The sequence below is a fragment of the Bradyrhizobium manausense genome, assembly GCF_001440035.1.
GTDB classification, from domain to species: domain Bacteria; phylum Pseudomonadota; class Alphaproteobacteria; order Rhizobiales; family Xanthobacteraceae; genus Bradyrhizobium; species Bradyrhizobium manausense.
On sequence record NZ_LJYG01000049.1, the window covers coordinates 1 to 56,779 of the forward strand.

Consider the following 56,779-nt stretch of genomic DNA (forward strand, 5'->3'; position numbering starts at 1 on the left):
TTCGATATTAAAGAGTGGGTAGCGCCCGCGCTGATGTCGGGGGCCGTCGATGTCGAACCGCCGGGGGATGGCTGTGCTGTCTATGCTTTTGCCAGTTGGTGTCCTTGCAGGATGTTGTTGGTGAGGGCGTACCAGAGCACGACGGCACGGACCTTCTCGATGCCGCGCACGGTCAATTGCCTGAGGTCCCAGTTCCGCCACCGGGCATGGATGCATTCGCAGATCGTGCGGGCTTTGTACTGTGCCTTGCCGGCTTCGCTGGCCATGCGGGCCCGCCAGGCCGCGACGCCAGGACCGTCGCTGCTCCGAGGTAAAAAGGGATCGACACCGCTCCTGGAGTTGGGCGGAGGACAGTAGACCTCGACGCCTTCACCGTGCGCCCATTCGATGTCCTCGCCGCTGCAGAACCCGCCATCGGCGAGGTAGCGACGCGGCAAGCGCTTCAGCCGAGTGCGCGTTCGCTCCAGCATCGGCCGCATCAAGCCGCGATCTGATCCGTTGTTGTCGATGTCGACCGTGACCACGATCAGTTCGCCGGCCGCGCTGGCCACCTGCACATTGTAGGCGGGGCGGAAGCCGGCATCTGCCATCTTCATCACCCTTGCCTGCGGGTCGGTGGTGGAGGCCCGGGGCTCCTTCGGCTTTTTGCCATTGCCGCCTTTTTCGTCGAGTTGCTTGCGCTTCCGCTTGATCTCGTCCAAAGCCCTCTGCGCAGCCTGCACCCGCTCACTGCGTTCGCGTGCCGCGCGCTCTCTGGCCGCCCTGATACGCCGGCTGCTGGCTTCCGGATCCGCATCGACCTCGCGCTTGAGCTCTTCCACCACAGCCTTCGCTTGGGCCATCTGCCGGCCGAGCGTTGCCTCCCGCCGGAACGAGCCGGCCCCCGCATTCGCCCGTATCCGCACCCCGTCCTGGGTCAGCTTCTCCAGATCAATCAGCCCTGCCTCATTCAGAGCCACCAGATGTTCGACCAGCAAACGGTCCAGCAGGTCCGCGCAGCCGACCCGGAAATCCGACAGTGTGTGATAGTTCAAAGACACGCCGCCGCAGAGCCAGCGGTAGACGTCGTGACTGTCGCAGAGCCGATCCAACGCCCGCGCGCTGCCAACGCCATCGCTCGTGGCGTACAGCCAAAGCGCCAGCAGCAGCCGGGGTGATGGCGCCGGATGGCCCGGCCTGTTTTCCCGTGCCTTAACCCGATCTTCCAGCTCGCTCAGGTCGAGCCCCTCGACATAAGCCCAGATCACCCGGGCCAGATGATCCTGCCCGATCAGGCTGTCGATATCGACCGCCCGCAATTCGACCTGATTGCGCACGGGCTCGCGCAGCCGAGGTGCACCCCGCGGCACCGCTTCGGTTCGTGGCGCCGACTGATCCGGCAATTCGCCAAAAAGTCCCTCGTCAGCCATCATCCTCTCCAGCAGATCAGTCTGCCTAGAGAATCACATTCGCCCGACACGCGGTACAAAAGATTCACAGTCTCGTAGGGTGGGCAAAGCGCAAGCGTGCCCACGTGCTGCAACATTCGCGAGAGATGATGGGCACGGCGCAAGTGCGCCTTTGCCCACCCTACGATTCCTGCATACGTGGGCACGCTTCGCTTTGCCCACCCTACGATTCCGAGCCAGCGGAGAGATATCCCTCACTCGTCTCGCTGCATGCGGTTGGACGCTAGCGCGCGGTCTCGATCTTCAGCTGCTTGATCTTGCGATACAGTGTTGCGCGGCTGAGCTTCAGCGAGCGGGCGGCTTCGGTGACGCGGCCGCTGTGCTTGCGGAGCGCCTCGATGATCGTGGCGCGCTCGGCCGTTGCGAGATCGGTCTCCACAGTTCTCCCGCCGAAAGGCGGCAGGTCGAGATCGGCATCGGTGATGACGCCGTCCTCGGCCGTGCAGCCGGCGAGGCGCAGCACGTGGCGGAGCTGGCGCATGTTGCCGGGGTAGGGATAGGCCGAGAGCCGCGCCCAAGCCTCAGGCGAGAGGCGGCAGTTCGGCGCCTCCTCGCGCGCGATCTTGCTGATGATGTCGTCGCGGTCGGCGCGGTCGCGCAAGGCGGGCAGGTGCACCTCCATGCCGCGCAGGCGGAAATAGAGGTCGGCACGGAAAGCCCCCTCCTCCGCCATGCGGCCGAGATCGCGATGGGTGGCGCTGATCAGGCGGATATCGACGGCGACAGGCTTGAGCGCGCCGAGCGGCCAGACCTCACGGTTCTCCAGCACGCGCAAGAGCCGTGTCTGCAACGCGATCGGCATGTCGCCGATCTCGTCCAGGAACAGCGTGCCGCCATCGGCCTGCACGATCAGGCCCTTCGAGCCGTCGCGCCGCGCGCCGGTGAAGGCGCCGGCCTCGTAGCCGAACAGCTCGGCGTCGATCAGGCTCTCCGGCATCGCCGAGCAGTTCAGCGCGACGTAATTGTTGCGCGCACGGTTGCTGGCGGCGTGAACGGCGCGCGCGAACACATCCTTGCCGACGCCGGTCTCACCATGCAGCAGCACCGGCAGATTATGATCGCCGATGCTCTTCAGGCGCTTCACGCTCTTGACCATCCCGGGATCCCGCCCGGCCAGCCGATGCAGCGCGTCGAAGCGATCGACGGGTGCATCGTGACGCAGCGGGGCAGATCTTGCGCGCAGCGGCGGGGAGACATGGCTCTGGCCCAGCGGCCGGCCATCAGCGCGGCGCAGCTCGACGATCTCGTCCGCGTTGCGCGTATGATCGTGCTTGATGTAGCGCGCCAGATCGATGCCTGAGGCAATCAGGCCGTCGGTGAGACCCAGCAAGGCGCGCGCGGAGCGGCAGGCGCCGACGATGCGGCGGTCATCGTCATAGGCGAGCAGGCCGCTGCCGCCGTCGCCAGGCACGGTCGCGATCCAGGCATTGCGGAAGTGTTCGCGGAAGATCGCGCCTTCCATCCGCCGGGTCGCTTCCATGGTCACCGCGAGCGCGAGCTGATGCGCGGCGCGCTCGAGATCCTCGCGGCAGGAGGTGATGTTGACCGCGCCGGCGAGGTGCCCGGCCTGGTCGAACAGCGGTGCAACGGCGCAGGAGAACATGTGCCACTGCGCGCGAAAATGCTCGTCGCGATGCACCAGGATCGGCTTCTGCTCGGCGAGGCAGGTGCCGAGGCCATTGGTGCCCTCGAAGGTCTCGGCAAAGTTCGAGCCGGTATAGATCTTCCAGTCCATGAACATCCGCGCGTCGGCCTCTCCAGGCAGGCGGCTGAACAGCATGGTCGCGTTGGCGTCGGCGAGATTGACGCAATAGCCCGCGTCGCGCAGCACGCGGGCGAGATCGTCGAGCTCCGGCGTCAGCAGCCGGATGGTCTCTTCCATGGGCTCGGCGACGTGACGGATCTCGGCTTCGGTGAGCGTCTGCGGCGGGCCCAGACGGGCGGGGTCCAGCTTGTGATTGATCAGGCAGCGCCGCCAGGAATTTTCGATGCGCGAGGAGGCGTCGACCTCGGCCAATTGATTGGCCACGGACAAGACACGGGCGACATGGTTCGAGGCCGAAAGGCTGGCCATCGCGGCGTCTCCACCCTGTATTATTGTGCAAAGTCTGGCACCACAGGCGGGGATGTCAATCGAGAACCGGATCCGCTGTCATCCCGGGGCGGCTCGAAGAGCCGAACCCGGGATCTCGAGATCCCGGGTTCGATGCTTCGCATCGCCCCGGAATGACGGAATGTGGGCTATTGCTGCACCGCCCTCACCACGTGTCGATGCACGGCCGCTTCTTCTCCGTCCGCGCCGGCGGCTTCGGCACGGACCGCAGCCCCGCCATGATCCAGCGCCGCGTTTCGGCGGGATCGATAACGTTGTCGATCTCGAACACCGAGGCGATCGAGACCGCCTTGCCGTTGGCATAGAGCTCGGCGACCTTGTTGCGGTAGTAAGTCTCGCGCTCCCCCGGATCGGCGATCGCCTCCATCTCCTTGCGGAAGCCGAGGCGGACATAGCCCTCCAGGCCCATGCCGCCGAACTCGCCGGTCGGCCAGGCCGCGGTGAAGAAGGAGGCGTGGAAGCCGCCGCCGATCATCGACTGCGCCCCGAGACCATAGCCCTTGCGCAGCACGATGCCGAACAGCGGCACCGTGAGGCTCGCGCCCGTGACGAACATGCGCGAGACGTGGCGGACGATCGCGGTCTTCTCGGCTTCCGGGCCAACCATGAAGCCGGGCGTGTCGCAGAGCGAGACGACAGGCAGATCGAAGGCATCGCAGAGCTGGAGAAAGCGCGCCGCCTTGTCGCCGGCATCGGCATCGATGGCGCCGCCGAGATGGCGCGGATTGTTGGCGATCAGGCCGAACGGTTTTCCTTCGATGCGGATCAGAGCCGTGATCATGCCGACGCCGTAGTCGCGCCGCAGCTCCAGCACGCTGTCCTTGTCGGCGACGAGATCGATCACGCTGCGGATGTCGTAGACGCGCAGACGGTTCTCGGGGATGGCGCGGCGGAGCAGGCGCTGGTCGGCCGCTTCCCAATCCTTCACTGCGCCCTGAAAGTAGGACAGGTATTTTTGCGCGACCGAGGTCGCCTGCTCCTCGTCTTCGACGAGGATGTCGATGACGCCGTTCGGGGACTGGAACGAGACGGGGCCGACCTCGGCCGGGTGATAGACGCCGAGCCCGCCGCCCTCGATCATCGCAGGGCCGCCCATGCCGATCGAGGCGTTCCTGGTGGCGATGATGACGTCGCAGCAGCCGAGCATCGCGGCATTGCCGGCGAAGCAATAGCCGGAGACGATTCCGATGACGGGCACGAGGCCGGACAGCCTTGCGAACTGCACGAAGGACGGACCATCTAGGCCGGTCATGCCGAGCCGGTCGGTGTCGCCGGGCCGGCCGCCGCCGCCTTCGGCGTAAAACACCAGCGGCACGCGCCAGTCTTCCGCAAGCGTCAGCATGCGGTCGATCTTCTTGTGGTTCATGTGGCCCTGCGTGCCCGCGAGTACGGTGTAGTCATAGGCCAGGACGATGCAGCGCGCCCCCTCGGGTCCGAACTTCTCGGCGTTGACGGTGGCGAGGCCCATGATGAGGCCATCGGCCGGCGTGTTCTTGATGAGATCGTCGAGCTTGCGCCGGCGCCGCTGCGCCGCGATGGCGAGGCTGCCATACTCCATGAACGAGCCGTCATCGACCAGCTGCGCAACGTTCTCGCGCGCGGTGCGCTGGTTGGTGTTGCGGCGGCGCTCGACCGCGGCCGGGCGGTTTTCATCGAGCGTGTTGGCCTGGCGCGCAATCAGCTCGGCGAGATCAGGGCGGATGTGGTCGAGATCGATGTCGGCCTCGACATCAGCGCTATCGGCCGCCACGTCGAGCGGCTCCAGATAAAGGATCGGCTCGCCATGCAGCAGCGTGACGCCGTCGCCGGCCGCGACCTTCGTGACGCGGCCACCCTGCTCGGCCATGACGAGATGCTCCATCTTCATGGATTCGATCACGGCGAGCTGCTGGCCGGGGCGCACGATCTCGCCCTCCTTGACCTGAATGGTGACGATGGTGCCCTGCAGCGGTGCGGCCACCATGACCACGCCCTCGGGCACCACTTGCGCCACATGCGCCTCGGCGGCGTATGCACCGCCGTGCTCGGTTGCGGCAAAATAGAGCGGCTTCGCCGCACCGTCGGCCGCCTCGACCAGCTTGGCAATGTTGCGATCGATGAAATCGGTCGCGATGCGGTTGGTCCGGAAATCGGGATGCGCCAGCACAGCCTGGAGAAAGGCGATGTTGGTGACGACGCCGTCGATCCGGAACTCGCGCAGCGCGCGCGAGGCCTTTGCGACCACGTCGTGCCAGGACTCGCCCGGCGTATGCACGATGACTTTTGCAAGCAGCGAATCGAAGGCCGCGCTGGTCTTGTAGCCGGCATAGCCAAAACTATCGACGCGGACGCCGGGGCCTGACGGCGGTTCGAACACCGCGAGCACGCCGCCGGTCGGATGCGTCGCCCCCGTCTCGTCGAGCGTCTCCATGTTGACGCGCAGCTGCATCGCATAGCCGCGCGGCTTCGGGATCGATGCTTGCGCAAGGCCGAGCGTTGCCAGCGCCGAGCCCGCCGCAATCGCGAGCTGGGCGCGGACCAGATCGAGGCCGAGCACCTCTTCCGTCACGGTGTGCTCGACCTGGAGCCGCGGATTGGCCTCGATGAAGGCGAAACTGTCCTCGGCGGTGCCGTCGATGAGGAATTCGAAGGTGCCGAGATTGTCATACGATGCCGCAGCCGCAAGCTGCTTCGCGGCCTCGATGATACGGCCGCGCAAGCTGTCACTCAGTGACGGGCTCGGCGCCACCTCGATCAGCTTCTGGTGCCGGCGCTGGATGGTGCATTCACGCTCCCAGAGATGCGAGATCGCACCGTGACGGTCGCCGATGATCTGCACCTCGATGTGGCGTGCCTGCCGGATCAACCTCTCGGCATAGACGCCGTCGAAGCCGAACGCCGCCTTGGCCTCGGACTGGCAGCGCGCATAAGCCTCGGCGAGATCGGCGGCGTTCTCGACGACGCGCATGCCGCGGCCACCGCCGCCCGCCATCGCCTTGATCACAATCGCCGCATTGCTTCCGATCGAGGTGAAGAACGCCGAAATCTCCTCCAGGCTCGAGGGACCGCTGGTGCCGGCGATGACGGGCACGCCGCAGCGCTTTGCCAATTGTCGCGCCGCGACCTTGTCGCCGAACAGCTCCAGCGCGGCCGGTTTTGGTCCAACGAAGGCGATACCGGCGTCAGTGCAGGCTTTTGCGAATGCCGCGTTCTCGCTGAGAAAGCCATAGCCGGGATGCACGGCATCGCAGCCCGTGCTCTTTGCCGCCTTCACCACCGCCTCGATGTCGAGATAGGCCCTTGCGCCGCGGCCGGGGATTTCGACCGCCTCGTCCGCGACGCGCACGTGCAGCGACAGCGAATCGTCAGCGGGATGGATCGCGACCGTGGCGATCCCGGCATCAGCCGCGGCGCGCGCGACGCGGATGGCGATCTCGCCGCGATTGGCGATGAGAAGTCTTCTGAACGACATCGTCTCTCTCGCTCAGACTGCGGCAGGCTGGTTCGGGTTGAGATCCTGCTTCTTCACCTTGCCCGTCGCCGTCAATGGCAATGCCTCGATGATGCGTATCTCCGGCACCTTGTAGACGGCCATGCGCTCGGCGCACCAGGCGCGAATGTCCTCGGCGGAGATAGTGCCTGATGCCTCCGGCTTGAGCTGGATATAGGCCACCGGCACTTGCCCCTTGTCAGGATCGTCGCGGCCGACCACGCCCGAGCCCAGCACCTTCGGGTGCTGGCCGAGCAGCGCCTCGATCTCCGGCGGAAACACGCTCATGCCCTTGACCTTCAGCATCTCCTTGCGGCGGCCGAGGAAGTGCAGAAAACCGTCCTTGTCGATCACGCCGATGTCGCCGGTGCGGAGCCAGCCATCGATCAGCGACTCCGCGGTGGCCTCCGGCTTATTCCAGTAGCTCTTGAGCAGTGACGGCGTCCGCACCCGGATCTCGCCTTCGGCGCCGAGCGGCAGCAATGCGCCAGTCTCGAAATCGGTGATCTTGAACTCGGCGCCGGGGACCGGCAGGCCGACGAAGATCGGCTGATTGTTGAGGTCGAAATCGTCGTCCTGGAAGCCCGCGGTGAAGGTGTTGGAGGTGTGGGTCTCGGTCATGCCCCAGGCCGCCTCCATCAGGATGGTGCCGGTGAGGTCCTTCCAGCGCTTGCGATAGCTGGCATTGAGCTTCTTGACGAAGGAGACCACGCGAACCTGCTGCAGCGATGACAGATCGAACTCGCTCCAGCGCGGATGGTCCATCAGCTCGACCGCGCCATCGACCGGCATCGCCGTGATCGTGACCTTGTACTTGTCGATCGCGGCCATCGCGCCGACGGCGTCCCAGCGGGCCAGCAACACCAGCGTCGCGCCTGAAAACAGCGGGAAGATCAGGCCAAGGTTCTCGCCGGCGATCCAGAACTCCGGAAAGAACGACAGGAACACGCTGCTCTCATCCGACTGCATCGAGACGCCGTAATTGGCAGCGGCCGTGTAGACCATGTCGCGGTGGGTATGAACGCAGCCCTTGGGCATGCCGGTGGTGCCGCCGGTATAGTTGAGCGCCGCGACCTCATCGAGGCCGGGCGGCGGCAGCGGCGCCGGTGCGGGCAGCGCGGCAAGCGCCGGCAGCAGGTCGGTCGCGCCTGCGACCACGATGCGCGGCGTGCGGATCGACTCCGGCGTCGGAAAGGCCGGCGTTGCCGGCACGACATCGGCAAAGCTGGTGACGATGATCTCGCGCAGCTTCACCTCGCCCCTCACCTGCTCGACGACGGGCATCAGCTGATCCAGCGCCACAATCACTTCCGCCTGGGTGTCGTTGAGCTCGTAGGACAGCTCGAACGCACGGGACAGCGGGCTCACGGGAACGTGGACCGCGCCGAGCTTCAAAATGCCGAAGAACACGATGTGGAATTGCGGGCAGTTCGGCAGGAACACCGCGACGCGGTCGCCCTTGCGCACACCCTTGGCCTGCAGCAGCGCCGCAAAGCGCTCGCTCTGCTGGTCGAGATCGGCATAGGTCGTGACGTGACCGTAGAAGATCACCGCCGGGCGCGTCGGGCTCTGCTTCGCCCAGGCGCGCAGATATTCCGTCAGGGGAACTTCGCCATGCAGATAGTTCGGCGAGCGCGGCAGGCCCTTGGGCCAGGCCTTCTCCCACAGCCCGTGCAAGGTGGCGAGGTAGTCCTTTTCGTTGAGGCCTGCACTCATGACGTCTTTCCCGATGCTTTTTCTTTTCTGGCACAGATGTGCCTTCGATCGACGTGATTACACGTCGAGCACGGCGAACGTCATGTCAAGACAAACAGTTCATCCGCATCACGGGCGATGCCGTGACGCGGAAAAACGCCGAGCAGATGCGCGCGTCAGGCCGCCCGCACGCCGGAAACGAAGGCGCTGACCTCGTTCTCCAGCGATTGCAGTTTCTCGGCGAGCCGTCCGCTCGATTGCAGCACGCGTCCTGCGGCCTGACCGGTCTCGGCCGTCGCATCGGTGACGCGGGAGATGTTCTGCGAGACCTGGTCGGTGCCGGACGCTGCCTCCTGCACGCTGTGGGCAATGGCCTGCGTCGCCGCGCCCTGCTCCTCGACCGCGGCCGCGATCGACGAGGAGATCTCGTTGACCTCCATGATGGTGGCGCGGATGCTCTCGATGTTGCCGACGACCTGGTTGGTCTCGGCCTGGATCGCGGTGATCTGCGCGCCGATCTCGTCGGTGGCTTTCGCGGTCTGGCTCGCCAGCGACTTCACTTCGCTCGCGACCACTGCAAAGCCCCTGCCGGCCTCGCCGGCGCGCGCGGCTTCGATCGTCGCATTGAGCGCGAGCAGATTGGTCTGCGAGGCGATCTGGTTGATGAGATCGATGACCTCACCGATCTTGTGGGCGGCCTGCGCGAGCCCCTGCACGGTGTCGTTGGTGCGCTGGCCGTCGGCGGCCGCCTTGTCGGCGACGGTCGCCGCCTGCGCGACGCGCTGGCTGATCTCGGTGATCGAGGCCGACAGCTGCCCGGCGGCGGACGCCACGGTCTGAACATTGTTCGAGGCCTGCTGGCAGGCGGTGGCGACGAAGCTGGCGCGCTCGGTCGCCTTGTCGGCGGTCTCCGACATGCCTTGCGCGGCCTGCTGCATCGCGCGCGCCTCGTTGAAGACGTCGCGGACCACGGCGTGGACGCTAGCCTCGAACTTGCCGGCGAGATCGGCCATGGTCTTGCGCTTCTCGTCGTCGGCCTTCTGCTTGGCTTCCTGCTGTTCGGCATGCATCCGGCCCACGGCCGCTGCATTGTCCTTGAACACGGCCAGCGCCTTGGCGAGCCCGCCGACCTCGTCGGCGCGGTCGGTGTAGGGCACCTCGAACGCGCTGTCGCCGGCTGCGAGGCGTTCGGTGAGGTCAGTGATTTTCGCCAGCGGCCGGGTCACGCTGCGGCCGATCACGAAGGAAGCGCCGAGCACGAGCACGAACACCGCGAGGCACACCAGGCCAAACGTCGTCGCATCCTGGCGGAAGACGGCGTCGACGTCGTCGAGATAGATGCCGGTGCCGATGATCCAGCCCCAGGGCGTAAAGCCCTTCACATAGGAGATCTTCGCGACCGGCTGCTCGAAGCCGGGCTTCGGCCAAAGATAGCTGTAGAAGCCCGCGCCCTGTTTCTTGACGACGTCAACGAAGCCGACGAACAGCGCGTTGCCGGACGGATCCTTCATTCCGGCGAGATCCTTGCCGTCAAGCTCGGGCTTGATCGGATGCATGATCATCTTCGGGGCCATGTCGTTGATCCAGAAATACTCGACCTTGTCGTAGCGAAGGCTCTTGATCTCCGCCATGGCGCCGGCCTGCGCCTGCTCGCGCGTGAGCTTTCCGTCGCTCTCGAGCTTCTGGTAATGCGCGAGGATGCCGTAGCCGACATCGACCATGTGCTGGGTCTTGGCCTGGCGGTCGGCAATCATCTGGCTGCGCAGGGTCGAAAGCGCGATCGGCGCCAGCGCGATCATGCCGACGAGGCTGATGCCGACAATGAGGACCAGCTTGAAACTGATGCGTGAGAAAATCATCGGTGCTCGCAAGATTTGGCGGGGAGATATGCCAGATTATCCCGCTCCCCCTTAGCAAAGCTTTAAGCATTCGGGTTCCCGAGGCGGATCTTCTGCGAATCGCTGGCACCGAAACCAGATCAATGCTGTTGGTTACGCCTAGCGGCCGCCCTTGCCGAGCACGAGGTCGATGGTGTGGGCGGCGATCTTGCGCAACTGGGGCTCCTCATCGAAGGCGCGTTCGAGCACGGCGAGGCCGCGCGTCACCGTGATGATGTGCAGCGCAGCGGCGGCCGGGTCGCCGCTGAACTCGCCGCGCGCGGCGCCTGCTTCCAATGCGTCCTGAACCAGCGCGGCGATGCGCGATATCAGGTTCGCAAAGGCCTCCCGCGCGTCCTCGTCAAGACCTTCACCTTCGACCGCGCCAAGCTCCATCAGCCCGCGCGTGGTCGGACAGCCGCGCGGCGGCGAGCCGGAGCGGAAATTGGTGATGGTGAGATCGAAAAACGACGTCAGTCGTTTGCGCAATGAGCCGGTGGCAAGCGTCTTTTGCAGGGCGAGCAGGTAGTCGCCGGCGTAACGCTCATAGGCCTGGAGGAACAGCGCCTCCTTGCTGCCGAAGGCGTTGTAGAGGCTGCCGCGCTGAACGCCTGAAGCGCGCGCGATGTCCGACAGTGAGGCGCCACGCACGCCCTTGCGCCAGAACTGATCGAACGCGATGCGCAGGACCTCGTCATGATCGAATTCGCGCGGCCTCAATGGACACTCCGGGTATTTGACACAGCGTCAAGAATGTGTTTTCTAGACATCGTGTCAAAAACCAGGCGGGATTGATAGCCCGTTTCGCCAAGGGGCCGAACGACCGGTGCGTGCATACACCGGGCCGGTCGGGGTCGCACGTAAAGGGACCAGCCGATGCCTCTGCTTCACATCTCGATGCGGGCCGGAAAGCCCGACGCCTATCGACAAGCAATCCTCGACGGTCTCTATCGCGCCATGCGGGAGGCGCTGAACGTGCCTGAGGGCGACGAGTTCATGACCATCAACGAGCTATCACCGGCAAACTTCCGCTGCGGCAACGCCTATGGCGTCGCACGCAGCGACGATGCCGTGCTGATTCAGATCACCGTATTCGCCTCGCGCACTCCTCAGCAGAAGAAGGCGCTGTACCGCCGGATTGCCGAGCTGCTCGGCGACAATCCCGGCATCCGCCCCGAGGATGTCTTCGTCAACGTGCTCGACGCGCCCGCGGAAAACTGGTCGGTCGGACACGGCGTTGCCCAGTTTGCTTGAACGCTGAGGACCTGGCACCTTCTTGAGACTTGCGAAGGAGGAGTGACATGACGACGTTTGGGGGAAGCTGTCTGTGCGGCGAAGTCGCCTTCGAGGTCGAGGGTCCGCTCGATCGCTTCCTCAACTGCCATTGCTCGCGCTGCCGCAAGGCAACCGGCACCGCGCATTCGTGCGAGGTGATCGTCAAGGCGAGCGCGCTACGCTGGCTGCGCGGCGAAGCCGCCGTCGCGCGGTTCGATCTGCCGGGCGCGCGCAGTTTTGCCACCGCGTTCTGCAAGCGCTGCGGCAGCCCGATGCCGCATCTGACGCGCAGCGGGCGCGAGGCGATCATTCATGCCGGAGCGTTCGACCAGCCGCTGGGCGTGTCACCCGACCGGCATGTGCACTGGGCCTCCCGTGCGCAATGGTATGTGCACGGGGATGAATTGCCGGTCGAGGAGTAGGACTTAGCTTGCAGCGGGCGCGCCGTGATGGCGGTGATAGGCGCTCGGCGCCGGCCAGGACCAGTCTTTTAGTCGCGCCCGGTCCGGCTCGAAGATCTCGATCTTGAGCGGGTGGCAGGCCGCGGCATCGCTGGAATGGGTTGCGCTGCAGTCCCCGCCGGGACAGGCCGACAGCGCGCCGAGCAGGTCGATCTCTGCAAACAACTCGATGAAGTCGCCGGGCCGGACCGGACTCGCCTTCATGAAATACTGATGCGTGTCCTTCGTGAAGCCGGTGCACATGAAGACGTTGAGCACATCGTGGACGTGATGCTCCACCGTGGCGGGATCGAGCTTCAATTCGGCGGCGAGCGCGCGCGCCAGGTTGGAGTGGCAGCAGAAATCGTAACTCGTGCCGTTCAGCAGGAGATTGGTGTAGGGATCGCAGCGCGTGCCGATCACATCATGGATGCCGGCGCCGTCGGCGTCGAACCCGTACCAGCCCAGCGTATCGTGGCTGATGGTCGCCATCGGCCGCAGATAAGGCATCGTGCTCCAGACCCTGTCACCGAGGCCGACATGCGTGCCGTGGAGCGCCCGCGTCTTGCCGCTGAAGAAGCGCTCGGAGAGATCGTTCGCGTTCCAGAGATTGAGATCGCCGACCTGCGGGCCTTCGATGCTGACGATGCGGAAGAATTGCCCGCGCGCCACGCGAAAGGCGCGCGCATCGCGCGGCGGCACGATGAGCTCGTGTGTCTTGACCATCGTCTGCCGCGCCGATTCGAGCGTGGTCACGTCGGGCCCGGGCATCGAGCCGGCCGGATAGACGATGACCGGCTTGGCGGCACGGCGTGAGGCCGCATCAGTGGGGGCGGATAAGTTCTTCAGGGACATGATGACCTCAATCGCACGGCAAGACAGGCGGCGGCTGATACTGGAGAAGTGATTTTATCGCCTCACGTCAAGGCGAGGCAATGCACCCATCCATCAGCGCGTCGAGCTCGGCCTTGGCGAGCACGCCGAGCTCGGCGATGAAGACGATGCGCGCGCGGGGCATGCCTGGTGCGGGCGCGTCACCCGGCGCGAGCGTTGCGCGGCCGCCGGCGAACTGGAACACCATCTGGCGGCCGGGCTGCTCGACGGTTTCGAACAGGCCTTTGGCGCGCGCCAGTTTCGGTGCCAGCTTGCCGATTACCTGCTGCAGGCGCGGCAGCGAGAGCTGATGGTCAGAGGTCCAGCTCAGCGTCTCGAAGCGTTCTTCGGCCGGACGCTTCGGCCCCGGCTCGCGCGGCGCGGGCGCGCGATCGCTGGCGGGAAACAGCAAGGCGGATGGAATCTCGCCGTGCCTGGCATCGACCACGACGGCGAGCACGCGCTGGGCGCGGATCGCCTCGCGCATCCGCGCGCCTGCGCCTTCGCCGGCCAGATCCAGCTTGCTCAACGCCACGATATCGGCGACGCGCAGCTGCGAGCGCTGCAGCGCATCGTCCAGCGCCGCCGCCGGCGTTGCCGCGTCGATCACACACAGCACGGTTTCCAGCGGCGCCTCGCGCAGGATCACCGGATCCATCAGATTGCGCACGATGTCGGCGGGATCGGCGACGCCGCTGGTTTCGATGACGATGTATTCCGGCCTGGGATCACGCCGCAGCAAGGTGGAGAGCGTGCGGAGCAGATCGCCTTCGAGCGAGCAGCAGATGCAGCCATTGGCGAGACTGACGACGCCATCGCTTGCGTCTGCGATCAACTCCGCATCGATGTTAATCGCGCCGAAATCGTTGACGACGGCGGCGATGCGCCGTCCCTCCGCGTGAGCCAGCAGATGATTGACGACCGTGGTCTTGCCCGCCCCCAGAAAGCCCGTCACCAGCAGAATGGGGACCGGCATGGATCAGCTCGCAATGACGGGACGGCGGACGGCCTTTCCGGGCCGCGCCGCCACATCCAGCACCCCGTCAGTGATCAACGGCTGACCGCTGACGACGAGATGCCGCACGCCTTCCGCCGGACGATTCATCGCGGTGAAAGTCGCACGGTCCGACAGCTTCTCGTAGTCGAACACGACGATGTCGGCGTCGGCGTCCCTGGCGAGCCGGCCCTTGGCGCGCATCGCGGGCGTGCTCTGCGACAGGATCTCGGCGGGGATCAGCGCGCATTTGCGCACGCCTTCGAGCAGCGACACGGTCTTGCGCTCGCGCACCCATTCGCGGATGAATTTCGTGAAGCAGCCGGCCGAGCGCGGATGCGAGGTGGCATCGTCGGGCAGCGGCCAGGCATCGCCGGTGTAGGTCTTGCCGTCCGACGTCGTCCACGGCATCGCGTCGGAGGCGATCGCGCCGCCGGGATAGAGCACCGACATGTCGAGCAGATCGCGATGATGCGCATTGTGCTCGGTGTCGAGGATGTGCCAGAGCACCAGCGAGGACGGCTCCTCCGCCTGCGCCTTCAAGAGCTCCTCGCGGTCGTGGAAGCGGTAGCCGTCGGTCACGCGCTGCACGGAATCATAGCCGGTGCCGTTGCGCTCGACGAACTCGGGATCGCTGAAGAAGGCCGCCGCCAGCACCGTCGAGCCGGTGCCGTAAGGATAGGCCTCGACCGTGATGGGCAGGCCTTGCGCCTGCGCCTTCTCGATCAGCACGCGGCAGCGTTCGACGTCGGTCTTGCTCGACGAATTGAAATGGCAGATGTGCATATGCGCGCCGGTGGCGCCGGCATAGCCGATCAGGCGGATATAGGCTTCCGCCGCACTTTCAGGGTCGATGCGCGACATGTAGGCGACATGGGTGAAGGTCGGCACGTTCTGCTTGGCGGCGAGCTGGCAAACCGCGGTCAGCTCCTGCACGCCGGCGCCCGGGGCGTAGGCGTTCAGGATGCCGATGCCGATGCCGCCTTCGTTGAGGCCGCGCGCAAGCCGATCGAGGATACCCGTCACCTCGGCATCGCTCGCGACGTTATCCATCCAGCGTCGGTCGCGCATGGCATTGCCGAACGCCTCCAGCGAGCTCTCCGCATTGGAGCCGGTCATCGCGCCGATGCGCGCAAAGGCCCAATTGGTGGCCGCGCCGTAGTTCAGCACGCGGCCCTTCCGCGCCTGACGCTCGTACCAGGAGCCGACCGGCAGCACGCCGGCCTCGAGATCCAGCGTCGTCGTGACGCCGTCGAACGCCTGCATGCGGTCGGCGGGAATCGACTGGCCATGGGCGTGCAGATCGATGAAGCCGGGCGCGACCACGAGGCCGGTTGCATCGATCACCCGCTCGGCGCCGCCGAGCGAGGCGCCGACCGCGGCGATCTTGCCGTCGACCACGGCCACGTCGCCGATGGCATCCATTCCGCTCGCAGGATCCACCACCCGGCCGCCCGAGATCACCAAACCGCTCATATCGCCACTCCGCCAAGCCATTTCCAAAGCCCCCAAAGGCCCGGCAGCAGCTTCGGAGGCGAGATCATCTCTATAGAGACAGATTTCCAAGCCAACGACCACCTCCACGGAAGCCGATGCATCATGCCCGGACCGGAGGTCCGGCCGCCGCCGCCAAGGATGTCAGGCCGCTACTCTCTTGGGCGCAAATGACACCACGATCACTTCTCGCGCACGTCCTGCCTGTATCGTTCCAGCAGGCCCTCCGCCTTCAGAGCAGAACCGAACTCGTATGTTGTTGAAATGAATCCAATCATCTTTATGAACACCGACCAATAACTAGGTCGAACAGGCCGAGTGCGCTGCCAGCGCTGCCGCTCCCACGATTAGGTGCCCCTCGACCTTGCGAGATGATTTTCCGTTCGCCGCTCTCGCCGGCTCCATGGCGCTTGCGGGTCGTGCTGTATGTATCCTGTGTTGTCAGTTGAAGCGGGAGGATTGGAGAAATGCGGCAAGGCGCTCGGTCTTCGGGGCGGCGAACATCTCGCGCGGGTTCCCCTCCTCGCCGATGCGTCCGCCGTTCATGAAGATGACGCGGCTCGATACCTCGTAGGCGAAACGCATCTCGTGGGTGACCAGAAGCATGGTCATGCCATCGTCGGCGAGCGAGCGCACCACCTGCAGGACCTCCGCCACGAGTTCGGGGTCGAGCGCCGAGGTCACCTCATCGAACAGCATCAGGCGCGGGCTCATGGCTATGGCGCGCGCGATGGCCACCCGCTGCTGCTGGCCGCCGGAGAGCTTGGCGGGGTAGTAGTCCTTGCGCTGGAGCAGACCGACGCGGTCGAGCCAAGTTTCGCCGAGGGCGCGCGCCTCCTCGCGGCCCATCCTGCGCACGAGTGTCAGGCCGAGCGTGACGTTCTCCAGCGCCGTCATGTGCGGGAACAGGTTGAACTGCTGGAAGGCCATGCCGGTGAGCGCGCGCTGGCGGGCAATCTCCTTCTCGGCCTTGCGCTTGCGCTGGCCGCCGGCGGTGGAATAGCCGATCTCCTCGCCGTCAATGCGGATCGTGCCGCCCTCGAACTCCTCCAGCATGTTGACACAGCGCAGAATCGTGGTCTTGCCGGAGCCCGACGAGCCGATGATCGAGATCACCTCGCCGGCCCGCACGTCGCAGTCGACGCCCTTGAGCACCTCGACCGGACCGTAGCTTTTTCGTAGGTCCCGGATTTCCAGAAGGTTCGCGGTCATTAAAGCGCCTTTCACGCGAGGCTCACGCGGCGCTCGACGTACCGGCCGAGGCGCTCGATGGCGAAGTTGACGAGGAAGTATAGGAGGCCGGCGAGGAGATAAAATTCGAGGCTGTGGAAGGCGCGGCTGATGACCTCCTGCGTGCGCAGGAGAAGCTCGGCAACACCGATGACCGAGAGAAGCGTCGAGGCCTTCACCATCTCAGCCGCGGTGTTGATGAGCGGCGGGAGAGCCAGACGCAGCGCTTGGGGACCGAGTACGTAGCGAAAGGTTTGCCCGAACGTCAGGCCGATCGCCTTGGCGGCCTCCGTTTGTCCTTTGTGCAGGGTTTGCAGCGCCCCGCGTGTGATCTCGCCGACATGCGAAGCGCAAAACAGGGTGAGCGCAAGGACGCCAGCTTGGAAGGCGGACAGATCGAGGCCGACAGTGCCGAGAATGTAGAAGCTCGCCAGCACCAGGACGAGGACCGGCGTGCCGCGGATCACGTCGGTGTAGACGCGGGCGATTCCCCGCATGGCGCGGTTGCCGTAGGTTAGAGCGAGGCCGAGGCCGGTGCCGAGCACCGTGCCGCCCAGAATGGCGAGGGCGGAGATCGCGACCGTGGTGCCGAGGCCGTAGAGCAACGGCCAGCGCGCGAGCCAGACGATCTCGAAGAAAGAGAGAGGTGGGGTCACGGGGCCTTACCTCGAAACGGCGAGTCGCGCTTCGAGGCGGCGCAGAAGGGCGGCAAGGATCGCGCAGGTCGCGATGTAGAGCCCGCTCGCCACGATCCACGTCTCAATCACGCGGAAGGTCTCGACGTTGATCTTGCGCGCCTCGAAGGTCAGCTCGGGCACCGCGATCGCGGCGGCGAGCGAAGTGTCCTTGAACAGGCCGATGAAGGTGCTCCCCAGCGCCGGCAGGACGGCTCGGAGCATCACGGGCAGGACGAGCCGACGGCGGATCTGCCCTTCCGTCAGGCCGATGGCGAGGCCCGCCTCGCGCAGGCCTTTGGGCAGGCCCAGAAGGCCGCCGCGGAACACCTCGGCCAGATAGGCCGCCGAATACAGGGCCAGCGCCAGCACGAACGAGTTCGCCTTCGACAGACGCAGCCCAAGCTGCGGCAACGCGAAGAAGGAGAACAGGACGATAACGAGAAGGGGCAGGTTGCGGAACAGTGTGACGTAGGCACCCGAGGGCACCGACAGGAGCCGGGATCGGCTGATCCGCCCGAAGGCGAGAATCAGGCCGAGGGCGCAGCCGATCCCGATCGCCACAACGGCCAGGGTGAGGCTGAGGCCCAGACCCCAGAGGAGGTTGTCGAAGTTGCGCCAGACGGCGTCGAAGTTCAGGGTGTATCCCATCGGGATCACTCGCTTGGGCGTGGGGCGGTGCGGGCGCGGAGCCTGGACGGCCGGCTCAGCCGGTTACTTGAACTCGACCGGGAAGCCGATCGCCGGGGGCGGCAGATCCTTGCCGAACCACTTCTTGAAGGAGGCGGCGTAGGTGTCGAACTCGACGCCCGTCATCGCTTCGTGCAGGGCAGTGTTGACGAAGTTCAGCCAGTCCTGATCGCCTTTGGCAACGGCGCAGGCATAGGTCTGCGGGCTCCAACCGTAACCGGCGTCCTTGTACTGGCCGGGGTTCTGTGTGACGTACCAGGCGATGGACGACTGGTCGGTGGCGGCGGCATCCGCGCGGCCCGACTGAAGCGCCTGGTAGAGCAGGTCCTGCGACTCGTATTGGTCGACGCTCGCCTTGGGAAGCGCCTTGTGGACGAGTTCCTTGGCATAGACGTTCTGGAGAACGGCGATGGTCGCGGACGAGCCGGCCGCCTTCAGTGCGGCGTAGTCGGCGTACTGGCCGCCTTCCTTCAGCATCAGGCCAACGCCCTCACGGTAATACGGGATCGTGAAGTTGACCTGCTGGGCGCGCTCGCCGGTCACGGTCATGAATTGGCAGGTTATATCGACCTTGCCGGTGGTGATGTTGGGGATGCGCGCGTCAGACGACTGGTTGACGAACTCGACCTTCTTCGCGTCGCCGAACAGTGCCTTGGCGATGATCTTGGCCATGTCGACATCGAAGCCCTGAAGCGTGTCGGACGCGTCCTTGAAGTGCCAAGGCGGGTTGGTCGAGCCGGTGCCCACCACGAGCTTGCCGCGTGCCAGCACGTCGTCGAGCTTGGCCGCCATCGCGCCGTTCGGAAGAAGGCCGACAGACGCGGTCGCCATGAGCCCCAGCACCATTGCCTTCGGAATCATTGCCATGCTCTACCCCTTTTGTCCATTATAGTAGACATAAAAACGCTACAGCGGATAACCTTGGACATGCCCTGATCTTTGTCAACTGCTTTGGAGCACACGTGGAAGCTGGATCTCGGCGGTAGGTGATCGATTTCGCGTCGTGCTGCAGAACATCGCACGCGCACAAGGTCATTCGACCGGGCAGGTCTGGCCGTTCGCCCCCACATCAAGACCCATAAGCTGGCCAATCTCGCCGGTTGCGGCGGCGGGACCCGAACGAAGACTTCGGCTGTCGCGGAATGCGCGATCCAATCGGGAATTCGTCGTTAGACAGCTCACGGCTTTCACAGCCTGTCTCGCCATAGTGCATCATGTTAATCTCTGGTTGATGATGCAGGCCATCGCATAATCGTTGTGACGACGATCTACCAATGCGCTGCTTTGCATTGCGGAGACTTTTGACCGGCGACGTCAGAGATATGCACTGGCAACGCGCACTTGCTGGCGCGCTCTTTCAAGTTGCTTCGCAGTTCAACCTGTTGGAAATGGAACTCCGGAAGACGGCGTGACCATCTATCAGAGCGATTCAACGCAGGGCCCAGCCTGCGCGATCGCCGCCGGCGCGGCTACAATCTATCGAAATTACTTCGCGAAGGTCGCCGGTCGGTTGGGCCAAACGAAAGATCGCCAGATCGACGCCTTGGCTGATCTCGGTGAATCGAGAGAATGTTTGCTTAGCCGCTCAGCGGTGCGAAGAGTCACTGCAGCCGACGAACTGCTAAGCGCTTGTGGCATCAACTTGGTCATTAAGGAGCAAGGTTTGGTGCGCCCTTACCGCGTCTCCAATCCGAATTCGCCATGGAGAACGCACTCGTATTTCGGTGACGGTGCGCTCAGTTCGGCCCGCGGCCTGCGGGAGGGAGGTTTCCCCGGCACGTCGAAATCGATATTGTCATGGGCGAGGATCCCAGAGGACCGGGTCAGCGAAAGTCTCGATCATGAACTCGCATAAGGTCGGACGGAACGACCCATGCCCCTGCGGCAGCGGCAAGAAGTTCAAGAAGTGCTGCCTCGACGCGCAACGGCTTGATGGGTCGTCGTCCGGATTGCTCCAAGACGATGCCCCGGATTTCGTCTCGTCGGCGCTCGAGGAAGCCGAAGGAAGGATGCTGGCGTACGACCCCTTCATCGAACCGGACCCGGAGCAATGGCTTGCCCTGGACGAGGAGGAACGGATCGATCTCGTGATGGATTACCATCAACGCGCGGGGATCCGCCTTCCGCGGCCAGAACTGCACGCGACCCTCCATGCCGTGGTCGAGAGCCAGATTGCCGATCCCGAACTGCCGGTGCGAAGCACGGTGGAACGACTGATGGACGAGGGGCTCGATCGCCACGAGGCCATTCATGCGGTCGGCTCTGTCCTTGCCGGACACATGAACGACCTGGTCCGCAACTTCGAAGAGCGCGGCGCGAAGCCCGGAACAGGAGCCGGCGAGGATCCGAATGTCAGATATTTCGAGCAGCTGAAGGCCCTGACCGCCGAGCAGTGGCTTCGATCCGGCTGAGCTACGCGTGAGGCGCGGCCTTGAAACTGGCGCTCCCTAGGGGACTGGGGATTTTGTGGAGCCCCAAAGGCTTAGCTCGCAATTTGGGGCGGCCGCTCCTCATTGTTATCCAAGCGGTTTCAGAAGATCTCCCCAAAACGCCGCCTCCCCCAAGTCCGCCTCTCGAACTGGCGAGAAGTGCGTTCATTGACTTTTATCCTGTGCGTGAGATGCTTGAACCGTGAACCGTGCCGCGGACGAAATCCAAGGCACACCTTGGCGGAAGCCTGTGATGCACTCTCGAAAGGAGCTGCGCGATGCGCACCTATTCGCATTTTTTTCAGACACTCCATGACGAAATTGGGCCTGTTGGCCACCTTGGACGCGGCACGCATTACTCGGTGCTGCGCGCGGTATCGTTTCAGGACGCCGACGGCGGGCTAATCAGCGAGGCTCAGTTTCTGGACTTTGCAATTATCTGGGATGAGGATCACGACGAGCGAGTCATCGAGCCGATCTATAAGCTTTACTGTTCAGGCCTTCTTTCGAACTTCGTTATGTTTGGTGAGCGAAAGGGCTCCATGACCGGCATCATATCACCTTTTTCAGTTGCATCGACTGCGTACTTGTCTAAGCGGCTGCAGGATGTTTGCAATGACATGGCCAACGGCGACTTCTGGACGACAGAGATTGGTTCGTTCGCGAACCCCAGCGGGATAATTTCCGACAACGACGCGAACGTCGCGCTGTATCTCGCAAACATCAATATGCTCTGGCACCTTGGCCTAAAGAAAATCGACCATCCGATCAGTCAAGCAGCTCAAGAAGCTCAACGAACGCAATGGATGGAGCGCATTATGAAACAGTCGAAGGCCGGTTAGGGCTCCCATCCTAGCGCTACAGCTTCAGCAGATCGTCCTCGGTGACCTCGTCGAACGGGCATGGAATCGCACGCCTAGCGACGAACAGACCGATCACGCGGGCCTGCGGGGCGCGCTCCAGGATCATTTCCTTGACGGCCTTGAAATGAGAGCCGGTCGTGAGAACGTCGTCGAAAATGCCGACGATGCCGCGCAAGTTCGGCAGTTGATTTTCCGCGATCCTGTAGTTCTGCTTGAGCTCGGCCGGCGTCTTCCGGTGTCCCCCCTTGAACGTGTCGGTCGAAGCAATCTGCTCCACCAGCTCGCGGACGTCTGTCGGTGCCGGCGCGCGAATGCCGCGGCACACCTGCACCATTCGGTCGTCGTAGTTCGGATCGGTCTTGATCTTCGACGGCGGGATCGGCACCAGCGTTGCTTGGGCCAGCCAATCCGCGCTCAGAACAGACGAGAGATCGCGCGCGCACCTGGCGATCGCCGGGGCCTTGTAGTGGTACCCGCCGTCGTTCCGCTTCTTCTGGAGATTATGGATCAGCTGATTGGTTTCACCGCCGCGCCATCCCTGGCCGGCCGTATATTCGTAGAGGAAATGGCAATCGTCCCCGTCGTCGAGGTACCAGTGGTCTCGCCGATTGGTCTCGTCAATTTGCTGGAGCAGGCGTGCCATCACCCAACGCGCCCCAGATATCGTCAAGCTCGCGGACGCGGATTGCGCCTCGCTTCTCGAACGTCGCCGGCCAAGTGATGTCATCTCGCTTGAAGCAAGAATCCAGGATGAACAGCTTGCGGCCCTGCTGAAGCGCGGCACGAGCTTGCGTGAGCGTCCCGCTCGTGTCGCTGGCCTCGACGATGATCGTTCCCTCGGTGAGCGCGCTCATAGTGACGTTGCGCTCAGGGAAAAACAGCTTGTTCTGCGGCACATGCTGGCTGGCGTAGCGAAGAACCGGCACCTGGGAAATGAGCAGGTGCTCCTCCGCGATCTTGCGCTGGAGTGCCTGATTTTCCTTCGGATAATAGGTCCCAATCGGCGTGCCTATCACCGCGATGGTGTGGCCCTTCGCCTCGATCGCGGCCGTATGAGCTGCGGTGTCGATGCCTGTCGCCAGTCCCGACGTGACGGTGAAGCCGCGCTCGACCAGCGCCCGTGCAAGCTTGCCGGCGCGCAATTTGCCGTCTTCGCTCGGGTTGCGGCTGCCGACGACCGCGACGCAACGGGTCTCGACCAGTTCCCAAGCTCCCTGGAAGTACAGCATCTCGACCGGATGCCTCGCGTCCCGAAGCTTCGGAGGATAGTTGCCGGTGAGGTTGAGCCGGGTGCCGAACCTGGAGACGCCAGCCTTTTTCAGCGCCGCAAGCACCTCAGCGGCCCGTGCGTCCGCAACAGCTCCCGGAACGAAATCGGATGGCACTGCGACAGGATCGGAAGCAAACTTCTCTGCGATCGTCTTGAACGTCGCGCCCTTCTCAAGCCACAGGGCCTCATACGCTCCGAGTTCCCTGCGCGGCGAGATCGACCGTACGGCGGGCCCGTCATTCATTCGTGCAAGCAGGTTCATCGTCCAACCCTAGCCACCCGTTGCGGCGGCGTCGAATCCACCGAGACGAAGTCCACCAGTTTCAGGGGAGCCAACGTTCTCGAGCCCAAAAGTTCAAATGCCAGCCTACTCAATTATTCGAACAAAGCAAGAACACATCGACGCCGGGACGGATCTCCCTCACGACGACGTCACTGGATGATCCGCAAATGCGACGCGCGGCCTTTGCCGTCCGTCGGAAGATTGATGGAGTAGGTCTTGGCCACCTCTGTCTCGTTCATCATCAGCACCTTCGATAGATCGGCCAGCGAATAGCCCATGTCATTGATGTGCAGCGAGACAAGATCGGAGAGCGTACGCGGCTCCTCGACCGGAAAATCGAGTTCGGGGGGCTCCCGCAGCCGGATCTTGTGGATGTTGAATTGCTTCCAGATGTACTGCGCCTGGGTCTCGTTCAGAAAGCCAGCGCGTTTGGCGGCGAACACCAGCGAGCCCATGGAGACCTTCCACTCCGGCTTGAGAGCAGCAAGTAAGCGCAGGTCAACGCGGCCGCGGCCGGCGAAGTACGGCTTGATGTCCTCGGTTGGCATCAGGAAGCACGACGCGAAGGTGTCGGCTTCCTCCTCCATGTTTGGGGTCGGGAAGTTGTGCATGATCACGTGCGCCAGTTCGTGGCACAGCGTGAAGCGCATACGGTCCGCCGATTGGGCGCGATTCAAAACGATGATGTGCGGCATCGATGGCACCGAGAAACGCACGCCCGAAACGGACGATCCGCCCAAGTCGGAATGTGCGACAATAATGCCGGCGTCTTCAACGAGCCCGGTCAGGTCGTGGATCGGCCCGTCCGGCACCTGCCAGAACCGGCGCAGCAGGCCGGCGATCTTCTCGGGGTCGTTGTCGTACTCGTCGGCGTCGAAGCGCGGCAGCTTGTTGACCGGCTCGAGGTCGGTCGCCTCCAGCAGCTTGCGGAGGTGCATGACGCGCACGTTGAGTTCGGCGACGATGCGATGGAGCTCGGTCGCCGACACGTCCGCCTTTTTGCGCCACATCGGCGCGTGCACGCTGACGGGCGCCCCGTAGATGACGTCGGTCTGCCTGAAGAATTCCACCGGTACCGAGAACGTCTCGGCGGCCGCTTCAAGCAGTTGGTCAGACGGCTCCTTCAGCCCGTTCTCGATCCTCGACAGTTCGGAGTTCTGCACGCGCAAGCATTCCGCCGCCTCGTTCTGCGGGAATCCGCGCAACTGCCGCGCTAGGCGCAGCATGAGACCTGGCTTCGACATTCCGTATCCTTCACCCCACCCAGTCGGCGTCGATTCTCGTTTACGTCCGGTTAACCGCCTTTAGCGGGTCAGGACGCTTCGCCGCCGTTCTTCTTCTTGGTCTTGGCCGTGTCCTTCAGCTTGGCCACGCTGCGGCGACGGGGCTGAGGAGCGGCGGATTTCTGCTGCGGAAATTCGATGATGCCCTGCTGGCCGCCCGGCAGTTCGAAGCTCCACAAGTGGCCTTCGCCGTTGCGGGCGGTCACATGCACCGATTTATAGCCGGTGCCGAGCTCATTCACCTTCCAGCAGATCTCGACCTTCATCGCAGACGGCGCGTCCGCGAAGGGGATGCCCGGGTCGAGGAAGTTGTCGTTGGCACCGGTCCGGATGTTGCTGCCCTTGCCGGGCTTCACGGCCTTCTTGAACCGCACCAGCACCTTACCATCGAACAGGAAGCGCGCCGTCGAGCCGCTGGTGAAAACCACGGTGCCGGGCTTGCCGTTGAACTCGGCGACCGCGGCCCGGATCAGGCTGTCGAACACGTCGACCGAGTCCGTCCGCTTGTACATGTTGCCGGCGCCGCGCTTCGCCAGGAAGTCCTTGAAGGCCCGGTCAAGAACCTTCCGGATCCGCTTGCTGTACGGCGCCAGTACCTCGCGGACTTCCTTTTCGACGGGCAGCGACATGTTTTGCACTCGGCTCCTGGTGAATCGGTACCGGACCCTATCGCAGAAAGTGCCAAAATCGAAGAATATTTTGCAGATTTGTTGCAGGTTTTTGGTAACTTACTGTTTTAATTCAATTTTATCTGTTGAAAAACTGGCTAATGGTTTCACTTAGGGAGAATGCCAGAACGCGGGTTGGCGCGCAAGCGCGGGCGCGCGTTTCCGGCCTCAAGCTGCCTTGATGCGCTTTGCGATCTTGGCGATCGTCGCGCGGCTGCATCCAGTCACGCTCTGGATCTCGCCCCACGACTGTCTGGAAGCAAGCATTCGGCCGATCGCCGCGTTGCGCTCGGTGTCCTCTGGACGGCCCTTGTAACGCCCCTCGGCCTTCGCCTTCTCTTGCCCCTGCGCCTGCCGGCGGCGCCGATCCACGTAATCCTTGCGGGCCACGGCCGCGAGCATGTCGAGCAGCATCCCGTTGATCGCCTCGAACATGCGGCCGGTGAATTCGTCGCCGGAGCTCGTTGCCATCATCCAGGACGTCGGAAGGTCCAACGCGACGACCCGCACGCGGCGTGCGGTCATCTCCGACTTGAGGCGCTCCCAATCATCCGCGGTCAGGCGCGAGAGACGGTCGACCTGCTCGACCAACAGAACGTCGCCCGGGTGCGCATCGGCGAGCAGACGGAACAGCTCCGGACGGGCGAGCTTCGCGCCGCTCTCGTTCTCAACGTACCAGGCCGCGATGGTCAGGCCACGCTCTGCGGCGAATGACCGGAGCTGCTCGCGGGAACGGTTGGCATCCTGCTCGGAGGTCGAAGCCCTAAGATATGCCCGAACGAACATTGTGACCCCTCGGTTCATTTTGGATGGTTCATATAATATCGGTTCAATTTGGACTGTCAAACCGAATTAAAGAACCACTCGCGAAATAGTGCACTTGGGGTAGACCCAAACTGCACTGGGCGAGCGGGCCAGCTAGAACGTCAGCAGGAGCCGCCAACGCCGCGTCAGCGCGATTGCCTTCTCCCACAGTTCGTCCGGACACTGGCCCTGCTTGTCGATGGACTGGCCAACCGCGCAGATGCTCAACCATGCGTCGGCCTGCGCGGTCTCGATGCTGACCGTCCTGGACCCGTTATTGCCGGTGGTGTTGGCAAGGTGCCGCACAATGGCCAAAGCTCGCTCGCGCGTCTCGGTCCGAGCGCGCGGCAGTTCATCGAGCGCAAGGTCAGCCTTCACGATATCGTCGTCGGTAGACATGGAAATTCACTCCTCTTGATGTGGAGCGACTTCGCAGACTGGCGGTGGTTTCTGAGGGGCATCCGAGCCGAGCCGGGGAAACGTCCAACAGCCGCGAAGTCGCGGTGTTAAAGTTCCCTCGAATGCTCACCGGAGCGCCCGGGCTGGTTCGGGGTTTGGTCCTGCACGTTGTGGACTTGGAGCGCCCAGCCACGAAAGGCGTGCAACGGGAATCAGTATAGCGGCAAACAAGGCCGATCGCCTGTCCGTCCCGCGCCGCGAGCGGCTATTGGCGAGGTCCCTGCCGCGGGATCCCCCACAGGTCGACCCAGCCCCGACCCGGACGGTTTGCCGCCGCTTCCTCTCCTTCGGCGGCGAGCACGTAAGGCCGGTAGTGCACACGTCGCATTGCCTGGGCGATGAGCGCCACCGGCCCCCATCGAACCGCGCGCGGCGCTTGCTGAAGGCTGCGCCGCGCCTCCTGCACGACCTTCATCTTTCCTTCCGCTATCGCGGCAGGTGCCCTCCGTTCCTTCACGTGGATTTCGTGGGCCGTCGTCAGAAGACGGGTCCACTCGGCCTGCTGACGGTGTTTGTCAGCGATCTCGTCGAAGGTCCGCTCCGCGCGCTCAAGAGCGCCTACAGCCATAGCCATCCTCTTGACACCCGCGCCGGTAAACCAATCACGCAGGCGGTCAATCGGGCCGGACTTACGCTGGCTTTCGTTTCTCACCACGCCGCGGCGGTGGTCCACCTCTTGCCGCGCCTTCGCCAATTCGGTGCCCAGGCGCGCGAGGCTCGCCCTCGCTTCTCGCAGTTCATTGGTCTCCGGCAGCTCCGCCGCGTTCAGCGCGGCCAGCGCTTCGCACTCCATGTCGCTCAGAATGCGCTCTGCGCGATCCCGCGGCCATTCGGCGACGAGGGCGGCAGACGCAAGCAGATCCTCGATCTGCCGGCGCCGCCGTTGCAGCGCTAACCTTTCGGCCGGCGCAAGACCTCGTTGAGCGCCGCTTCCGCCCCCGGGCCGCCGCGGATCATTCCCAAGATCGCTTCCATCAGGTCCCGTTGCAGGTTCACTCCCGTGAGGATCCGCTGGAGCAACTCGATCATCGTCGCGACCAGCGAGTCCGCGTCCGACGAGCGGCGGCTGTCCGGATCGGATGCCGCTGCCTCCGGGCTGGCCGGCGCCAACAGCTCGCGCATCAGGCGCAGAATCTCCTGCTGGGTTTCGATGATCTTCTCGGCCGAGGTCGGCGGGCGCGTCGTCGACCGGGGCGGCTGGTTCGTGGGCATCTGCGGGATCTCCGAGCCTGCTGAGAATGTCATTGCGCTTCACGCCGGGCAGGCAGCCGGCGAGCGTGCAAAGGAAATGACCCTGTACGGTGACGATCCACACCGGCGGGNNNGCCGGTGCCGGCCTCGATCGAGAGACCAACATCATGGGCCCGGGCGAGGAAGTCGTCGCGAGCGGTAGTCTCGCGCCAAGCATCGCGGACCGCCTTGCGAAGGACCGTGGCTTTGAGCCCGAGGCGGCCGAGCATCTGAACGGTGTTGAGCTTCAGCGAAGCCTGAGGACCAGGCGCATCTGCAGGAAAGGCCGCCTCCAGTGCGGCGGCGGCCAGGATGTGACCCTCGCGGCGTAACTGCTGGACCACCCACTGATGGTGCGCCCCGTGCAAGAAGGGATGGGACTGCCGATGTTCCCAGAGCCGCGCCAGCTTTTCCTGCCTGCGCCGATCATGCCGGCTGTCCAGCACGCGACCGGCCGCCTGATGGCCGTCAACACCATCCTCCCATTCCGGGACCAGAACGTGCCAATGCCGTCCAAAGGCGTCCGTGCTCCGCTCCTTGCAATGTTCGATGATGACGGCGCGCTTCGGATTGAAGCCGAAATCGGCTCCGAGATCGTCCACGATTTCGAGGGCGGCCTCGCGTGATGTGATCAGCTCCGGAGCGATGATCCAATGGCGCACAGCGTACTGCCGGCCCAAGGCAGCGGCGTCATTGAACATGTCGACCACGTCCTGCTCCGAACCGCGAAGCAGGACGATCTCCGAATTTTCATCGCCCCTCAGAACGTGCTGGCTGATGCGGTGGGGACCGTATGCTGTCCGCAGACGAAAGGACTTGATGATCATAGGCGCCTCAGCATTCGCTGGATCAGTTTGGCGACGCCATCGCGGATGGCCGCCACCTCGCTGGCGACGTGGAGCTCGATCTCGCTCGGTGCAGCAATCGCACGGTTGGCGCGGAGGAACGCCTCGAGGCTGTTGATCCGGGTCCGGATCGCCGCCAACTCGCCCAATTCGCTGTCGGTGCCTTGGGCCGCAGCGGCGTTGCCCAACTGGCGCCGGCACCATTCGGACAGGCTCAATGCCTGCCGTTCGGCAGCTGCTTTCCAAGTCGCGGACTCCTCGGGCTTCGTCCAAATCTGGACCGGCGCGGAGCGCACTCGCTTTGCTTTCGGGGGTTCGGGGGCCGATGGCCGCCCGGGCGATGTCGTGACACTCGCCATGTCTTGCACTCTCTTCCTGCTGCTTTCCTGCCTGCCGACATCTTGGCTTGAGGCTCAGCAGCAACGGAAGCTGTGTCATGACAGTCGACCCGGAGCACCCGCGCAAAACTGGTGGACGAACCTAAGCGGAGCATGACGAAACGCCGCTAGTTAGATGCTTTTCAAAGCTGTGGATGAGTGTGAACCCCGCGCCCCCGCATCATCATCTTCGCCACTGAGCGACGGGCGGTCTCCTATGCAATTCCGGCATCGGACTGGCTCTTGAGGCCTGGGATTCATTCCGATTCAGATTGGTAATGTTCCATGGCGCTCCCGATCTCGACGGCCTAGACAATGTCGACGACGATCCTCGACGGCTGACGAAGCTCTCTAAGCCATTGATCTCTCGACACCGCGGCCGATCTCGACGGCCCCGACGGCTGTTCGCCTCTTCATTCTTCATTGCGGGACGGATTGGCCACGCGGTCTTCCCGGCGCCTCCTGTCTCTTCCTCCTATAAAGACGTCCCCATTTTGAAGAAGAATAGGAGCCGTCGAAACCGTCGAAGCCGTCGGAAATGCAATAAAAGCCGAGAGTTTGCGCGATCCGTAGAGCCGTCGACGGTCGACGGAAGTCGTCGAGACCCAGGATGATTCCAAAAGATTCCATCGCCGCCACAATTCAACGCCCATTTGCGCATCGCGCGTGGCCGACGGCACCCATCGACGTGGCGGAGCAGAACATCCGGCAGGGTGCGGGATAAAAATGAGGCCGATCGTTGCGCTTAGATCCGCAATACGTTGCGCTTTTTCCCGATCGCCTCAGGATCAGATGAGGGATGAGAACCGACTGTGCAGGGCGCTGAAAATGTACCGACCAGGGAACGTTTCTCGGCAACGAACAAAGGTTGACCGCCTGCGCAACGGGGGAATTTCCCCACTCGACGGCTCGACGGCTTCAAATGCTGCACATGTGCAGCATTTGAAATGGTCCGGCTGGGCAAGCGGCAAATTTGCGGCTCGCTCAGATGAATATTCTCAATCTGCGAAGTTTTACCCCTCCCACCCGAGGGCAGAGTAGCCGCCGATCGCTACCGCACCTTCCTTACCACAAGCGACGCATGCGTCGTTTTTGGCTCCGCCGCCCCCCAAATCTAGAATTTCTAAACTGAGGGCGCCACGATTCGGATCGTCCGGACAGTCGACCGCATTCGCTCTACGGTGAAGCCCTTCGCGCGTAGCAACGGCGCGATGCGGTCGATCCGGTTGCCCAGAGCCTGCGCGGTCATCGGCCACGACCGCGACTTCCGGACGCCCTCGGTGACGCGGTTATTGAGCTCTCCAAGCAGTTCGGTGGGAGTACCCTCCCATCCGGCAGCGGTGGGGTGCTCGTTGGCCATGAAGCTACGGATGGCGACCGCGACGCTGTCGGCCTCGAAAACGGTCTCCGAGACATCCCGACGGTTCGTGTTGTAGGCGGCCATGAAGTCGCCGGCCTCCCAGCCCAAGCCGGATTCCGCGGCGGTGATCCACTTCACGAAATCCGCCATGCGGGGCGAGCGCTCGAGGCGGACTGTACTGACATTGCGCAACGCCGCCGATACGGCATCGCAGAGCGCGCTAATGATACGGGGCCGGGCCGCTTCAAACTCCGCTTCCAGCTCATCCTCGGGTCGGCGAGCATCTTCCGGGATGGTCTTGAGGTGAATAGTAAGTGCGCGGTCGGCCAGATCGGGACGATCGGTGAGCGACGGGATTCCGTTTAAGATGATCGGCCGCGCGGCCTCGAAGATCGCCTCGGCATTGTCAGTATGCAGCATGCGGGTCGCGAAGCCAGACCCTGTCGCCAGGCGGCACAGGGCGTCCGACAGCCAAGGCATCATCACCGACAAGTTGTCGAACACCAAGAGCCAAGAATTGCCGGCACTGACGACCAGGTCTCGATCGTCCTTCGGAGCCGCTCGGATCGGCGCTGCGCTCGGATCAACCAACGAACGGAGCATCCGGCTGAAGAAGCTTTTGCCGCTGCCTTGTTCGCCATTGAGTACCAAGATGGGATAGGGCCCGTGGTGCCGCAACGCGGCGACCAGCCAGGCGACGACCATCATGAAATCCTCGTCGCTGGCATTTACGAATTGGCGCAGTTCCTCGATCAGGCCGCCCGGCTCCGGCCGCATCAGCGCCCGCATCGCCGTAGATCTCATGAGTTTTACGGCGGGCTTCTCGATGACGGTCCAGCCGGCGGCCGTGATCTCGACGGCGCTCCAATCGTCATGACACAGGTCCAGATAGAGCCTGCCAGACTGATGACCCACGCGAATGAAGGGCTCGCACAGCGGCCCCTTGTTGACCGCGCGCGCTTCGAGGATCCGGATGCCATCTTCGAGCGCCTGGCCCCCGATTGCGCCGCCGGTCTCCTCGAAGTACTTACCGCTAAGCCACATCCGGAAGTCCCGGCTGCGGATCGGCCAGCTTTCAAGGTGCCCGTTCACCGCGTATGTGGCATAGGCGATGCGGTTTGCATCGTGCCAGAGATCGACGCCGTCGGTGCACGCAATCAGGATGTCACGCTGCGGCGTGCGCTTGCGCTCACCAGCGCCACGACCGTCATCTCGATTGGCGGCCGCCGACTGTTCGGCCGACGTGGCGATGAACGCGGCCGCGCGAGCTTCGTCCCAACCGTCGTCGACGGCATCGGCGGCGTCCCATCCGGTCTTTACGTCCCGTTCCGGTGGGGCGATACGGACGGACGCGACGCCAATGGACAGCAATTCGCGCGCGACTTCCTTGGCGTATTCGGCCCCGGCAAAGTCCGCGTCCGGCCAGATCACGACCGTGCGCCCCTGGAGCGGTCGCCAGTCGGCATGCCCGGCGCTTTTTGCGCCGTTCGGCGATGTTACCGCTACTGCGCTCGGCAAGAGAACCCGAGCAGCGTCACAGGCCTTCTCGCCCTCGGTGACGACAACCTGTGCAGAGGGACGCCCCGCGAGGTCTTTCAGACCGTAGAGCGGCCGCTTGCCGTGCCAGCTTTCCCACCGCCAAAGGGCCGGACCGCCTGTCGCGGGGCGGCACAGCGTGAGCGGGCGGAACTGTTTGCCGCCGTCGGGATCGAAACGGCAGGCGAGACCGAGCAGATTGCCGGCGGCATCATTATATTCCCAGCGCTTGGTCGGTTTGCCCAACGTCGGATGGGCCGCCGGCGGCGGCGGTGCATCTGCAGGCACGGGGACCACCGTCGACCACTTGGGTTTAGCGCTGGCGCCGGCGTCCTTTCCCGACTGCAGCGTGTCGATCGGCGCGAACGGATCGCTACTCATACGCGTCGATCCCGAGCATGTCGGCGAGCTTCTTCGCCGCTTCACCCTGGTCAAGCCTGTGGAGATAGGCCGCGAGCGCGATCAGGTCTCCGCCACGATCGCCGGTGGCGAAGTCGCCCCATTTTCCGGACTTGAGATTCACCTTGAAGCTGCCCTTCCGGCCGTCGGCGCGCATGGGATTGAGCGCGCACCACTCGGAGCCCTCACGCTTCCCGCCGGGCAGCCAGCGCGTCACGATCGCATCGGCATGCTGGATGGCCGCCTCGGCGATGCGCTGGAAGGCGATGCGACGCGGCGCAGTCAATGTCCTGCCTCCGCGTCACGATCAGCCTCGGTGGCGCCCGACAGGTCGTCTCTGATGACGTCCAGCGCCAAACGCCGCGCCTCGGCGGTGCCGACAGCGAGCGCCTTCCCGATCCTCTCGAGGAAATGATTCAGCTCGGAGCGCATCAAGGCGCGCGCGGCGAGCTCGCGCAGCGGGGCGAAGCTCATTCGCTCACCGCCTTGGCGGCAGGATGGAGATTGGCCTCGATGTAGGCGAGGACGTCGGCCCGGCGGTAGCGCACGCTACGGCCCAGCTTGACGTAGGTGCACCCGACGCCGCGCAGCCGCTCGGCCTGGAGGGTACGAACCGACTGACGGCGGAGCCTTGCGGCCTCGCCCTCGGTCAGAAGATCTTCCTCGGAGCGAGGAGCCACGGTTTGATTCGGATGCATCTCCTGCCTCGAATTGCGATGCAGGCGCGGCGCAACGCGCGGCCTGCGATCTCTTGCGAGGATCAGGCGTACCCTTGGAAAATCTGCGTCGCTATTTGTCGATTGTCGGCTTTTGTCGCGATCTCTATTCGGCGTGCGATGCTAACACCGCCGCGCGAGCCCTCCGGCAGGTATCCCTTGAGGCGCTATATTTTGCCTCTAGGTGCTTCTCAAGCATATCCTTTAAACTTTCGAGAGTTAGCGCGCCATTGGCGAGGTCCGCCCGCATGTCTCTCATCACGCGCTCGAATTTGTCTGCCTTTTTGCCCCGCTTCTTAGCGGAGACAACAAGACGCGGCTTTCTTGACGATGACGGACCGATCGACGAGACCGACATCGAGAGCCCGCGCATATTACTCGGTGACGCCGGAGGCTGCGGTCCGCCGGGCGACGCGACAACCTTCAGGACAATGCCTCCGTACTCTGACGGAGTTTCGATCACCCCCGGCATGATCTCGCGCGTTAGCTGCTGCGCCAACCATTCGACAAGCCACCTAAAATCGACTCGGACATTGACCCAGGGTTTCGGCTTCTCCCGCCATTCAGCATCGAACTGCCTCTGCCAGCGGGCATCGCTTGCTACGATCGTCTGATCCGTAGCGATGCTGTTGTCTTCAAATCCCAGATTTCTTGGCACGTCGAAATAATGCGGCGGAATGGCCTGGTCGGTGGTGCGGTCGAGAGATCCGATGAGGACCGACCGATCCGCACGCCTGGCACCTGCGAAAAGGGCCGCGGCAGCCCGGCGGCGCTCCGCAACAATTTGCTCGATCGAGCGGCCTTCCTTCTCAATTGCCGCGCAGATTTCGAGGCGCGCATCGCGGTCTTTTTGCTCGAACAGCAAGGCGAGCAACTGAAGTACTTTTTCGGGTAGCGCCATGCCGAAGGCCAGCAAGTCGATGACACCGCTCAGAAACGGACGAGGGTCGTTATCGAAGGTCCGCATCAAAAGCTGGAGTGTTAGGCCCTCCGGCGGCGACCACGGATGATCGTCGCGATGCTCATCTCTTGCGCTGCAGTCGTCGTGGGCACGCTCCAGCTCCTCCCTAAGGGTGGGCTCGGTGGGGCCGCTTTGGGGATGCGGCCCGAACACCGGGAGGAATGCCGCATTGAAGCGGGCGAGCGAGGCTGGCGGAAGGTTTAAACCGTGTTGCCGAACAACCGGATCAATGAGCCCGTTCTCGGCGAGCCAGCCGTCAACCCATTCGCGCCGCCATTCGATCGCCTTGGCCTTTTCCTCGACCAACTGGTGGCCCTCAGCGGACGATGACTGCCAGAAGCCCCCCTCAAGCGCCCCCTGTTCGTCGTCCGTGAGGTCGACGCGCCACACATCGCCAAATCGCGCGCCGCCGACGCGGTCGCGCATCTCGGCGTATGAGATACTCAGATCTTCGGTGTCCATCTCTCACTTCCACACTAAGCGAGCCCACACAGGAACTGCGGGGCAACCGAGTGTGGATCGGCTTTCGGCTGGCCGGCCTAGCCCCGCGCGATTCAGATTTTACGCCGATCTGTACCCTCGGCGGTGTCCTTTTCGCTATTTTGCACAGCTCTGGGGGTGGCCGCGGGTGTTGGCGCGCCTCGCCACCATCAGGAGAATTCCGCCGATCTGGGGGAGCAGGGTGAGCAGAAAGAGGCGGAACATGACGAAATCGTCGATCGAAGGCCTCAGCATGCCACGCGTGACCCACCCCACCAGTTGAATGGCCATCTCCGCTTGCGGGTCCGCAGCCTTGCTGACCGCGCGCACGGCCGCGTCGACCGCCCGTCGCTGCTCGTCCACCGCCGCTTCTCGCTCCCTGCAGAACCGGCCGACGCCGCCTTTACATTCTCTGTCGCGAGCCGACATTGCATCAGTCAATGCTGCTTGAGCGGCCGTCACGGCCGGCGTCACGCGTGACGCGCGTTCGAGCATCACGTCATTCACGTTTGAAGAGGCAAAGCCAACACTGGCTGCCACGACGAACGCGAAGGCTAACTGCCAGGCGCCCCAGCCAATGGCCGCCGCGCCGCGCTGGCGGCGGAGCCAGAGATCTGCCGCACAGGAGGGCATAACGAGCGCAACGATATCGGCGGCGACGCCAATCGCCAGGAGCAGCCAACCGGCGACATCACTGGATCCGAGCGATCGGGCAAACAAGCCGTTCATCGCGATGCTGACGGCAGCGAGGCAGAGCGCCGCAACGGTCAGCACGGTCGAGGTGATGCTCGGGGCGCGCACCGGCATAGCTGTCTCGGCGGCCGAAGCTACGGGCGCGACCGGGGCGGTCGTAAGGCCGCCGGTGCCCTGGCGGCGCGAACGCTTGGAGGACGCCTTCCGGCGCGCCCGGTAGGCCTTGGCACGCTCGGCTGCGGTCTTCGGTTTGCTAGCTTCCGGACGCAGCGGAACGACGGGCCCGCCAGCGAGGAATTCGGTGTCTTTCGGCTGCATCATGTACCCCGGTTTGCGATGCAGGCGCGCCCGGATGCGCTGCCTGCGACCAACTACGGGGTGGAGCTACAGGTCGGAATTTATTGTCGCTATTTGTCGATTGTCGAGATTTGTCGGGAATTCAGAGGACATGAACAATGCTCGACCTAGGCTGGGTACTTCATTAAGCACCGGCCGCCTGATGTCTGCTCAACCCCCAACAGCGGCGGGAAAGCGGACCTCTGCCGAGGTCGCAGATGGGCCAAATCTGGACATCATTGGTGAAGGGCTCGGCGCTCCTATCGCGGACACGCGCTGCTCAACGCTTTTGATACGGGTGGATGATGTAATCCTTCGCCTTCACGGCCGTATGGCATGCGTGTCCGCAATCTGAGGGGCTAGGATCAGCCGCTAAACTGTCGGATGCAGCTTCGTAGTTGAAAAGCGCGTATCCCCATCCTCCTGCGTGAACACGTCTGGCACATCCACGACAAAGGGGGCCTCCGTACCTTCTTCGGTTTCCACTGGAGCCTCACAATCTTGGAGCCCGGGAAAGGCTGGCCACTGCCCGGAACGCCGACTTGTAAGCCTCGATCATGGTCGGATTGGCGACTACCACCTTGAGAACTTCGTCGGTCCGCGCGGAAGAGACCACCGACCAGTCCTCGTATCCTTTGAAGTCGGAGAACGTGAGAACGTTATCTAGAAACACCGATCGGTCGCCTATTCGCCACTGGGTTGCGAAGGCACTAGCGTTCTGGATGGGCGAAGTTGATCAGCCGTTTTACGACCTCTTATAGATGCTGAGTTTACAGCCCGGATAGAAGCCGCCCGAAGGGCGGCTTTCTTGTTTTGGGGGCCGTGTCGCCACCGTGTCGCCCCGCCTAAAGCGACGCGACGCTTCGCGTGGACTAAAGGAACTTGCTTCGGCGTCCAGTTCACTGTTATCTGCCCTCATCCATTTGTCTGCGGAGCATACTCATGGAGCATGTCAGGGACCTTTCGTTCCTTGCTGGTGGCGGTGAAATGGGTGAACGCACGAGGGCGATGGACTGGTCGTCCACTGCGGTCGGATCTCCCGCCAAGTGGCCCCAAAGCCTAAAGGCCGCAGTCAGTATTTGCCTGGGATCGCGACATCCCATGGTTCTCTGGTGGGGCCAAACCTCCCATGTCCAGTTCTACAACGATGCTTACATCTCTTTTCTCGGTCCTGAGAAGCATCCGGCCTTTCTGGGGCGATCCGGCCGCGAATGCTGGAGCGAAATTTGGCCGGTTATGAGCCCGATGCTCGACCACGTCTTTAGCACTGGCGAGGCGACATGGTCGGAGGATTTTCTATATGTTTTGAACCGTAACCTTGCTCGCGAGGAGGGTTACTTTACTTTTTCCTACAGCCCGATCCGCACTGACGACGGCTCAATCGGCGGAATCTTTTGCGCATGCAATGAAACCACAGCCCGCGTTCTCGGTGAGAGGCGGCTTCAAACGCTTCGCGATTTGGGCCGAATGGAAGCGAATGGACGGACGGTCGCAAGCGCTTGTGAAATTGCCGCCCAGACGCTCGGCGAGAATCCACACGACGTTCCGTTCGCGCTAATCTATCTCCTGGACAGCGATAAACACCGCGCGGAATTGGTTGCTACGTCCGCAATACCGGCGGGAGAGCCAGGGGCTCCTTTCACCGTCGATATTCTAAGGGCTGACTCTGAGGAGCAATCCAATTGGCCTTTGAGCCAGGCGCTCGAAGCCGCGACGGCCAAACTCGTCTCAGACATTTCAGTGCGGTTTGGAGTACTGCCAGGTGGGCCATGGCCTGAAGCCCCCGAAACGGCTCTTATCACACCTATTGCTGCCCCGGGACACAACATCGCAACCGGCTTCCTGGTATCAGGTCTCAGTCCGCGACAAGTGATCAACGCCGACTATCTCAGTTTTTTCGAATTGGTTGCCGGTCAAATCGGCGCTGCGATTGCGAATGCGCGCGCTTATGAGGCGGAGCGCAGGCGTGCGGAGGCATTGGCTGAAATCGATCGCGCCAAAACCTCGTTTTTCTCTAATGTGAGCCATGAATTCCGAACACCGCTTAGCTTGATCCTCGGGCCTTTGGAGGATGCCCTTAAGATTGGCAATTTGCCTACCACGGAGCGCGAAAGTCTCGCTACTGCTCACCGCAATTCACTCCGTCTCTTGAAGCTGGTCAATTCGCTTTTAGATTTCTCGCGCATAGAGGCCGGGCGCGCGCAAGCAAGCTACGAACCAACTGATCTGGCATCGCTCACGGCCGACATAGCCAGCAATTTCCGCTCGGCTTTCGAGAGAGCTGGACTGAAGCTGTTGGTCGATTGTCCGCCACTTGGGGCGCCTGTCTTCGTGGACCCCGAGATGTGGGAGAAGATCGTGCTCAATCTTCTCTCAAATGCCTTTAAATTCACGTTCAACGGTCAAGTTGCTGTTAGCTTGCAAATTGTGGATGATAGGATCGCCTTGACCGTTTGCGACAGCGGCGTCGGTGTTCCGCCAGACGAGTTGCCGCGCCTATTCGAGCGTTTTCATCGAATAGAAGGACAAGAGAGCCGGACGCATGAAGGTAGCGGGATTGGTCTCGCCTTGGTGCAGGAACTTGTAAAACTCCACTCTGGGACGATCACAGTCGATAGCGTGATTGGACGTGGTACGAGCTTCACGGTAACCATCCCGTTCGGAAAGGCGCACCTGCCGCAGGAACGAATTCGAGCCGAACGCCAACTCTCATCGACAGCCGTCCGCGCGGACGCTTTTGTTCAGGAAGCTTTGCGCTGGCTACCCGATATACCGTCGGTCGCGACGGAAGTTTCGGCTGAGCTTAGAGCGGCGAGCGAACTTTCCCAGCTTTCTGGCGCGCGAATTTTGATCGCTGACGATAACGCCGACATGCGGGCATACGTCGGCGGTCTGCTCAAGGCCTATTGTGAGGTCCAAACGGTTGCCGACGGACAAGCCGCGATTGAAGTCATACGCCAGGACTGTCCTGATTTGGTGATAGCCGACGTAATGATGCCGCGTCTCGACGGGTTCGGGCTGCTGCGCGCGATACGAAACGATGCGGCTTGCGCAGAGCTTCCGGTCATTCTCTTGTCGGCTCGCGCAGATGAGGAGGCTAAAGTTGAAGGTTTTGGAATTGGCGCGGATGCCTACCTCATCAAACCCTTCAACGCGCGTGAACTGTTAGCCCAAATTGCCGCCAGCATCAAAATGGCCAAGTTTCGGCGGGAAGTCGAACGAACACTCGCCAGCCGCGTCGAGGCGCGAACGCGCGAACTGGCAGAGACCAACGCGCAACTCCGCTTGCAGATCGAGCAGCGGGAGAAGGCCGAAGCCGAAGTCCAGCAATTGCACCGACTCGAAGCCATTGGCCAGCTCACGTCCGGCGTCGCACATGACTTCAACAATCTATTGAGTGTCGTGCTCACCAACGCACGATTGCTGTCGCGCAGGTTGTATGACCCTGACCATCAGGAGGGTATCCAACTCATCTGCGGCGCCGCCGAACGAGGGGCGAAACTGATTACTCAATTGCTCGCTTTCTCACGTAAGCAGCGGCTTAAGCCTCAGGCCGTCAACCTCAACAGCACGATCGCCGGGATGAGCGATTTGCTGGGCGCCTGTCTGGGCGGGACGATACGGCTGAAGATGTCTTTGGCGCAGGACCTTTGGCCTGCTTCGGTGGACCCGATGCAGATTGAATCGGTTATCCTGAACCTGACCATCAATGCCAGGGATGCCATGGGGGCGGGCGGCGTGCTGACGCTCGAAACGTTCAATGCCACGATCGACAATGCGTCCTCCGGACCGAGCGAACCTGTTCCAGGGCAATATGTTGGCCTGGCCGTCAAGGATACCGGCGTCGGCATTCCGGACCATCTGGTGCCGCGGGTTTTCGAGCCTTTCTTCACCACCAAAAAGCCGGGCGAAGGATCAGGGCTTGGATTGGCGCAAGTTCATGGCTTTGCGAAGCAATCTGGTGGTGGCGTGAGCCTTGAAACCCATGTCGGAAGGGGCACCACCGTAAAGGTGCTTCTCCCACGAGCACCAGAGGCGCGAGGTCATGAACAGCAACAGCGAGCCACGCACGTGACCGCCACCAACGTGACGGCAAGAATCCTCGTCGTCGATGACGACAAGTCAGTTCTACGGAGCACGCTGCGGGTCCTCGACAGCCTTGGATACGCCGCTGTGGCAGCGGCTAGTGGAGCGGAAGCACTGCGACTGATTGATTCATCCTTGCAGATCGATCTCGTCTTAACCGATTTCGCAATGCCAGAGATGACAGGAGTTGAGCTTGCGGAAGCAATTCGTGCCATGGATCCCAATTTGCCGGTGATCATTGTCACCGGCTATGTGGAGCGGATAGGTCTATCGGATTTTGACGAACGGAGAATACTGCGGAAGCCCTTTACGGAGGACGAACTAATTGAAAAAATCAAGTCGGCTTTGCACTGAGCCCTCGGCGGCGGAAGTAATGCGGAATTATCTTTGCGAAGGCGCCTGGAATGAGATCAGTCGCTCTTGATGAACTCTGGCGTCAGGCTGGAAGGGCCTGGAGCGCGGCGGTGAGAGCGAAGAGGATTTGGGCGCAGCAAAGTCTGAGCCACCGAATGAGGCGGCGGAAGTTGTAGCCTGCGGCGACGAGGACCGTGTTGGCAGCGTCTCCCTGGCGCCCCTATCCTGCGATCGATCGCTCCTTTACAGGGCATAATTGAAAGCTCAACCTTGCCAGGACCACTATTGAGCTCACTCCCAGAGGCGATTGATGGCGAGGTTGTCATAAGCGAAGTACAGCAGCTGGCCTCCTCGACGGGCGGTGCCACTCTCGAATCGACCCAGTTCGTCGGAAGGCGTGATTTCTGCTCTGGGTCTTGGTTGTGTGCAAACGAAATTGGAGGGCCCGCGGCCGCGGTTATCAGTCGATGTTTCTCGCGTCAGATCGCCCATGACTGGTCAAAGTGCGTATCGTGACGCGTTATTGCGCTTTTAGACGCACTTTCCAGGCTTCAGGCTGCGCGGATGGCAGCAATCATGCCCGTTTTGCCGATGATGTTCATCACCCGTGTGAGGTTATAGGCGAGAACATGCAGCGCCATCTCAGCAGCGACGTTCCGTAGGCGCTTCATCAGGAAGTGGGTCGCACCCATACGGGCCTTGATCGTGCCGAAGGGATGCTCGACCGTTTCGCGCCGCGTCCGCATGGCGTCGGGATTGGAATCGAGCCGTCTCTGGACCTCCTCGACCACATGCTCGTGCTCCCAGCGCGTGATACGACGCTCCTTGGACGGCGTACATTGGCTCTTGATTGCGCAGCCTTGACATGCCGCCGTCGACCAGTAGCGGCGCAGTGTCATTCCATGCTCGATGTTGGTGAAGTGATAGGGTAGCAGCTCGCCGGAGGGGCAGCGATATACGTCCTCATCAGGCAGGTAGGCGAAGTCCTGTTTGCCGAACCGGCCCTCCGCCTTGGCGTTCGATGTCATGGGCTTGGGCAAGGTGACTGCAACGCCAGCCTCTTCGCAGGCTAATATCTCTTCTCCGTCAAAGTAGCCACGGTCGGCGACCGCTTCGAGCTTGTCTACTTCGAGCACTTCTTTGGCTTGCTTCGACATCCGAGCAAGCTGCCCACGGTCGTTGCCGACGTTTATGACCTCGTGCGTAACAATCAGATGGTGTTCCGTGTCCACCGCGACCTGGACATTGTAGCCGACGACACCGGATCCGCGTCCACTGGTGGCCATCGAACGGGCATCCGGATCAGTGAGCGATATCTGTTGATCCGGTGTGTTGCGCATCTGCGCGTCAAGTACTTCCAGGCGGCTCATCTCCCGCTTCAGCCGAGCGATCTTTTCCTTGATCCTCGTTGTCTTGATGCTGATTGCTTCCGATGGCTCCTGCCGATCGGCGCTATCGAGTTGACGCAGATATCGACCGACGCTTTCCTCGATCTGCGCCACCCGCCTGGCCATCTTGGCATGCGTAAAGTTGCGATCGCGGTTGTTCACCGCCTTGAACTTGCTGCCGTCGATTGCGACGCTTGGTGTCTGCAACAGCCCCATTTGCCGGCATAGTGCAATGAACTTCGCACAAACCTTCCGGATCGCCGTACCATTGTCCTTCCGGAAATCGGCGATCGTCTTATGATCGGGAGCCAGGCGGCCGATCAGCCACATCACCTCGATATTGCGGCACGCCTCACGTTCTAGGCGGCGACTGGACTGCACCCGATTGAGATAGCCGTAAATGTAAAGCTTCAGAAGGACTGCCGGATGATAGGAGGGCCGGCCCGTCTCCTTGGCAATCGCACGCTCAAACCCCATTCCATGCAGGTCGAGTGCCTCGACAAACACATCGATCACATTGACCGCGTTGTCCTGACTTACCCAATCCTCCAAACATTCCGGCAAGAGCGTCAGCTGGGATCTGTCAGCGCCTTCAACGAAGCGTCCCATCCGTATCCCCCATCAGGAAACGGAAGAATCCTAGCTGACTCGTGCCTTTTCACACAGCCAGGGTCAAAGGCTGCCCTTAGCGACCAACACGGCCTTGTCGGATTATTTACGGAAAGCAGACGTTACGGCCGTTAGAGCTATGGGCAGCAACGTTCCAGCAGCGGAGGTCAACTGGGCCGAAACGAAGGAAACCTGCCCACTGAGCCGGCCGATGGCGCGTACTCAAAAACTCGTCAGCTTCGCTTATGAACAGTCCGCTCGGACCAATCAGTTTACTCCAACCAGCGCCTTACAGACTTCCCGACTGGCCTCTCGTCGGCAGGCTCCCTTGCGTTCCGGGCTTCCGCGCCCGTCCTCCGTGTCGCGACAAATCTCGACAATCGACAAATAGCAACACCGGCGATAGGCGAGCTAAGTCCTCATCGGCCCCCAGCTCAGGAATGAGGTATAGAGTGAACTTTAAGCCGGTAGTCACTTTGGCTGATCTCGACAGTCTTAATCAGGATCTCGTTGCAGAAGCTTACATCTCCGCGAAGCGGGGCGATCCAGAGCCGGGCTCTAACCGCGGCCGCGCCTACTGGCACGGTTGGCGCTGCAGGATGATGGACCTCGGAGAGATCTCGATTGATGACGGGCACCGGCGCCTGGTTCGGGCCTACGTCGAAAGGCTGCGCAATAAACCATCGACCTGATTCCGAGAACAATCTCGATGAGGTCCAATCGCCGACAAATTCCGACAATCGACAAATAGCGACCGGCACCGAGCGCGCGTACGCCCCCTTTCGAGGCCAGCAATCAAGCGGTCCACAGAGTAAAGGGTAGCATATGTTGTACACCTTGGGGGATCTCGACGCGCTTCACCGCCTTCTGAAAATCGCACAAAACCGCTCCGGCCAAAGCCGCCGCGTCGCGAATTTCCTTCTGGCATGGTGGAATGCAAGCCGGGACGGCGGCTTCGATCTCACCGACCTTTGGAACGTCGATACGGAGATTGCCGAGGACATGGTCACGGTGTTCCGCATGGTTTCTACGTGCAGGTACTATCCCGACCATTTCGGCCTCGGCGAAGATTTCGAGGGTCTCGTTACTCAGTGGCGCTCCGCTCGGCGCAAAACGCGGCGGGCCTAGTTCACGTGCCGAAGCAGGCCGCCCTCCCCCCTACGCTCGCCCCGCGCTTGGTCGGGCGGGAGGCTGCGGCCGCCTACGTGTGCGTATCGCCGAACACGTTCGATGACCTGGTAGCCCGCCAAGTCATGCCGCAACCGAGACTAATAGTGGGTACTACGCGCAAGGCTTGGGACCTGCGGGACCTTGACGCGGCGGTCGATGCGCTGCCTCATGACGGAGAGGACCTGACCGCCGCAGACGAGGGCTGGACGTAGATGCCGCGCAAGCTACCCCCGAATGTCGAACGCAACCACGTCAAGGGCCACACCTACCTGTCATTCCGGATTGGCAAGGGCCCGCGCATACGACTGCCCGACGATCCGAGCTCTCAAGAATTTCGCGACGCCTACGCCTCCGCCATGGCCGGCGGCGCGAAAGAACCGCCAAAGCTGCCCGAGGACAAACCGCGCTCGATCGGCGCCCTGATCACGTCCTATCTGGGAAGCGACGCTTTTCGTTCGCTGGGCGACGGCAGCAAGGCCGGCTACCGCAGCCGCATGGACCAGATTAAACGTGACCACGGCCACCGAGCCGTGGCCGGTCTGACGAAAGAGCGGATTGAGGACGTGGTTCTGAAGCCGCTGCACAACCTTCCCGGCGCGAAGATCGACACCATCAAGAAGCTGCGCATCCTGATCAACCACGCCAAGGACGACCTAAAGTGGGTTGATCGTGATCCGTCGGAGGGCATCAGGCGCGGAAAATCGAAGGAGATCCGGGCCTGGACCGACGCGGAGATGGAAGCCTACGAAAAGCGCTGGAAAGTCGGCACGAAACAGCGCGCGGCCTATGAGCTGATGTTGAACGTCGGCACTGCACGTGCTGACACGCATCTGACCACCTGGGTGCAGGCCGATGCTGAAGACTTCGAGTACACACGCCGCAAGACGGGTGTCCCGGTCGCAGTCGAAAAGGCGATCTCGCTCAAGATGGCGCTCGATGCACTAAAGCGCGTCCACTTCTGCATCATCACGACCCAATACGGGAAACCGTTCACGGTCGACGGATTTAGCGGGTGGATGCGCGACGCGATCAAGGCCGCCGGCATCGTTGACCTGAAGTGCCAGCCGCACGGTTTGCGCAAGACGTTCGGAAGGTTGCTGGCTGATGCCGGCGCAACGGCGCATGAGATCATGGCCGCGATGGGTCACCTCACGCTTGCCGAAGCCGAGCGCTACACGCGCGAAGCCGATCGTCGGCGCGGCGGCCGCCGTGCAATCGTGAAGCTCGAAGATCACAAGGCGAACAGAACGCCCCAAACCTCTTCTAAGAGTTTGGGGAAATCGGCAAAAAGCTGAGGGAGATCAACGCTCGATGGAGCCGGATGGCGCTCCCTAGGGGAATCGAACCCCTGTTTCAGCCTTGAGAGGGCCGCGTCCTAACCGCTAGACGAAGGGAGCGTGAGGGAGAGGACATAGCCGCGAATTTTGCCGACGGCAAGGTGGGATTGACGGGTTTCGAACGTCTCCGCAGCCTCGTCCTGGCGAAAGTCACGACCCATTACCCCGAATGGTCGTGGTTAAGGCACATCGGAGTGCCGATCTCGTTCACGCAACCGAATTCGGTGGCTATGGGTCCTGGCCTTCGCCAGGACGATAGCGGGGGTTGGGGCGCCTATCCGGGCCGCCCTCACGGCTCGTTGGCAAATTTCAGCTTTCCGGCCGGCTTGAGCGTGTGGGCATCGAAGGTGTGGATCTCGGTGACGCCGCCGATATCCAGGGTCACCACGAGGCGGTCGCCGGCAACGCCCGTGGACACGATTTTGGCGCCTTTCGGCAGGGTCGCGATGACGTCGCCCGTGGGCTCGGGCGCCCTTCCCTCCGACTTGAAAAGGCGGTAGCCCACCGCGATCAGGACGGCGCAGACGGCCAGCGCCGTGGTCAACCCCGCGATCAGCATCATCCGTCGCACCCGCGCGAACAGCGCGGCCTGCTCGGGGGTCGGTTCGGGAACAACGGTATCAGACGTCGTCATGGAAAGCCTGGGTTCAGCGCAGAGATTGGAAGTCGTGGTCGAAGGCGACGAGGGCTCGGCCCGGCTCGACCGCGTGCTGGCGGCGCGCCTGCCGGAGCTGTCGCGATCAAGGCTGAAAGCCCTGATTCTGGCGGGCGCGGTGAGCCTCAAGGACGCCGAGATTCGCGACCCCGCTTATCACGTCGCCTCAGGCGATACGATCAGAATCGACGTGCCGGAGGCAGCCCCGCCCGAGCCCAAGGGCGAGGATATCGCGCTGGATATCGTGTTCGAGGACGACGACCTCGTCGTTATCAACAAGCCCAAAGGCCTGGTTGTGCATCCCGCTGCCGGGCACGAGACCGGCACCTTGGTGAACGCCCTCATCGCCCATTGCGGCAGCTCGCTGTCAGGCATTGGCGGAGTGCGCCGGCCCGGCATCGTGCACCGACTGGACAAGGACACGACGGGACTGATGGTGGTTGCCAAGAACGACCTCGCACACGCCTCGCTCACCGCCCAATTCGCCGATCACGGCCGGACGGGTGCGATGCGGCGCGGCTACATGGCGTTCGCCTGGGGGCTGCCGGGCCGGCATCGCGGCACCGTCGATGCGCCGATCGACCGCCATCCGCATGCCCGGGAAAAGATGGCGGTGCGCCAGGGCGGCCGCGAGGCGGTGACGCATTGGGAGCTGCTGGAGAGTTTTAACGGCCGCGACGGCAAGCCGGTCGCAGCACTGCTGGCCTGCGAGCTCGACACCGGACGCACCCACCAGATCCGCGTCCACCTCGCCCATATCGGTCACCCCCTGATGGGGGACGCGGTCTATGGCCCGCATTTCAAGACCAAGGCCAACCAGCTGGGGCCCGAGTCGCAAGCCGCTTTGACGGCACTTGGGCGGCAGGCTCTGCATGCCTATCTGCTGGTATTAGAGCACCCCAGAACCGGAGAACTTCTTCACTGGGAGGCAGCTCTACCAGAGGATTTGCTTCTCCTTGAAAGCGCTCTGAAAGCGGCGCTATGACGCAGGGGCTTTAAGAAAAGCGTTACATTACAAAAAGTTATAGCTGCCACACGGGGACGTGACGTCAGCAATCCTTCCCTTTTTGACGCCCGATGGGGTATATTGCGCCTGCGTTGGAAGTGACCAACGTGGAACATCGCAGGTACGACCGGCTTTAACCAAGCGGTCGTCTGCCTGGCCCGCCGCTATCGGGGGCCTGAACCTTTGGAGGGCTTCATAATGGCCCGTACCGCTGCTTTGCCGGTCCTCAATGGAGAATCCGGCCTCTCTCGCTACCTCGCCGAGATCCGCAAGTTCCCGATGCTGGAGCCCCAGCAGGAATACATGCTCGCCAAGCGTTGGCGCGAGCATGACGATCGCGACGCGGCACATCAACTCGTCACCAGCCATCTCCGGCTCGTGGCCAAGATCGCCATGGGCTATCGCGGCTACGGCTTGCCGATCTCCGAGGTCGTCTCGGAAGGCAATGTCGGCCTGATGCAGGCGGTCAAGCGCTTCGAGCCCGAAAAGGGCTTCCGTCTCGCCACCTACGCGATGTGGTGGATCAAGGCGTCGATTCAAGAGTACATCCTGCGTTCCTGGTCGCTCGTGAAGATGGGCACCACCGCGAACCAGAAGAAGCTGTTCTTCAACCTGCGCAAGGCGAAGAGCAAGATCAACGCGCTGGACGAGGGCGATCTCCGCCCCGATCAGGTGAAGGTCATTGCCAAGCGCCTCGGCGTCACCGATCAGGACGTGATCGACATGAACCGCCGCCTCGGTGGTGACGCGTCGCTCAACGCGCCGATCCGGGACGACGGCGAGGCCGGCGAATGGCAGGACTGGCTGGTCGACAATACGCCCAACCAGGAAGCCATGATGGCGGAGCATGAGGAATATGACCATCGCCGCGACGCGCTGAATGGCGCCATGGGCGTGCTCAACCCGCGCGAACGCCGCATCTTCGAGGCCCGCCGCCTCGCCGATGAGCCGATGACGCTGGAAGACCTTGCCGCCGAGTTCGGCGTGTCGCGCGAGCGCGTCCGCCAGATCGAGGTCCGCGCCTTCGAGAAGGTGCAGTCCGCGGTCAAGGGCACGATCGCAAGGCAGGAGCAGGCCGCGCTGGAAGCCGCGCACTAAGCGCGGCATTTCCTGCGCCAGGAATTGGCGGATCGAGATTGACGAAAAGCCGGCGGCAACGCCGGCTTTTTGTTGTGTGAGCCGCAGTATGGTCGCCCGTTGTGGCGGCGAGGCTGTTGAACGCAGGTGACGGCTCGACCGACCAAAGATTGTCGGACCATATCCAGAGAACGGACACGCATTGTGTCGATCATCCTGCAATCCACCGCCGGCGGCTTCTCCGCCCAGTTCATGCGCAAGCTGCCGCTGGTCGAGCAGGCCATGCGCGACCACGGCCTCGATCCGGCAGAGTTCGTGATCTCCAAGGACTATGCCTCGACCGCGACGATTCCGTTGATGCGCCCGTTCTTCTTCAATTACAGCGTCTATTTCGGCGAGGAGGAATTCACCGTCACCGAGCCGAACGACATGGTGTTCCTGGATTACTTCCTCAATCGCGTGCTGGCCGCGGACGGCCCGCCGGAATTGCCTGAGCAGGCGGGATTGATCCGGCGCCTGTTCGGCTGGATGGCACAGCCGGTGTGAATGTCATTCCGGGGCGCGCGCAGCGCGAGCCTGGAATCCATCAGGCGACGGAGTTAGTGGATCAATGAATTCTCAGATGCGCAATTGCGCATTATAGTTCGCGACTCGTCGCGCCGCAGAATGACAGCGCTACTCGCCCCAAATCCTTGCGAGCGTCGCGAGCCAGCAGCCTTCGCAATAGCGGGCGTCCTTGAAGTCGATCCAGTTGTGGGCATAGACGTGACCGAGCGGGATGCCGTAGCGCGCGCGCAGGACCTGGACCAGGACCTTCCACGCCGCGACCTGCGCTTCGGTCGGACCGATCGCGACATCGGGATAGTTGCCGGCGAACTCGACGCCGATCGAATTGTCGCGCACGACCTGATGATAGGTCGTGCTGTTGTCGATGTATTTGTTGTCGTTGCGGTTGGCGCCGTCGGTATGGGTCGGCACCAGATTGTCCGCGACCGACCAATAGACCGTGCCGTCGGTCTCGACCCAGACCATCACGCCGCGCCGGGTGGGATTCTTGAACTGCTCCTGCGCGCCGCCGCGCGCCGAACCTGACGGACCTTCGGTCTGGTGCACGATGATGTTGCGCCACGGATGGGCATTCGCGACATCGCCCCACGGCGCCAGCCAGACGATCTTCAGGCCGGGAATATCGGGCGTGCCGCTGCTGCGCGCGAGCTTTGCGAGCTCGGCATCCATGGCAGCGGCAGGGACGATCAGGAGGGCGGCGAGAACCGCCGCAAGGAGGCGGGATATCATAACAGGATCCAACAACGGACCCCAGCGTAGCAGATTTACGCGAATTTGCGCGCGGGTTCGACCGGCTCGGGCGAGAGCGGCGGGGCCTGATCGTAGATCGCAAAATCGTTCTTGCCGTTCTTCTTGGCGGCATAGAGGGCGTGGTCGGCGTGGGCGATCAGCCTGTCCGGGAACTGGCCGACGCCGCGATCCCATTCCGCAGCGCCGATCGAGATCGCGATCGGGATGTCGTTGCCCGAGCAGCCGGCGGCGTCCTGGCGGCAGACCTCGAGGATGCGGCGGGCGATCAGCGCGCCCTCGCGCAAGGAGGAGGACGGCAGCACGACACAGAACTCGTCGCCACCGGTCCGGGCGAGCATGTCGCCGGGCCGCAAGCGCGTCTGCGCCATCAGGGTGAAGTGCTGGAGGCAGGCATCACCGGCGGCGTGGCCATAGGTGTCGTTGATGGACTTGAAGCCGTCGAGATCGATCACCAGCAGCGAGAACGGCTCACCGCTGCGCTCCGAACGGGCGCATTCCTCGGACAGGCGCTGCAACAGATGGCGGCGATTGGCGACGCCGGTGAGATCGTCGAGCAGCGCAAGGTCGGCGACCTCGTTGCGGAGGCGATCCATCGCCATCAGCAGGAAGCCGAAATTGAGCGTCATCGACAGGAAGAGCAGCACCAGCACCATGACGGCATGGTTCTGACCGCGCGCGACTGCCGAGAAATCGCCGCCAAGCGCGTTGCCGACCGTACGGGCCACGAACACGGCGATCATGGTGAGGATGACGATGCCGGCAAGCCGCGCGCCGGGGCTGGCGCGGCCTTCCGGCGGCGACAGCAGCAGGCGCAACGACAACACCAGCGGCCACCCCTGGCCGATGGTGTAGCAGAGCATTCGCAGCTGCATCTGGTCGAAGCCGAACTTAAAGAACATGACACCGGCGAGACTTGCGATCGCGGTCGCGGTCATAAGGCGCCAGGACGCCGGCCGATCGTAGAAACGCTGAATGCCCGCAGCCGCAAAACAGCTCGCGGCAATGATGCCGGCAGCCCCGAACAGCAGCGGCACCACGGAATTGACGAACAGGCCGGTCAATGCCGTGCTCGCGCCGGCTGCGCCGACGAAAGCCGACGCCATCCAGAACCGTGCAGCTTCGAATTTCGGATAAGAGCGCGTCACATAGGCCCAGATCAGACCGAGCGCCGAGAAGTTGACGACGAAGACCATCCAGAGCGTCGGTACGTTCAGCATTGCGTGCGCGATACGCGCAGCGTGCCGCCCCCTGTCTCCAGCAGAAGTTCGTCCATGACCCGCCCCCGCGTTCTTGCGGAGGATCATGCGCTGGTTGCACTTAACGGAACCTCACTGCGATTGTCGAAAGCGCGCCCTTGGTTTTGGATTCATGAACGCAGCGTCTCGGTCATCGATCGTTAGGCACGTCGCCGGGGTCGAGGCGCGATCGCGTCGACGCCGACCGCGAAGCGGATTCGCGGGCCAATATCACCTGAAAACGCATCTGAGCTGTGGATAACGTGATGACGCAGATGTGACAGCGCGGGGCATAGACGCGCGAATCTGCTGAGTTCGTCAACGAGGATGTTGCGAGGCTGGCCCTCCGCCGAGCGATCCTCGTGTCGCGTTTCACCATTAACCCTTAAGAGGATCCTATGGCTAAGAAAGCGAAGAAGGCGAAGAAGGCGACGAAGAAAAAGGCCAAGAAGGCCGCGAAGAAGAAGTAGCGCGGATGTTCTTTGCCCGGGTGGAGCATGCTCCGCCCGGGCGTCGGGCAAAGCTACAGGCCACAAGGCTAAGAGAGTTTGAAGATGGCGGGCGCGAGGCCCGCTTTTTTATTGGCTACCGCTCGGCGAAGGCCAGCTTGGCACCCAGCAAGGCGAAGCCCGCCGCAAATGAGCGGCGCAGCCAGGCCATCACGCCGGGACGGGAGATGACGCGCTCGCGCACGGAGGCGGCGCAAAGGCCGTAGATGACGAACACCACAAAGGTCATCGCCATGAACGCGCCACTCAATTCCAGCATCTGCGCCAGCACATGCGCTTCGTCCACCGCGATGAATTGCGGCAGGAAGGCGAGGAAGAAGATCGAGAGCTTGGGGTTGAGGATGTTGATCAGGAAGCCGGTGACGATGACCCGGCCGCCCGAGCGTTCCTTGATCTCGCCGTCGACCGCAAGCGCCCCCGTCTCCCGCAGCGCCTGCCAGGACATGTAGAGCAGATAGGCTACGCCGCACCATTTCAGTGCGGCAAAGGCGAGCGCGCTGGTATGGAGCACGGCGGCAAGCCCGAGCATCGCAGCACACATGTGCGGCACGATCCCGAGCGTGCAACCGAACGCCGCCGCCACACTGGCGCGCGAGCCGCGGGTCAGCGCTGCAGCCAGGGTGTAGAGCACGCCGGTGCCGGGCGAAGCGACGACGATGAGCGAGGTGAGCAGGAAGGACCAGGACATGCCTCGTCCCTACCACCCCTGCCGCTTGCCGAGAAGTCACGACACGGTCAGCGCTGCCGCGCCGGGCGCGCCTCAGTTCAGCTGGGCGAGCTCGGCTTCGCGCAGGACGTCCAGCGGCGCCCAGGGCTTAGCCCAGAATTTTGCACCGGCGGGCAACGCCTGCACCAGGGGGCGGCCGGAGGTGACGACGACGTCGAGCTTCGGATTGCGGTCCTTGGCGACGTGCGCCAGCTCGACGCCGTTCATGCGACCGGCCAGCTGCACGTCGGTCAGCATCAGGCAGAGCGCGCCGGCGTTCTTGTCCAGCACACGCTCGGCGGCCTCCGCACTTTCGCACTGGATGACCTGGTAGCCGCTCTCCTCGAGCAGGAGGCAGAGCATCTCCCGCTGCATGAGGTCGTCTTCAACGACGAGGGCGGTGGCACGAAATGGTTCTGATTGTCCCATCGGCGGCTCCCAATGCTTGCCTCCGTTCAAGTAACGCATGTTAAAGATGGAGCGGGACAACGGTTCGGTTCCAAACTGAAAAAATGTAAATCCTTGTTCCCGCATGTGGGGCTTGACGGGGGGTATCATGACAATGATTCGCGGCGCGGCCGCTATCACGGGGGCGGCCAGCGGCATCGGCCGCGCGCTCGCCATCGAATTCGCTCACCGCGGCTGCGACCTCGCGCTTGCCGATCGCGACGAGGCCGGGCTGAAATCGCTGGCCGCCGAGATCGGCGCACAGCGCAAGATCAGCGTGCATCGCGTCGATGTCAGCGAGCCCGATGACATCGCGCAATTCGCAGCCGAGGCCATCGCTACGCATCCCGCGCTCAACATCGTCATCAACAATGCCGGCGTGGCGCTGATGGGGACGTTCGAGGAGATCGACCAGGCGCAGATGGACTGGCTGTTCGACATCAATTTCTGGGGCGTGGTGCACGGCACCCGCGCCTTCCTGCCGCATCTGAAAACGCAAGCGGAGGCGCATGTCGTCAACATCTCCTCGATCTTCGGCATCATCGCGCCGCCGGGGCAATCAGCCTATGCGGCGGCCAAGTTCGCGGTGCGCGGCTTTTCCGAGAGCGTGCGGCATGAGCTCGCGGTCGCTCGCAGCCCTGTCAGGCTCTCGGTGGTGCATCCCGGCGGCGTCGCCACCTCCATCGCGCGCTCCTCGCGCACCGGGGTCGGCGTCACCGACAACGCGCGCCGCGCCGAGGCGATCGACCGGTTCGAGCGTGCTGCAAAGACGACGCCAAAGGACGCGGCGCTGCGCATCATCAGGGGCATCGAGCGCAACGAGCCGCGCATCCTGATCGGCAACGATGCCAGGTTCATGGACATCCTGCAGCGTTTCCGCCCGGGCACGTATTGGGCGCCGTTGCAGCGGCGGCTGGAGAAGATGGGGAAGTAGGTCAGGGACGCGATGGCGTCTTCCCCGTCATTGCGAGGAGCTCTTGCGACGAAGCAATCCAGACTGTCTCCGTAGAGGGATTCTGGATTGCTTCGCTGCGCTCGCAATGACGGGTGTGGTTGGCAGCGATGCCCCTACTGCCCCACCAGCCGGTCGGCAAAATACCCGATCGTCTTGCGGTAGACCACCGCCCTGTTCCACTCGCGCATGGCCTCGAAATTGGCCGAGCCCTCGCCATAGGGCTGGCCCATTTTGAAGCCGTTGGAGTGCAAGAGGTTCGCGGTCGAGGCCAGCACGTCGGCGACGCTGTGGCGGAGGTCGACATGGCCGTCGCCGTCGAAATCGACGCCGTATTTGATATAGGAGGACGGCAGGAACTGGGTCTGGCCGATCTCGCCGGCATAGGCGCCGATGAGGTCGCGCAAGGGCAGGTCGCCGCGTTGCACGATCTTGAGCGCGGCGAGCAGCTCGCCCTGGAACAGCTCGGTGCGGCGGCAATCATGCGCGAGCGTCGCCAGGGTGCGGATCACAGGCAGCCTTCCCATGTCGCCCTTGCCGAAATCGCTCTCCAGGCCCCAGATCGCGACCAGGATCTGCCTGGGCACGCCGAACTGCTGCTCGATGCGCGAGAGCAGCGCGGCATGGCGCTGCAAGAGCGCGCGGCCGCCATTGATGCGGCCGGGGCCGACGCGGGTCGAGACATACTGCTCGAAGCTCTTGTTGAAGGTGTAGCGCTGGCGCCGGTCGAAGGCGAGCACGGCGGCATCAGGCGTGATGCCGCTGAATGCCGCGCTGGTCACGGCGGCCGAGACGCCGGCGGCTTGCGCCTCCGCGCTCATGCTGGCGATGAAGCTGTTGAAGTCGCCGCCGCAACGCGCGGCCTGCGCCGAGCCGCCGGCGAGACAAACCATGACGGCGGCGGCGAGAAGCGGTCTCAACATTCCAAAGATTCCTCATGGCGTGGGCGCGAAACAGAAGGCGATCATGCCCGGGAACGCGGGCACGGTCAAAGCAGCAGGTTTGATCCGCATCAACGCGCCTCACGCTCCTGTTCATAAATTCGAGCAAACGGAGCGCCTGCCGAGGAGATCAGCCCATGACCGGAATCACCCTGACCACCGACCAGATCCGCAATGCACCTGCGCCGGTGCGGCAATGGATCGAGCAGGAGGTCCTCACTTCGCTCGGCCTGACACCGCGGGCGCCTGCGGCCATCCCGGCTCAAGCCGCCCATCTCGTCGCCTGCAGTGTGGACGACGTCGCCGGCGTGCTGGAGCACATTCGCGGCACCTTCCCGGCGGTGAACGTGCTGTTCGAATTCGGCCGGCCCGGCATCAATTACGGACAGCCCGCGGTGATGACGTTCCGCCTCATGGACATCCTGCACCACACCCGGCTGCAGCAGATCGAGCAGGTCATGACCTGCCTCGAAATGATCAACCAGGCGCTGACCGTGGTCAGGAAGGACCCGTCCGCGCGGTTCTGCGGCTTCGACAATGAAGGCCATTGCCTGATCGCGCCGCAGACGCAGGCCAGCATCGCAACGCTGTGGCAGGACATGATGGCGCGTCAGCAGACCCAGCAGACCAAGGCGGACGACCACATCGCGCCGGCGGCGTGAGAGCCTGCAGGGGCGCGCGACCAGCTGCGCCGAAACAAAAACCGCAAAATAACCCCATGCACAGTAGGAGCCCGGCCACAATATGATGCTATTTTTCCGAATTGCGGTTTGACCCGTCGGGCAAAACAGGAGTATGGTGTCAGCATCGCAGACTCCGGGCATAGGCGCCTGCCCACAACAGTCCGGCGATGCGACGTGCGATCCACCTTCATGCCCGACGCCGCATGAGTCCCGGCACCGCATCCCGCCGCGCATGGTCGCTGGGCATAATCCCGGTCACCGCACGCGTTCTCGCTGCATTGCGAGAGCGCGGCAGGATGAACAAACTATTTCAAATCCCCAAGCATCTGGTGTCGAGATCACGGGAACCTGCTTGTGACATCTTCCGCATATCTGATGCGCCGGCTGCGACATCGTCGCCATCACGATTTGCCTTGCCATCATGGCGCACAAGCGATAGATTTCTATCTCAGGTTGTCGCCCCTTGCCAGCCCCCGGGCGACGCTGAGGACCCCAAGATAAGCGGCGGGCTTATCGGCCCGCTGCTTATCGAGGTGATGGCGCTCGCAGGCATCAGGCCGGGGCTTGGCTGAAAACTGGCACAATCCAACAGCTCCGCCGTTATTCCGTTCGCGAGGTGTCGAAATCAGCCGAAGTCATTTGACTGCGGCGCCCTGATCGACGACAAGCCGCCATGGCCAAGAAACCCGGAACCAACCCGAAAGGCGAGTTCGCCTTTTTCAACGTCGTCTACGAAGACGGCTCGCAACGCTCCAACCGCCGCGTGCCCAGCGAGCTGCTCGGCGGTCTCGACGGCGACGAACCCGCGCGTAACTTCATCAGGGAGCAGGACCGCGAGATCGCGGAGAAGAGCGGGCGGCCCGCGCTGGAGATCGAGCGGATCGAGCGGGTCGGGGCGAAGAAGAAGTAAGCTTCCGCCCTACCCACGTCATTGCGAGCGCAGCGAAGCAATCCAGAGATGCGTGTGAGGGGATGGGCGGCAGAGCAGACCTGATTTGCTCAACCTGAGCTCTCGCATTTTTGACCCCTAGCACACCTTTGTGCGGACGGTGCGGCTCGTCGCAAACCACTCAACTAAATCGGACCAAGAGGACGCACCTTTCAGGGGGCATGGATACGCATCGGGTTGCATCATTTCTTACGAAATCAACTCCAGTAATTCTGCGGCGCGCCCGGAGTCAGCGGCTCTGTAAGAATCGGGTTTGCGAGCTCGTGCAATAGTTGTCCTGCGGTAGAGTCTGGGTCGTATTCGTCGCGCCCCTCGATCGCGTTTGCCCACATTTCCACGTCTGAGCTGCTCAGGTCGTTATTGCGATAGCGCCGAAGAACTGACGCAAAGTGCTGTTCCTCACATGACAAGCGGAGCTTCGCAGTCCCATGGAAATCGCTTGAGATCGCGCACAATGGATTCCAATCGCCTCCCAAGCTCGACAAGGTCGCGAACGATCGATCTTCGGTCCATAGTAAGTCCCCATCTCGCTTGGCTTTGAGACACGGCCAAAGCGACGCGACTGACCCTGGCTGCGTGAAAACGACGAGTCAGATAGAGATCGTCTGGGGGTTTTTGGAGACGATCAATGAATCGGTTCATTGAAGGGGCGGACCGAGCGCAATCGACGCTGTTGCCCGAATGCCTCGACGACTGGGTCGATGAGAGTAATCCGGTTCGCGCGGTCGATGCCTTGGTCGAAGCGCTCGATCTGGCAGAGCTGGGCTTCAAGGACGTCGAGCCTGCGGCAACCGGCCGGCCCGGTTATCACCCTGCGCCGCTGCTCAAGCTCTACATCTACGGCTATCTCAACCGCATCCAGTCGAGCCGCCGGCTCGAGCGCGAGGCGAGGCGCAATCTTGAGGTGATTTGGCTGTTGCAGCGGCTTTCGCCCGACGACAAGACGATCGCCGACTTTCGCCGCGACAACGGCCCCGCCATCAAGAAGGTGTGCGCGAAGTTCGTCGAACTTTGCCGGCAGATGGGCTTGTTGACGAAGGCGAGCGTCGCCATCGACGGCTCGAAGTTCAAGGCGGTCAACACGCGTGACAAGAACTTCACGAAGGGCAAGGTCGAGCGCCGTCGCCAGCAGCTGGAGGAGAGCGTATCGCGCTATCTCGCGCAGCTGGACACCGCAGATCTGCAGGAGCCATCTGAGACTCTCGCCGCGAAGACGGCGCATCTGAAGGAGAAGCTCACCAAGCTCGCGAGCGAGATGCAGAAGCTCGAAGCCTGCGAACAGGCAATGCTGGCATCACCGGACCAGCAGATCTCGCTGACCGATCCCGACAGTCGGTCCATGGCCACGAGTGGCCGCGGCTCCGGTGTCGTCGGCTACAATGTGCAGGTTGCCGTCGATACCGAGCACCACCTCATCATCGCGCACGAGGTGACGAATAGCGGCTCGGATCGTGCACAACTCGCCAACATGGGTAAACAGGCCAAGGCCGTGCTCGGCGTCGACAAGCTCGAGGCCGTGGCCGATCGCGGCTACTACACAGGCGAGGAGATCAAAGCCTGCGCCGACGCCGATATCGCTGTGACACTGCCGAAACCGAATACGACGGGCATGGAGGCGAAGGGCAAGTTCGGCAAGCACGACTTCGCATACCTGGCCAAGCAGGATGTATATCGCTGCCCGGCGGGCCAGTTGCTGGCGTATTGGCTTACAACAGTGGATGGCGAACGCACCATTCGGCGCTACGCCACGAAAGCTTGTGGAAGCTGCCCGCTTAAGGCGCGCTGCACCACGGCCAAGAACCGCGTCATCTCCCGTTGGGAACATGAACACGTCATGGAGGATGCCCAGAGGCGGCTCGACGCCGATCCCCAGGCGATGCGTCGCCGTCGCGAGACGGTCGAGCATCCGTTTGGCACACTGAAGATGCGCATGGGCGCGACGCACTTCCTGACGAAGCGGTTGCCGAAGGTCGCCGCCGAGATGGCGCTGCACGTGCTCGCCTACAATCTCACACGCGCAATGAACATCATGGGTGTCGGTGCGCTGATCGCGGCGATGCAGGCATGAGGCAGGAGCGCTGTCGTGCGCGTGCC

At 63.0% G+C, this 56,779-nt stretch carries 51 protein-coding genes, 1 tRNA gene and 2 pseudogenes; 17 read left to right on the forward strand and 37 right to left on the reverse strand.

Annotated features, from left to right (window positions below; translation table 11 throughout):
• Positions 1–80 precede the first annotated feature (80 nt).
• From AOQ71_RS13120 to AOQ71_RS13145, 6 genes are all read right to left on the reverse strand, one after another.
• Positions 81–1,412 (reverse strand): IS1182 family transposase, encoded by a 1,332-nt coding sequence (locus AOQ71_RS13120; RefSeq protein ID WP_057742559.1) that lies wholly within the window; start codon positions 1,410–1,412, stop codon positions 81–83.
• A 259-nt stretch (positions 1,413–1,671) separates the two neighbouring features.
• Positions 1,672–3,522: a sigma-54-dependent Fis family transcriptional regulator gene (locus AOQ71_RS13125; protein WP_057746986.1), complete on the reverse strand. Its 1,851-nt coding sequence runs from the start codon at positions 3,520–3,522 to the stop codon at positions 1,672–1,674.
• A 184-nt stretch (positions 3,523–3,706) separates the two neighbouring features.
• Positions 3,707–7,012 (reverse strand): acetyl-CoA carboxylase family protein, encoded by a 3,306-nt coding sequence (locus AOQ71_RS13130; protein ID WP_057746988.1) that lies wholly within the window; start codon positions 7,010–7,012, stop codon positions 3,707–3,709.
• A 12-nt stretch (positions 7,013–7,024) separates the two neighbouring features.
• Entirely contained in the window at positions 7,025–8,746 is a 1,722-nt protein-coding gene (locus AOQ71_RS13135; RefSeq protein WP_057746990.1) for an AMP-binding protein, read from the reverse strand.
• Positions 8,747–8,901: 155 nt separating this feature from the next.
• Positions 8,902–10,584, reverse strand: a complete 1,683-nt coding sequence (locus AOQ71_RS13140) for a methyl-accepting chemotaxis protein (RefSeq protein WP_057746992.1) — start codon at positions 10,582–10,584, stop codon at positions 8,902–8,904.
• Between the two features lie 138 nt (positions 10,585–10,722).
• Positions 10,723–11,322, reverse strand: coding sequence for a TetR/AcrR family transcriptional regulator (locus AOQ71_RS13145; protein WP_057746994.1), 600 nt, complete (start codon positions 11,320–11,322; stop codon positions 10,723–10,725).
• 156 nt (positions 11,323–11,478) lie between these two features.
• On the opposite strand from AOQ71_RS13145, the gene AOQ71_RS13150 reads away from it, so the two are divergent.
• Both AOQ71_RS13150 and AOQ71_RS13155 read left to right on the forward strand, forming a co-directional pair.
• Complete coding sequence (locus tag AOQ71_RS13150) at positions 11,479–11,856, forward strand: tautomerase family protein (RefSeq protein ID WP_057746996.1); 378 nt, start codon at positions 11,479–11,481, stop codon at positions 11,854–11,856.
• Positions 11,857–11,903: 47 nt separating this feature from the next.
• Positions 11,904–12,299, forward strand: coding sequence for a GFA family protein (locus AOQ71_RS13155; protein ID WP_057746998.1), 396 nt, complete (start codon positions 11,904–11,906; stop codon positions 12,297–12,299).
• 3 nt (positions 12,300–12,302) lie between these two features.
• On the opposite strand, the gene AOQ71_RS13160 is transcribed toward AOQ71_RS13155, so the two are convergent.
• The 7 genes from AOQ71_RS13160 to AOQ71_RS13190 all read right to left on the reverse strand — a co-directional run bounded on the left by AOQ71_RS13160 (position 12,303) and on the right by AOQ71_RS13190 (position 19,118).
• Positions 12,303–13,172 carry an urea carboxylase-associated family protein gene (locus AOQ71_RS13160; RefSeq protein ID WP_057747001.1) on the reverse strand — a complete coding sequence of 290 codons (870 nt, stop codon included), beginning with the start codon at positions 13,170–13,172 and terminating at the stop codon, positions 12,303–12,305.
• Between the two features lie 67 nt (positions 13,173–13,239).
• Positions 13,240–14,166, reverse strand: coding sequence for a CobW family GTP-binding protein (locus AOQ71_RS13165; RefSeq protein WP_057747003.1), 927 nt, complete (start codon positions 14,164–14,166; stop codon positions 13,240–13,242).
• A gap of 3 nt (positions 14,167–14,169) precedes the next feature.
• A complete protein-coding gene (locus tag AOQ71_RS13170) occupies positions 14,170–15,681 on the reverse strand; it encodes an amidohydrolase family protein (RefSeq protein ID WP_157083501.1) in 1,512 nt (503 codons plus the stop codon).
• A 438-nt stretch (positions 15,682–16,119) separates the two neighbouring features.
• Complete coding sequence (locus AOQ71_RS13175) at positions 16,120–16,890, reverse strand: amino acid ABC transporter ATP-binding protein (RefSeq protein ID WP_057747007.1); 771 nt, start codon at positions 16,888–16,890, stop codon at positions 16,120–16,122.
• A gap of 11 nt (positions 16,891–16,901) precedes the next feature.
• Positions 16,902–17,564, reverse strand: coding sequence for an amino acid ABC transporter permease (locus tag AOQ71_RS13180; protein ID WP_057747009.1), 663 nt, complete (start codon positions 17,562–17,564; stop codon positions 16,902–16,904).
• A gap of 6 nt (positions 17,565–17,570) precedes the next feature.
• Entirely contained in the window at positions 17,571–18,233 is a 663-nt protein-coding gene (locus AOQ71_RS13185) for an amino acid ABC transporter permease (RefSeq protein ID WP_057747011.1), read from the reverse strand.
• 63 nt (positions 18,234–18,296) lie between these two features.
• Entirely contained in the window at positions 18,297–19,118 is an 822-nt protein-coding gene (locus tag AOQ71_RS13190; RefSeq protein ID WP_162268353.1) for a transporter substrate-binding protein, read from the reverse strand.
• Between the two features lie 562 nt (positions 19,119–19,680).
• Between AOQ71_RS13190 and AOQ71_RS47725 the strand changes: the two genes are divergently transcribed.
• From AOQ71_RS47725 to AOQ71_RS13200, 4 genes and pseudogenes are all read left to right on the forward strand, one after another.
• On the forward strand, positions 19,681–20,127 hold the full coding sequence (locus tag AOQ71_RS47725; RefSeq protein WP_245316866.1) for a hypothetical protein: 447 nt from the start codon (positions 19,681–19,683) through the stop codon (positions 20,125–20,127).
• A 1-nt stretch (position 20,128) separates the two neighbouring features.
• Positions 20,129–20,194, forward strand: a pseudogene (locus AOQ71_RS43140) (SEC-C metal-binding domain-containing protein); the annotation flags it as partial.
• 87 nt (positions 20,195–20,281) lie between these two features.
• Positions 20,282–20,683 (forward strand): hypothetical protein, encoded by a 402-nt coding sequence (locus AOQ71_RS13195; RefSeq protein WP_063958231.1) that lies wholly within the window; start codon positions 20,282–20,284, stop codon positions 20,681–20,683.
• A 296-nt stretch (positions 20,684–20,979) separates the two neighbouring features.
• On the forward strand, positions 20,980–21,543 hold the full coding sequence (locus tag AOQ71_RS13200; RefSeq protein ID WP_057747016.1) for a hypothetical protein: 564 nt from the start codon (positions 20,980–20,982) through the stop codon (positions 21,541–21,543).
• A 16-nt stretch (positions 21,544–21,559) separates the two neighbouring features.
• Here AOQ71_RS13200 and AOQ71_RS43145 read toward each other — a convergent pair whose 3' ends face one another.
• The 16 genes and pseudogenes from AOQ71_RS43145 to AOQ71_RS47735 all read right to left on the reverse strand — a co-directional run.
• Positions 21,560–22,207 carry a hypothetical protein gene (locus AOQ71_RS43145; RefSeq protein ID WP_057747018.1) on the reverse strand — a complete coding sequence of 216 codons (648 nt, stop codon included), beginning with the start codon at positions 22,205–22,207 and terminating at the stop codon, positions 21,560–21,562.
• Positions 22,182–23,096 carry a DNA-processing protein DprA gene (locus tag AOQ71_RS13210; protein ID WP_057747020.1) on the reverse strand — a complete coding sequence of 305 codons (915 nt, stop codon included), beginning with the start codon at positions 23,094–23,096 and terminating at the stop codon, positions 22,182–22,184. The genes AOQ71_RS43145 and AOQ71_RS13210 overlap by 26 nt, the downstream gene beginning before the upstream one ends.
• A 170-nt stretch (positions 23,097–23,266) precedes the next feature.
• Positions 23,267–24,361: an XRE family transcriptional regulator gene (locus AOQ71_RS13215; RefSeq protein ID WP_057747022.1), complete on the reverse strand. Its 1,095-nt coding sequence runs from the start codon at positions 24,359–24,361 to the stop codon at positions 23,267–23,269.
• A gap of 68 nt (positions 24,362–24,429) precedes the next feature.
• Positions 24,430–25,029, reverse strand: coding sequence for a uroporphyrinogen-III synthase (locus AOQ71_RS13220; protein ID WP_057747023.1), 600 nt, complete (start codon positions 25,027–25,029; stop codon positions 24,430–24,432).
• A gap of 207 nt (positions 25,030–25,236) precedes the next feature.
• Positions 25,237–25,854, reverse strand: a complete 618-nt coding sequence (locus AOQ71_RS13225; protein ID WP_057747025.1) for a recombinase family protein — start codon at positions 25,852–25,854, stop codon at positions 25,237–25,239.
• Positions 25,855–25,986: 132 nt separating this feature from the next.
• The gene (locus AOQ71_RS13230; RefSeq protein WP_057747027.1) at positions 25,987–26,271 is read right to left on the reverse strand and encodes a hypothetical protein; all 285 of its coding nucleotides are present in this window, start codon (positions 26,269–26,271) and stop codon (positions 25,987–25,989) included.
• A gap of 265 nt (positions 26,272–26,536) precedes the next feature.
• Positions 26,537–27,124, reverse strand: a complete 588-nt coding sequence (locus AOQ71_RS13235) for a hypothetical protein (protein ID WP_157083503.1) — start codon at positions 27,122–27,124, stop codon at positions 26,537–26,539.
• A 98-nt stretch (positions 27,125–27,222) separates the two neighbouring features.
• A complete protein-coding gene (locus tag AOQ71_RS13245; RefSeq protein ID WP_205668217.1) occupies positions 27,223–27,453 on the reverse strand; it encodes a hypothetical protein in 231 nt (76 codons plus the stop codon).
• 931 nt (positions 27,454–28,384) lie between these two features.
• Positions 28,385–28,624 carry a hypothetical protein gene (locus tag AOQ71_RS13255; RefSeq protein ID WP_157083505.1) on the reverse strand — a complete coding sequence of 80 codons (240 nt, stop codon included), beginning with the start codon at positions 28,622–28,624 and terminating at the stop codon, positions 28,385–28,387.
• Between the two features lie 1,282 nt (positions 28,625–29,906).
• A complete protein-coding gene (locus tag AOQ71_RS47730; RefSeq protein WP_245316867.1) occupies positions 29,907–32,060 on the reverse strand; it encodes an ATP-binding protein in 2,154 nt (717 codons plus the stop codon).
• Positions 32,053–32,364 (reverse strand): hypothetical protein, encoded by a 312-nt coding sequence (locus tag AOQ71_RS13265; RefSeq protein ID WP_057747039.1) that lies wholly within the window; start codon positions 32,362–32,364, stop codon positions 32,053–32,055. Before AOQ71_RS13265 ends, AOQ71_RS47730 begins: the two co-directional genes overlap by 8 nt.
• Complete coding sequence (locus tag AOQ71_RS13270) at positions 32,361–32,552, reverse strand: hypothetical protein (protein ID WP_057747041.1); 192 nt, start codon at positions 32,550–32,552, stop codon at positions 32,361–32,363. Before AOQ71_RS13270 ends, AOQ71_RS13265 begins: the two co-directional genes overlap by 4 nt.
• The gene (locus AOQ71_RS13275; protein WP_057747044.1) at positions 32,549–32,776 is read right to left on the reverse strand and encodes a helix-turn-helix domain-containing protein; all 228 of its coding nucleotides are present in this window, start codon (positions 32,774–32,776) and stop codon (positions 32,549–32,551) included. The genes AOQ71_RS13270 and AOQ71_RS13275 overlap by 4 nt, the downstream gene beginning before the upstream one ends.
• Positions 32,777–32,900: 124 nt before the next feature.
• Positions 32,901–34,217, reverse strand: coding sequence for a hypothetical protein (locus AOQ71_RS13280; RefSeq protein ID WP_057747046.1), 1,317 nt, complete (start codon positions 34,215–34,217; stop codon positions 32,901–32,903).
• 135 nt (positions 34,218–34,352) lie between these two features.
• Positions 34,353–35,249, reverse strand: a complete 897-nt coding sequence (locus AOQ71_RS13285) for a hypothetical protein (RefSeq protein ID WP_057747048.1) — start codon at positions 35,247–35,249, stop codon at positions 34,353–34,355.
• 295 nt (positions 35,250–35,544) lie between these two features.
• Positions 35,545–35,688: pseudogene (locus AOQ71_RS47735) on the reverse strand (cytochrome P460 family protein); the annotation flags it as partial.
• A gap of 518 nt (positions 35,689–36,206) precedes the next feature.
• On the opposite strand from AOQ71_RS47735, the gene AOQ71_RS13295 reads away from it, so the two are divergent.
• Positions 36,207–39,704: a response regulator gene (locus AOQ71_RS13295; protein ID WP_057747050.1), complete on the forward strand. Its 3,498-nt coding sequence runs from the start codon at positions 36,207–36,209 to the stop codon at positions 39,702–39,704.
• A gap of 551 nt (positions 39,705–40,255) precedes the next feature.
• On the opposite strand, the gene AOQ71_RS13300 is transcribed toward AOQ71_RS13295, so the two are convergent.
• A complete protein-coding gene (locus tag AOQ71_RS13300; protein WP_083514167.1) occupies positions 40,256–41,701 on the reverse strand; it encodes an IS1182 family transposase in 1,446 nt (481 codons plus the stop codon).
• Positions 41,702–42,153: 452 nt separating this feature from the next.
• Between AOQ71_RS13300 and AOQ71_RS13305 the strand changes: the two genes are divergently transcribed.
• The 3 genes from AOQ71_RS13305 to AOQ71_RS13320 all read left to right on the forward strand — a co-directional run bounded on the left by AOQ71_RS13305 (position 42,154) and on the right by AOQ71_RS13320 (position 44,166).
• Positions 42,154–42,393 (forward strand): hypothetical protein, encoded by a 240-nt coding sequence (locus tag AOQ71_RS13305; protein WP_205668218.1) that lies wholly within the window; start codon positions 42,154–42,156, stop codon positions 42,391–42,393.
• 133 nt (positions 42,394–42,526) lie between these two features.
• The gene (locus AOQ71_RS13310) at positions 42,527–42,829 is read left to right on the forward strand and encodes a DUF7673 family protein (RefSeq protein ID WP_057747056.1); all 303 of its coding nucleotides are present in this window, start codon (positions 42,527–42,529) and stop codon (positions 42,827–42,829) included.
• 254 nt (positions 42,830–43,083) lie between these two features.
• Complete coding sequence (locus AOQ71_RS13320) at positions 43,084–44,166, forward strand: tyrosine-type recombinase/integrase (protein WP_057747058.1); 1,083 nt, start codon at positions 43,084–43,086, stop codon at positions 44,164–44,166.
• A gap of 27 nt (positions 44,167–44,193) precedes the next feature.
• On the opposite strand, the gene AOQ71_RS13325 is transcribed toward AOQ71_RS13320, so the two are convergent.
• Both AOQ71_RS13325 and AOQ71_RS13330 read right to left on the reverse strand, forming a co-directional pair.
• Positions 44,194–44,268: transfer RNA gene (locus AOQ71_RS13325), tRNA-Glu, on the reverse strand.
• Between the two features lie 229 nt (positions 44,269–44,497).
• Positions 44,498–44,842 (reverse strand): hypothetical protein, encoded by a 345-nt coding sequence (locus AOQ71_RS13330; RefSeq protein WP_057747060.1) that lies wholly within the window; start codon positions 44,840–44,842, stop codon positions 44,498–44,500.
• Here AOQ71_RS13330 and AOQ71_RS13335 point away from each other — a divergent pair.
• From AOQ71_RS13335 to AOQ71_RS13345, 3 genes are all read left to right on the forward strand, one after another.
• The gene (locus tag AOQ71_RS13335) at positions 44,841–45,848 is read left to right on the forward strand and encodes an RluA family pseudouridine synthase (protein ID WP_057747062.1); all 1,008 of its coding nucleotides are present in this window, start codon (positions 44,841–44,843) and stop codon (positions 45,846–45,848) included. The genes AOQ71_RS13330 and AOQ71_RS13335 overlap by 2 nt on opposite strands.
• Positions 45,849–46,067: 219 nt before the next feature.
• Positions 46,068–46,967: an RNA polymerase sigma factor RpoH gene (gene rpoH / locus AOQ71_RS13340; RefSeq protein WP_057747064.1), complete on the forward strand. Its 900-nt coding sequence runs from the start codon at positions 46,068–46,070 to the stop codon at positions 46,965–46,967.
• A 183-nt stretch (positions 46,968–47,150) separates the two neighbouring features.
• Positions 47,151–47,492 (forward strand): hypothetical protein, encoded by a 342-nt coding sequence (locus AOQ71_RS13345; protein WP_057747067.1) that lies wholly within the window; start codon positions 47,151–47,153, stop codon positions 47,490–47,492.
• Positions 47,493–47,621: 129 nt separating this feature from the next.
• Here AOQ71_RS13345 and AOQ71_RS13350 read toward each other — a convergent pair whose 3' ends face one another.
• The 4 genes from AOQ71_RS13350 to AOQ71_RS13365 form a co-directional block, all read right to left on the reverse strand.
• Complete coding sequence (locus AOQ71_RS13350; RefSeq protein WP_057747069.1) at positions 47,622–48,242, reverse strand: peptidoglycan recognition protein family protein; 621 nt, start codon at positions 48,240–48,242, stop codon at positions 47,622–47,624.
• A 35-nt stretch (positions 48,243–48,277) separates the two neighbouring features.
• Entirely contained in the window at positions 48,278–49,480 is a 1,203-nt protein-coding gene (locus AOQ71_RS13355; RefSeq protein WP_057747071.1) for a GGDEF domain-containing protein, read from the reverse strand.
• Positions 49,481–50,083: 603 nt separating this feature from the next.
• The gene (locus tag AOQ71_RS13360) at positions 50,084–50,695 is read right to left on the reverse strand and encodes a LysE family translocator (protein WP_057747073.1); all 612 of its coding nucleotides are present in this window, start codon (positions 50,693–50,695) and stop codon (positions 50,084–50,086) included.
• Positions 50,696–50,767: 72 nt separating this feature from the next.
• Positions 50,768–51,142 carry a response regulator gene (locus AOQ71_RS13365; RefSeq protein ID WP_057747088.1) on the reverse strand — a complete coding sequence of 125 codons (375 nt, stop codon included), beginning with the start codon at positions 51,140–51,142 and terminating at the stop codon, positions 50,768–50,770.
• Positions 51,143–51,269: 127 nt separating this feature from the next.
• Here AOQ71_RS13365 and AOQ71_RS13370 point away from each other — a divergent pair, with 127 nt between their 5' ends.
• Positions 51,270–52,094, forward strand: a complete 825-nt coding sequence (locus tag AOQ71_RS13370; RefSeq protein ID WP_057747074.1) for an SDR family NAD(P)-dependent oxidoreductase — start codon at positions 51,270–51,272, stop codon at positions 52,092–52,094.
• Positions 52,095–52,228: 134 nt separating this feature from the next.
• Here the strand turns inward: AOQ71_RS13370 and AOQ71_RS13375 are convergent, their stop codons facing one another.
• Entirely contained in the window at positions 52,229–53,035 is an 807-nt protein-coding gene (locus AOQ71_RS13375; protein ID WP_057747076.1) for a lytic murein transglycosylase, read from the reverse strand.
• A 155-nt stretch (positions 53,036–53,190) separates the two neighbouring features.
• Between AOQ71_RS13375 and AOQ71_RS13380 the strand changes: the two genes are divergently transcribed.
• The 3 genes from AOQ71_RS13380 to AOQ71_RS13390 all read left to right on the forward strand — a co-directional run bounded on the left by AOQ71_RS13380 (position 53,191) and on the right by AOQ71_RS13390 (position 56,753).
• A complete protein-coding gene (locus AOQ71_RS13380; protein WP_057747078.1) occupies positions 53,191–53,715 on the forward strand; it encodes a hypothetical protein in 525 nt (174 codons plus the stop codon).
• 694 nt (positions 53,716–54,409) lie between these two features.
• Entirely contained in the window at positions 54,410–54,646 is a 237-nt protein-coding gene (locus AOQ71_RS13385) for a hypothetical protein (protein ID WP_057747080.1), read from the forward strand.
• A 667-nt stretch (positions 54,647–55,313) separates the two neighbouring features.
• Entirely contained in the window at positions 55,314–56,753 is a 1,440-nt protein-coding gene (locus tag AOQ71_RS13390; protein WP_057743882.1) for an IS1182 family transposase, read from the forward strand.
• The last annotated feature ends 26 nt before the right edge of the window (positions 56,754–56,779 follow it).

What these genes read in the sequence shown, in the direction of transcription:
- AOQ71_RS13120 (WP_057742559.1), bottom strand. Translation starts at nt 1,412, where the DNA reads ATGATGGCTGACGAGGGACTTTTTGGCGAATTGCCGGATCAGTCGGCG.
- AOQ71_RS13125 (WP_057746986.1), bottom strand. Translation starts at nt 3,522, where the DNA reads ATGGCCAGCCTTTCGGCCTCGAACCATGTCGCCCGTGTCTTGTCCGTG.
- AOQ71_RS13130 (WP_057746988.1), bottom strand. Translation starts at nt 7,012, where the DNA reads ATGTCGTTCAGAAGACTTCTCATCGCCAATCGCGGCGAGATCGCCATC.
- AOQ71_RS13135 (WP_057746990.1), bottom strand. Translation starts at nt 8,746, where the DNA reads ATGAGTGCAGGCCTCAACGAAAAGGACTACCTCGCCACCTTGCACGGG.
- AOQ71_RS13140 (WP_057746992.1), bottom strand. Translation starts at nt 10,584, where the DNA reads ATGATTTTCTCACGCATCAGTTTCAAGCTGGTCCTCATTGTCGGCATC.
- AOQ71_RS13150 (WP_057746996.1), top strand. Translation starts at nt 11,479, where the DNA reads ATGCCTCTGCTTCACATCTCGATGCGGGCCGGAAAGCCCGACGCCTAT.
- AOQ71_RS13155 (WP_057746998.1), top strand. Translation starts at nt 11,904, where the DNA reads ATGACGACGTTTGGGGGAAGCTGTCTGTGCGGCGAAGTCGCCTTCGAG.
- AOQ71_RS13160 (WP_057747001.1), bottom strand. Translation starts at nt 13,172, where the DNA reads ATGTCCCTGAAGAACTTATCCGCCCCCACTGATGCGGCCTCACGCCGT.
- AOQ71_RS13165 (WP_057747003.1), bottom strand. Translation starts at nt 14,166, where the DNA reads ATGCCGGTCCCCATTCTGCTGGTGACGGGCTTTCTGGGGGCGGGCAAG.
- AOQ71_RS13170 (WP_157083501.1), bottom strand. Translation starts at nt 15,681, where the DNA reads ATGGCTTGGCGGAGTGGCGATATGAGCGGTTTGGTGATCTCGGGCGGC.
- AOQ71_RS13175 (WP_057747007.1), bottom strand. Translation starts at nt 16,890, where the DNA reads ATGACCGCGAACCTTCTGGAAATCCGGGACCTACGAAAAAGCTACGGT.
- AOQ71_RS13185 (WP_057747011.1), bottom strand. Translation starts at nt 18,233, where the DNA reads ATGGGATACACCCTGAACTTCGACGCCGTCTGGCGCAACTTCGACAAC.
- AOQ71_RS13190 (WP_162268353.1), bottom strand. Translation starts at nt 19,118, where the DNA reads ATGGTGCTGGGGCTCATGGCGACCGCGTCTGTCGGCCTTCTTCCGAAC.
- AOQ71_RS13195 (WP_063958231.1), top strand. Translation starts at nt 20,282, where the DNA reads ATGCTGGCGTACGACCCCTTCATCGAACCGGACCCGGAGCAATGGCTT.
- AOQ71_RS13200 (WP_057747016.1), top strand. Translation starts at nt 20,980, where the DNA reads ATGCGCACCTATTCGCATTTTTTTCAGACACTCCATGACGAAATTGGG.
- AOQ71_RS43145 (WP_057747018.1), bottom strand. Translation starts at nt 22,207, where the DNA reads ATGGCACGCCTGCTCCAGCAAATTGACGAGACCAATCGGCGAGACCAC.
- AOQ71_RS13210 (WP_057747020.1), bottom strand. Translation starts at nt 23,096, where the DNA reads ATGAACCTGCTTGCACGAATGAATGACGGGCCCGCCGTACGGTCGATC.
- AOQ71_RS13215 (WP_057747022.1), bottom strand. Translation starts at nt 24,361, where the DNA reads ATGTCGAAGCCAGGTCTCATGCTGCGCCTAGCGCGGCAGTTGCGCGGA.
- AOQ71_RS13220 (WP_057747023.1), bottom strand. Translation starts at nt 25,029, where the DNA reads ATGTCGCTGCCCGTCGAAAAGGAAGTCCGCGAGGTACTGGCGCCGTAC.
- AOQ71_RS13225 (WP_057747025.1), bottom strand. Translation starts at nt 25,854, where the DNA reads ATGTTCGTTCGGGCATATCTTAGGGCTTCGACCTCCGAGCAGGATGCC.
- AOQ71_RS13230 (WP_057747027.1), bottom strand. Translation starts at nt 26,271, where the DNA reads ATGTCTACCGACGACGATATCGTGAAGGCTGACCTTGCGCTCGATGAA.
- AOQ71_RS13235 (WP_157083503.1), bottom strand. Translation starts at nt 27,124, where the DNA reads ATGGAGTGCGAAGCGCTGGCCGCGCTGAACGCGGCGGAGCTGCCGGAG.
- AOQ71_RS13245 (WP_205668217.1), bottom strand. Translation starts at nt 27,453, where the DNA reads ATGCGCGAGCTGTTGGCGCCGGCCAGCCCGGAGGCAGCGGCATCCGAT.
- AOQ71_RS47730 (WP_245316867.1), bottom strand. Translation starts at nt 32,060, where the DNA reads ATGAGTAGCGATCCGTTCGCGCCGATCGACACGCTGCAGTCGGGAAAG.
- AOQ71_RS13270 (WP_057747041.1), bottom strand. Translation starts at nt 32,552, where the DNA reads ATGAGCTTCGCCCCGCTGCGCGAGCTCGCCGCGCGCGCCTTGATGCGC.
- AOQ71_RS13275 (WP_057747044.1), bottom strand. Translation starts at nt 32,776, where the DNA reads ATGCATCCGAATCAAACCGTGGCTCCTCGCTCCGAGGAAGATCTTCTG.
- AOQ71_RS13280 (WP_057747046.1), bottom strand. Translation starts at nt 34,217, where the DNA reads ATGGACACCGAAGATCTGAGTATCTCATACGCCGAGATGCGCGACCGC.
- AOQ71_RS13285 (WP_057747048.1), bottom strand. Translation starts at nt 35,249, where the DNA reads ATGATGCAGCCGAAAGACACCGAATTCCTCGCTGGCGGGCCCGTCGTT.
- AOQ71_RS13295 (WP_057747050.1), top strand. Translation starts at nt 36,207, where the DNA reads ATGGAGCATGTCAGGGACCTTTCGTTCCTTGCTGGTGGCGGTGAAATG.
- AOQ71_RS13300 (WP_083514167.1), bottom strand. Translation starts at nt 41,701, where the DNA reads ATGGGACGCTTCGTTGAAGGCGCTGACAGATCCCAGCTGACGCTCTTG.
- AOQ71_RS13310 (WP_057747056.1), top strand. Translation starts at nt 42,527, where the DNA reads ATGTTGTACACCTTGGGGGATCTCGACGCGCTTCACCGCCTTCTGAAA.
- AOQ71_RS13320 (WP_057747058.1), top strand. Translation starts at nt 43,084, where the DNA reads ATGCCGCGCAAGCTACCCCCGAATGTCGAACGCAACCACGTCAAGGGC.
- AOQ71_RS13335 (WP_057747062.1), top strand. Translation starts at nt 44,841, where the DNA reads ATGGAAAGCCTGGGTTCAGCGCAGAGATTGGAAGTCGTGGTCGAAGGC.
- AOQ71_RS13330 (WP_057747060.1), bottom strand. Translation starts at nt 44,842, where the DNA reads ATGACGACGTCTGATACCGTTGTTCCCGAACCGACCCCCGAGCAGGCC.
- rpoH (WP_057747064.1), top strand. Translation starts at nt 46,068, where the DNA reads ATGGCCCGTACCGCTGCTTTGCCGGTCCTCAATGGAGAATCCGGCCTC.
- AOQ71_RS13350 (WP_057747069.1), bottom strand. Translation starts at nt 48,242, where the DNA reads ATGATATCCCGCCTCCTTGCGGCGGTTCTCGCCGCCCTCCTGATCGTC.
- AOQ71_RS13355 (WP_057747071.1), bottom strand. Translation starts at nt 49,480, where the DNA reads ATGCTGAACGTACCGACGCTCTGGATGGTCTTCGTCGTCAACTTCTCG.
- AOQ71_RS13360 (WP_057747073.1), bottom strand. Translation starts at nt 50,695, where the DNA reads ATGTCCTGGTCCTTCCTGCTCACCTCGCTCATCGTCGTCGCTTCGCCC.
- AOQ71_RS13365 (WP_057747088.1), bottom strand. Translation starts at nt 51,142, where the DNA reads ATGGGACAATCAGAACCATTTCGTGCCACCGCCCTCGTCGTTGAAGAC.
- AOQ71_RS13370 (WP_057747074.1), top strand. Translation starts at nt 51,270, where the DNA reads ATGACAATGATTCGCGGCGCGGCCGCTATCACGGGGGCGGCCAGCGGC.
- AOQ71_RS13375 (WP_057747076.1), bottom strand. Translation starts at nt 53,035, where the DNA reads ATGTTGAGACCGCTTCTCGCCGCCGCCGTCATGGTTTGTCTCGCCGGC.
- AOQ71_RS13380 (WP_057747078.1), top strand. Translation starts at nt 53,191, where the DNA reads ATGACCGGAATCACCCTGACCACCGACCAGATCCGCAATGCACCTGCG.
- AOQ71_RS13385 (WP_057747080.1), top strand. Translation starts at nt 54,410, where the DNA reads ATGGCCAAGAAACCCGGAACCAACCCGAAAGGCGAGTTCGCCTTTTTC.
- AOQ71_RS13390 (WP_057743882.1), top strand. Translation starts at nt 55,314, where the DNA reads ATGAATCGGTTCATTGAAGGGGCGGACCGAGCGCAATCGACGCTGTTG.